Below are 56,490 nucleotides of genomic sequence, written 5' to 3'. Positions count from 1 at the left end.
CGCCAGGGCGAGCAGCGCATGTTCGACGAGCCCAAGGCGACGGACTCCGCGCCGTACACGGCACCGTGGATGGTCCCCCAGTGGCGCACGCAGGAGATCCTGTACGCACGCCTGACGGAGCTCGGCGGCACGGTCAGCTTCGGCGCGGAGGTGACGGGGCTCGACCAGGACGCGGACGGGGTCACGGTGAGCCTGGCGGACGGCACGGCCGTGCGGGCGGCGTACGCGGTCGCGGCCGACGGCGGGCGCTCCACGGTGCGCCGCGCGCTCGGGATCGGCATGACGGGCGAGGAGGTCGACCCGAAGCCCGTCCTGGTCGCCGACATCCGCGTCGCCGAGCCGGCCCTGGACCGCGTGAACTGGCACATGTTCCCGCCCGCGGACGGCGACGAGCGCACCGGCTTCGCCGCGATCTGCCCGCTGCCCGGCATCCCTGACTTCCAGTTCGTCGCCCAGTTCCCGGACGGCACCGCGCCCGACACGTCGCCCGACGGCGTCCGCAAGGCCGTCGCCGCCCACACCCACCTCGCCGCGGAGGACGTCACGGAGGTGCGCTGGGCCTCGGACTTCCGGCCGCGGGCTGCGCTCGCGGACCGCTTCCGCGCGGGTCGCGCCTTCCTCGCGGGCGACGCGGCGCACGTGCACTCGCCCGCGGGCGGCCAGGGCCTCAACACCAGCGTGCAGGACGCGTACAACCTGGGCTGGAAGCTCGGCGCGGTGCTGCGGCACGGCGCGTCCGACGCGCTGCTCGACACGTACGAGGAGGAGCGCCGCCCCGTCGCCGCCGAGATGCTGAACCTGTCGACCGGCATCCACCGGGGCACCGCCCGGCGCGGCGCCGCCACGCGCCAGCTCGGCCTGGGCTACCGCACGTCGTCCCTCTCGGCCGAGACCCGGCAGGGCCTGCCGGACGACGCCCTGCGGGCGGGCGACCGCGCCCCGGACGGCGCGCTCGGCACCGGCCGGGTCTTCGACGCGCTGCGGGGCCCGCACTTCACGCTGCTCGCGGTGGGCCAGGACACCGAACTCCCCCATTCGGGTGGTGAGTTGGTGCGCGCACGACGGGCGGAGAGCATCACCGCATACGGGACCGGGCTCTTCCTGATCCGCCCGGACGGGTATGTGGCGTGGGCGGGCCGGGACGGAACGGGGCTGATGGCATACGCGGAGAGTGTCATGGATCACTTGAAGGCGGCCGTTGACCTCAATCAAACTTGAGGTCCTACGTTCGTACCCATGACGAACACGAACGCCACCAAGGCCCCCTTCACCCCCTCCCACAGCGACGCCGACCTGGTCAACCAGCCCATCGGGTACTGGAGTTCCACGGCGGGGCAGTCCGTCGTGCAGCACATCCGCACGATGCTCGCCGAGTACGGGCTCACCCAGCCGCAGTGGTGGGTCCTCAACCAGGTCATCGGCCACGACGACGGCCGCGACCGCAAGGAGGTCATCGACGTCCTGAGCGGCTACCTGGAGTTCGGCGCGGGCGGCATCGAGCACAGCACCGACGCCCTGATCCGCCGCGAGCTCCTCACGCAGGACGCCGACGGCAAGCTGCACATCACCGCCGAGGGCGCGGAGCTCCAGCGGAAGGTCGCCGCGCGGCAGCAGGAGACCCGGCAGGAGATCCACGAGGGCATCGACGACGAGGAGTACGTACGGGCCCTGAAGGTGCTCCAGCGCATGATCCACAACGTCAACGGCTCGGCCTGGCACCACTGAGGCCCGGTTCCCAATCCACGCCCCAATGGGCAAGACTTCAGAGGGAGTTGTCCAGTGCAGTGACAGTGGCGTGACATGGGGGATGCGATGAACAGGGGTGCGATAGCCCGGGGGCGCGCGGCGGCGGGCGCCGTCGTCGCCCTGGCCCTGGCGTGCGGGTGCACGGCGCAGGCAGTCGACACGGCGGGGCGGGACGGCGGCGGCAGGAGTGACAGCAGGGACGGCGCCGGGTCCAGCGGCGACAAGGCGCCACCCGCCCGGTCCTCGCCGGACCAGCCGGAGCCCACGTACACGCGCTCCCCCACACCGAAGATCAAGTCCCCGGTGTCGCGGGCCGAGTTGCCCTCGACACCGACGCCGACGACACCGCCGACCCGGCCGAAGGCGACGCCGCCGCCTCCTCCCCCGCCGGGACCGGTCCTCCTCGCCCAGGGCAAGCAGGGCAAGCTGGTCCGCGAGCTCCAGGCGCGGCTGCGGCAGCTCAGCTGGTTCCTGCGGTCCCCGACGGGTACGTACGGTCCGGCGACGGCGGCCGCGGTCAAGGGCTTCCAGGGCAAGCGGGGGCTCAGGCCGACCGGCGAGACCGACACCCGCACCTGGGAGCGGCTCCTGCGGATGACGCACGAGCCGACGCGGTCCGAGCTCTACCCGGACGGCGGCATGCCGCCCGCGAAGCCCGACGAGCGGTGTCTGACCGGGCGCGTGCTGTGCATCAGCAAGAAGAGCCGCACGCTCACGTGGATGATCGACGGCAAGGCGCTCACGACGGTGGACGTGCGCTTCGGTTCGGAGTACACGCCGACGCGCGAGGGCGAGTTCCAGGTGTTCTGGAAGTCCCGGCACCATGTGTCGACGCTGTACGACACGCCGATGCCGTACGCCATGTTCTTCAGCGGCGGCCAGGCCGTGCACTACTCGTCCGACTTCGCGGCGCGCGGATACAACGGCGCGTCGCACGGGTGCGTGAACGTGCGGGACAAGAAGCGGATCGCGAGCCTGTTCAAGCAGGTGAAGAACGGGGACCGGGTGGTCATCTACCGGTGAGCTCCGCGGGTTGTTCCCGTCGGAAGTGGGTCGGTCCCGTCGGAATTAAGGGCGCGGGCGGAATCGGGGGAACGAATTCCGCCCGCGCCAATGGCACGGAGCCGTAGGTACGGGGGGAACCCCGGCTCGTGCGCGGGCCGATGACCAGTCGGCTCACTACTTACTGCGCCGCCGATTCAGAAAACGTCACACCTCGCGGGTGCGGTCTGCGTCACATACCCGGACAGGCCCTAAAAGACCGGGTCGGCCGAGTACGACGTCGACGGGCGCGGCTGGTGGGGCAGGGTGACCGGCGGCACGTGGCCGCCGCCGCTCCAGCCGCCGCCGGGCCGCCCGCCACCGGGCCCGTGGTGGCCGCCGCCGGAGTCGCCGCCCTCGTCGTCGTCCCCGTTGCCGCCGCCGTTGCCGTTTCCGCCGTTGCCGTTGCCGCCGCCGTTCCCCTTGCCGGGGTCGGCGTCGTGTTTGCCGCCACCGCCGAGGATCCGGTCGCAGAACGCCCTCAGGTGCTCGGTGCCGCGCGCGAGCTGCTCCAGGCTGCGGCGCCGACTGCTGTCGAGCTCGCCGTTGCGGTAGTCGCGGCAGTGGGCGACCGCGCGCTCGTACCACTTCTTGGCGTCGCCCTTCCGGTCGCCGCCGGCCTCGTCGCCCGGGTCGGACCGGTCCTTGGGGTCCCGGTCGCCGCCCTTGTCCTTGCGGTCGGGGCCGTCGCCGTCGTCCGGCGGCGTGCTCTCGTCCGGGGTGGGGGACGTGGCGTCGGGCGGCAGGGAGCTCTCGCCGTCCGGGGCGTCGTCCGGCGGCGCGGGGGCGTCGGTCGACGGCGAGCGGAGCGGCGTCTTCGGCGTCGGGGAGGGGGACGCGCTGGTCGCGGGCTTCCGCTCGTCCCGCTGGAACGGCGACGGGATCACTCCGGCACCGGCCGCCGCGACCCCGCCGACCATGCAGGCGGCCAACGCGGCAGCCGCCCCGAGCCGCACGGGTCGCCCCCACCGCACGGGCCGCGGACCCGCCGCGCCCGGCCCGATCCGTACGGGCTGATCCGGCTGATCGGGCTGACCGGGGTCACCGCCGGGGACGACGTGGAGACGTACGCCTGCGGGGGTGGGCGCCGCGCTGCCGGTGCCGGTGCCGGTGCCGGTGCCGGTGGCAGACTCGGCGTCGTCCGCGCCGCTCGCGGTACCGGTCACGTGGGCGGGGCCGTCCCCATGGGCGAGGTCAGCCGGACCGACCCCGTCGGTCACGCCGACAGCACCGGTCCCGTCAGCCGCGCCAGCCGCGCTCGCCACGTCAGCCGCACCGACCGGACGGGGCACACCAGTCGCGCCTGCCGGACGGGCCGCATCAGCCGCACCCGCCGGACGGGCCGCACCCGCCGAACGGGCCGCACCAGCCGCACCCGCGCTACCGGCCTCACCCGTCGCACCCGCACTACCGACCGCACCAGTCACACCGGTGCCACCAACCGCACCCGTCACACCCGTCGCACCCGCAGTACCGGCCGCACCCGTCACACCAGCCGCATCCGCAGTACCAGCCGCATCCGTAACCCCGGCCGCCCGAACCCCCGCATCCGTTTCGGCCCGCGGCGCCGACGCCCACGTCCGGCCCCCGCGCGCCGCGCGGAACGCCGCCAACGCGCCGTCCTCACCGGGGAGTTCACCGTCCGCGCCGGTCTTCGCGGGCTTCGCCGCGGACAGCGCGGCGAGCACCGCAGCGAGGCCGTCCGCCTGTTCGCGCTCGCGATGACCGATGCCGTCGAGCCGCTCGCCGCGCAGCAAACGCTCCGCCGCGTCACGGTCCAGCCACTTGTCCTGCTCGTCGGCCATCACATGTCCTTCTGCGTCCGCGTACGCGAATGCGTCACACACGGGGGCGACGGGGTCGCACGGTCGTGCGGGTCCGGCTGCGGGGGTACGGCGCCGAGGCCCCGCTCCCCGGCGGCGGCGTCGGTGGCCATCAGCTCGGCGAGCCGCTTGAGTCCGCGGTGCGCCGCGGTACGGACGGCTCCGGGGCGTTTGCCGAGGGTCTCGGCCGCGCTCTTCGCGTCGAGGCCGACGACGACGCGAAGGACCACGGCCTCCGCCTGGTCCTGCGGGAGCTGGGCTATCAGCGCGAGCGCCGCGTCCGTGGCGAGCGACTCCATGGCCTCGCCCGCGGTGTCCGCGTCGGCGGGCCTGCCGGTGAGCTCCGTCTCGTCGCCGCCGACGGCGGGGCGGCGGCCGCGCATGCGTATGTGGTCGAGGGCCCGGTTGCGGGCGATGCGCGCGGCCCAGCCGCGGAAGCGGTCCGCGTCGCCGCTGAACCGGTCGAGGTCGCGGGCTATCTGCAGCCACGCCTCGGACGCGACGTCCTCCGCGTCGAGGTCGCCGACGAGCGTACGTACGTAACCGAGCAGCCGCGGGTGCACGGAGCGGTACACAGTACGGAACGCGGTCTCGTCCCCGTCCTGCGCCGCGAGCACGGCGGCGGTCAGCTCAGCGTCGTCCTCCCCCAGCACTGCGTGCCCCTCTGCGCCTGGTCGGGCGCGGCTCTCACGGGTCCGTCCTTCTCGCGGTCTCGCGCCGGACCGCCGCTCGCGGTGGTTCCGCGGGGGCGGCTGCGGTGGTGGGTCGCAGCACGGCGCGAAACTGCACGCTACGGCGTGAAACCGGTGCACGTCCATGTTTGTACAACATGCAACTACCGGGTGACTCAGTGAGGTGTGACAGAAAACGCAGCCGGGACGCAGTAGGGAGTACGGACCGCCACGCGGTTCGTGCCGTGTGACGGCCGGGGCCTCTCCTGTGGGGGGTGGCGGCCCCGGCCGTTCCCACGTGGTCCACTACTCCGGTCTGCGGCGATGCCGACTGTCGGCCGCACCCATGACCAACGGCGTGACCAACGCGTCAGGCGCTTCATGCGATCCTCCCCAGGCCAATGCGCTGAGCAGTCCCGGAAGCGAGCTTGCGGGCCCCTTCGACTCGACGCTGACCGTAGTTGGCCATCGTGTACCCGGGCGAGTGATGCCTCACGTTCGCGGAGACCTCCACGGGGTTCTCCCCCTCGTCCAGATCGTTCGTGACCTTGCTGTGCCGCCAGTCGTGGATGCGGAACCGCTCGGGAAGCTCCAGCCGTGCCCTGGTGCTCCGCCACCGCGCACTGACCTGCCCGGCATCCTGCGGCCCTCCCGGCGTGATTCCCTGCCCTCGGAGCCGGTATCCATCACGGGCGAAGACAAGCCCTTGATCCACCCAACGTGACCCGAGCCTTTCCCTCCACATCTGCTGACGCTCCCACTGGACCTTGAGAACGCTCATCAGCGCCTGATCCACGTAGATGACGGCGTTGTCGTCGCCGTCCTTCGTGAGGCGTCGCAGAACGCTCTTGTTGCCCACCTCGACGACGACCCACTCCAACTCGATCGCGCACTCGTCCCAGTGGATGAGGTCCCACTTCATCCCCAGCGCCTCGCTCCGCCGCACACCGGTCGTGGTGTACGTCGTCCACAGCGGCGCATCACGTGTGCAGTGGTGCAGCGGCCCACACCCGCGCCTTCCACAAGGCGTCCAGATCCCTCCGAGGAAACGGGCCGTGGCGGCGTCGTCCAGCGTGCCGTACTTGGTCCGCTGCGCCTTGATCTGCCGGGTGGTCGGCGGCTTGGCAGTGGCAGCCGGATTGGTGGGGATCAGCTTCTTGGTCACCGCAGCCTCGAACACCCCGGACAGGATGTTGTGGACGTGGCGAACCGACTTGGCCCCGAGAGGCTTGCCCTTGTTCGTGAGGCACGGAGCCGTTTCCAGCATCCGGTACAGCGCATCCAGGTCGTCATCAGTGACGTCCTTGAGCTTCTTCGTTCCGATGTGCGGCTTGATGTGCAGCCTGATCTTCGGCTCGTAGCCTGCGCGGGTCGTCGCCTCGACCCGAAGGCCCTCGAACCACTTGTCTATCCAGTCCCCGAGCTTCATGTCCGATCGCGCAACAACCGCCCCGGCCTCGCGATCCGTCAGCCACTTGTTCAGGGCTCGACTGGCCTCTGTCTTCGTTGCGAAATCCCGCCCGATCCAGGGGCGTTCCTTCTTTCCTGTCGCCGGGTTGAGGTGAAGGGGCGCACGTACGCCCCAGGTGTTGGGTCTGCCCTTGCGCGGGACCTCCACCGGAGTCCCCCCGAATCCGTTTCCGCGCTTTGTCACTAGCTACTCCTCTTCTGTTGACGTCTCCTGTGCGACTTCTGCGGCTACGTCGACGATGGCCATCCGTTCGGCGACCGGAACGATGCCGAGCAGAATCGTGGTTGCCTTCAGAGTGAGCAGGCCGCCAGCACGTCCCGGCGCCCCAATGAGCAGCCCTCTCTTCCGCGCCTGCCAGAGGTGCCCCTTGACCGTGGACTCGCTCTTGCCGACGCGTTCGGCAAGGTGAGCCAGTGGGCCCTTCCCGCCGCTGCTCAGGTAGTTGACGTAAGCACTGGCCAGCATGGCCAGGTACTCATCCGTCACTCCCTGGGCCAGAGCCTTCCTGAGACGTTCAGTACGCCCCGCCTCGTACTCCTCGCGGACCTGGGTCCGCATCTCAGAAGTCGCCACCTTGGCGCGCAGCCTCTCGGCCGCTTCCTTGAAGTCGATCTCGCGCAGGACGGTGGAGCTGATGCCGCCCAGGGGCGGGCTCTCCCTGTCCCTGGGGCGCACCACCAGCACAGCGGGCCCACCTTGAGTCACCCCCTCCGGCCACTGCATCTCAACCACCCACGGACCGATCTCCTGCGCGACGACGGGGCCGCCTTGCTCTTGGTGCTGCTCACTCATGGAACGAAGTTAGCATGACCAACCTGTTCGGCAAACATGGTTGACGCAACTGGTTGATCGGCGTACTCCTGGAGATGCACCGGACGGAGCCGGGCGGAGAAGCCGCCCACCGGACGGGACGGGAGGGATGCGTGAGCGGCAGATTGATGACCGTGGACGAGGTGGCGGCCTACCTCCGGAAGCCCCGGTCTTGGGTGTACAGCAACTGGCAGCGGGAGGAGATCCCGTTCCGGAAGGTGGGCCAGGCACTGCGATGCCGCCCGGCCGATCTGGAGAAGTGGCTTGATCGCCAGAGTTAATTGATTTGTTCGATGCTTTCTCAGGGCCCCCGAGGTGAACGGGGGCTTTTTTGTTTACTGAGGAGGAATGGCTTGGCTGCTGTAGCGATGAAGGCTGTTGAACTGATCTGCGCATGGTGCAAGGAGGAGTGGACCTACCACCGCCCTCAGGGGAAGCCAGGGCGCAACCCTGCGACCAATCCCGAGCACCCTCAATGCGGCTTGAAGCGGCAGAACCAGAACCGCGCCATTCGCCGCCAGCGGGGCGTCTATGAGTCTTGGAACATCCCACCGGCCGACAAGGCCGAGAACCTGACGGTTGAGGAGGAGGCCGTTCGCCGAGATGCCATGGAACGCCCTTGGTGGCGTAGCCGCAGCACCGTAGATCTCGCGGCAGCCAGCGAGCGGTACCTCTGGGACGAGTGGCGCAGCGATGACCGAGCCCACATAGGCAGCACCGTCAAGTACTCAACCCCGGAAGACCGCAGGACCGTTGAACTCTGGTTCCAGGACAGCCGAGCCGCCAAGACCGGTGACTACTTGGGGCAGACAGCAAGTCCGGGACGGAAACTTCCCGTCATCGGCTCCGCCCTCCCCTGGCACGAAGCAGGGAGGCGTGAAGCCTCGTCCGATCTTTCATGGGGGTGAGGGAGCTTTCCCTTGGAGTCAAGGCTGCTGGGACGGCAGCCCTCTGACGCGGACGAAAGTCCGGGCCTGTACCAAGTCCCTGTAGCTCATTGCTACTGAATGGGTCTCTGCGGATACCTGCCTGTGAGACACAGCAGACACCACAGAGAGAAGGCCCTCTACCTCTAAGGGATTTGTTTGGGGGTAGGGGGCCTGTCTTCTCTTACGTTGTCCTGTTGTGAGATACCCGCCCCCCGGCGGGACGGCAAGCAAGTAGTTATCTACAGGAAATCAACATCTCCCCCTTAAGGGGAGTGATTAAGTTAGTTGATTGATTGTTTTGATCAAGATTGATCCTATTTTGATGAGTAGCTTAGGAGGTGTCGCTTTGAGCGACATGATAGATAGTTCTGCTCCCGCCGAGGCTGGTATGGGACCCTCGGCGGCGGCCCTGGGGAATGCTTCTTCGGCGGAGGATGCTGCGGCTGCCTCTCCGATGGAGCCAGAAATTCCGCTGACCTATGACGAACTGCTGGCCGACCGGGACAAGTGGCAGAGGGAGGCGGAACAGTTCCAGACCGCCAAGGAGACTACGGCCGAAGAAACTCTGAAGAATGCCCGAGCGGAGGTGAACCGCGAAGTGATTCACAGGATGGTCCGCGCGGAACTATGCGCTCACGCCCTCAACGAAGGCCTGAGTCTTTCGGATATACCGAAATCGAAGTACCTCAAGATGGATTCATTCCTGGGCGATGATGGTTATCCAAGTAGTGATCACATTAAGAGTTTCATTGATTCGCTATCGGGGCAGAAGCGGCCGAAGTTCCCTCAGCTCGGCAATGAAGTTGCCCCGTCTCCCGCACCGACGTCAGGCCTCAATGGATACCGTCGCCCCTACCCCGCAGGGATTTCCCTCGACACTCGTAGCCGCTGAACTGGAGCACGCCTATGACCTACGCCTATCAGAACTCCTTCACTGGAACATTCAACCCTGCGATATGGGACTCCAAGCTACTGGAACAGTTCGACCCTCTGCTTGTGTGGGCCTCTAGGTGGGTCTCCAACAACAAGTACGAGGGAACCGTCCGGAAGCAAGGGGATGTTGTTCACATCAACTCGCTGATGCGCCCCACGGTTGGGAACTACACGATCGCTGAGGGGATGACTTCTCAGCGGCCGGAGACCGTGGATCAGAAGCTTCCGATCACTGAAGCCAAGTACTTGCAGGTCTTGATCGAAGACGCCGAGAGAGCACAGCTCGCCGGTAGCCTTGACTCTCCGATCAATCGGCAGATGATCCGCGCCCTGGCCCGCGAAGCGGACACGTTCATGGCCAACGTCATCGCCAAGGGCGCAACGGCAATGCCGAACATCAAGGCAACGCCCGAGAGCGCGCCCAGGGCCCTCTTCAGCGCCATCCTGGACATGATGCTGGCCCTGGACGACAACGACATCCCAGCGGGCCGCTACGTCGTCGTCTCGCCCCGAGTGAAGAGGTATCTGGTTGAGTATCCGGCCGTGGCCAATGCGTCCGAGTACGGCGCGGGAGGTGTCACCATGAACGGCGCCTTCGCACAGCTCGCCGGGTTCACGGTCCTGTCCACCACGGCCATGCCGAAGGGCGTCGATATCGTGGCAGGGCACAACGAGTTCGCCACGTACGCGAGTCAGTTCACCGGCTTCCGTGAAGGACAGAGCGAGAAGTACCGGGCCGACTACATGGACAACCTCCACCTGTACGGCGGGAAGATCGTCAGGTATCCAGAGCTGGACACCAAGAAGGCGGACAATACCTTTGATGAGTCCAAGCCGACCAAGGGAATCCTCAAGGCTGCCGTGGAGTGGGCTGCCTGACGCCTTGTGAGACTTGCTCGGGGCCCTGTCTGATGGCGGGGCCCTGACTGCCCAGTGCTGCCAACGCGCCCGTCGAGCCATGAAACCCACCTCCAGGCCCCGACCATCGACCTGGAACAGCACTGCTGTGGATCTTGGTGGATAGCCCCTGGGCTGTGGACAACGGCGTCACCCTCCTGAGGGAGGAGCCGCCAGGCAGTTCCCTGCACTCATGCGATCAATCAGGACGCCTTGACCCGTCTGGCTCTCCGGTCGACGTGGCTTCGGCCATCGAGTACTTCCCATTCACGATCTTCACTGTCCCGCTCGACAGGAGTGCCGCTAGAGCGTCAACGTAGATCGCCTTATGGAGCCGGAACAGCATGCCATCTCCGTAGACCCTTTCTCGGATGGCGCTGCGCTCCAACGGTTGTGCACTTAAGTGTTCAGTGATGAGCACCTGAGCTCGCTGAAGCAGCCCCGCTCTAATGGTCTTGTATGCCCATGCGAAAGTGGCAGCAAGTATCGCAGTTACCGCGATCGCCCCTGCGGCCTGCGCGTTAGCGCGAAAGCCATAGATGATTAGCCAGACAATGTCTGCCAATAGCGCCAGACCGCTTATTAGTAAGGTGAGTCCCAGAACGGTCTCCCCGCCGCTACCCACAACTAGAACAAGGGCGCAAAAGGAGCAGAGAAGGAACAGAAACGGCAGCAAGAGCAGCAGCCAGAGCCACATCAGTGACATCGCATCCCCCTGATTGGTGCCCTGGGTTTGTATCCAAAGTCAGGCTGCGAGAAACATTCCTGACGAGAGGTGTTGCCGCCTCGGCAGTCTCTCAGAGCGCAGCAAGTCGCTTGCTTCACATGAGTCAGATGAGATCCACTCAACCAACATCCCCCACCTTCAGGGGTGGGGTCGGATCAGAACTGCTGTCCCCACCCTGCGGGCGGGGTTGATTCGATGTCGTCGGCCGGGGGATATAACCCCGGCCGCCATCAATAATGTACGTGTCCTATCACTGAAACCGGGACAGTGTGTGACGCGGTGCACATCAATGATGATTCATCACTATGCCCGAGCCGGCTCACAGGTCGAATCTGAGGCCGCAGGCCTGCATCAAAGGCCCTGAGGGCCCTTCTGAGGCTCCATGGCGAGCCTTCTCGACCCTTTCCAGGCTCGATCCGCGGTAGTGGCTCAGCGAGGCGTACAGGGCTTCGGAAATAATGAAACCCGTACACGGTCGAAGGACAGCGCCCCTGCGGTCCTTATCGCTCATCAACCCAAGCATTACCCCCGAATGCATGACGAGATAGATTAACTATTCCGAGACCGCGCATTAATCATTTCGTTATCACCTGATGCTGGGATGAGTGGAGTTTCGAAATCCCGCTCACGGAAGCGGGAGCAGCAGCCGTCGAGAGCACATCTCCGGCCGTCAGTGACTCGCTACGCCTCATCAGCCCTGGGGGGACTGTGCGCACGACAGTTCAGGTCATCAGCTACGTGGAAAAGGTCGTCTGCGACGGATGTCTGTCGAAGGACGGAACACAGACAGAGGCGACCGAAGCCCTGAATCTGGGTGACCGCTCATGGGACCTGTGCCTTGAGCACTCCGTGCGCTTCTCCCGGTACCTGGTCGACGCGCTGGGCACCGGACTGCCGGACGACGAGACAGGGCCTGAGACGGAAGCTCAGGACATGGATGCGTCCACGGCTGCTGAACCCGAGGAGCCGACTCCTGATATGGATCTGGCCGACTACGTCTCACGGATCACCGACAGCCGTAAGGCCTTCAAGGGCAAGCCGCTGAAGCCTGGCACTCAGGCCGCACGGGCTCAGTGGTCCGGGCACCGTGAGCGACTGGCAGCGCTGCCGGACAAGGAGCGGGCCGACTACGAGAAGTGGTGTGCCGCAGAGGGCAAGGACGCCCGGCTGACGGCCTCGCACGTGGAGTTCCGGGGCTTCATGTGGGCCAACTTCCCGCACATGGCCAGAGCCTACGCAGACGCCATGCGCGGCAGACCGCAGCCTCATCAAATCAACTCCCCCGAAGGGCAGGCAGCATGAGCACCCCTGACTTCTCCGCCGTGGCCACAGGTCGCATGCGGGCCGTCGTGTCCTCTCTGGCTTCGCACGTCGAGTGGTCACCCGTCGGGCTGCTGGGAGGGCTGCTGTGCGCCTTCTCCGCCATGCTCCCCGACACTCGTGTCCAGCGCGGGTCCGGCTCCATGCCGCTGATGCTGCACGTGCTGCTGTGCGGCGGCACGGGTGAGGGCAAGGGCCAGTCCTGGGGCATCGCTGAGGCCATCGCCCGGGACGCGAACCGCACCTTCATGTCCGGCAACGTCATCCACGGGGTGGTGGGCGGAGCAGGCGTCATCCAGGCCGTGGCCGACTGCGGCGAACATGCCTTGATCGTCGATACTGAGTACGCCCGCGTCCTGCGGGCCGGACGGCGACAGGCCAACCTCTCCCAGGTACTCCGGGATCTCTGGGACGGCGCCCCCGTCGCCACGTCCAGAGCCAAAGATCCCATCCAGGTGGACCGTCCACGCGTGGCGATCATGGGGCACATCACGCCCGAGGAGTTCCGGGCCAACCTCACCGGCACCGACCGGGACGGCGGCTCGTACAACCGACTGCTGACCCTGCCCGTCTCCCAGGTCCGCTGGCTCAGCGAGCGGGAGCGCATGCCCGCCCACCTGATCCCGGAAGCCGGTGAGCACTTCGCCAGGGCCCTGCGCTACGGGCAGCGCGTCGGCACGGTCACGCTCGCTGCGGACGCCTACGACGTGGCCGACACCATCCGCCACGACCTGTTAGGCAAAGCCCGTGAATCGGAAGACCTGCGGCCGTTCGCGGCCCGCTGCAACGAACAGGTACGCCGCATCGCCGCCCTCTTCGCGCTCTTCGACTTGCGTAGCGAGATCACCCCGGACGATCTGCACGCGGCGGCCTGCCTGGTCACCCATGCCATGAGCACCGTGGAAGCCATCGCCACAGACAGCGGCAGCAAAACCGGCAAGCGTCAGCCGCTCAGCCTCGCGGAGAAGGTACGCGCCCGCCTCGAACTGTTCGGAGGCTCCGCCCGCTCCTCACAACTCCTGCCCTACGTCGGAGCAACCGCCGCTGAGGTCAAAGCGCTGCCCGGCATCGTCGTCACACAGGAGCGGAACGGTGTCGGGCGACCAGCCGTCGTCTTCTCGCTCGCCGACAACTGCTCAGATCAGGACCGGCCCGTCACAGAGTCCAGGACCGCTGTTCGAGAAGAGATGGGCCATACCGAGATCGTCTCGATAGACGTCATCCCCCCTACCCCGGCACGGACCCCTAAGCCGCAGCCTGTACGGGCGCCGGAACAACGCCGCACCACTAACCCGTTCCTGGCACTGCTCTGAAAAGTCGAATCAAACAAACGAACGCCCCTGCCTTCTTCGGCGGGGCGTTCGTTCGCTGGTCAGCGGCGCAGATGCCGGGACTCATTCAGCATCCGCAGTGCGGAGTTGAGCCGTGGCCGGAAGCCCGGACAGGGAGGCTCAGCGGGCAGTGCCCACACGTCCCAGCACGACATGCAGCGCGCCACCCCGGAGTGCTCCGGGTCTCTCTCCACGCTGCCACCGCACTGGGGGCACTGCTGCATGACGACTCCCTACGCGGCCACGTCGAACTCGCCCAGCTTGGCACCGCTCAGGAAGTCGGTCCACTCGACCACCGTGAACTCGACCGTCCGGCCGGTTGTGGTGCTGCGGACAGCTACTTTGCCGGGGACGTTGGTCGCGACCTCGACGCAGCGCGGGTTGTCGTTGTCGTACTTGCACGCACTGGACGTGCGGAACTCGAACTCCAGGACCTCGGTCACGGTGCCATCCTTTCGACGTGCTGAACGGGGAATCGGTCCCCGCGCCGTCGAGCACTTGCTGACCCGCTCCCCAATGGAGGGAGCCTTTCCTGCCCAGCGGGGAGCGGGCGTCTACGAGGGCTGCATTCCGCCGCAGTACGGACAGCCGTGGAAACCACACCATCCGCACTTCGGGTCGCCCGCCGCTGTCTTCTCCTCCTCGTCTTGAGACGTCATCGTGCGTCTGCTCCTGTCTGCGTTGATCCCTCAGACCCCTGAGGCGGGCAGCTTGCCCGTGACTGCGAGGAGGACCAGGGACATGGCGGTGCCCCAGGTGACGAGCAGAAGAATGCCGCCCCAGAAGGCCCCGTCCTGGCTGACCCTGCGCCGCCGTAACCGGCTCATCTCCCACCCCTGATGGCCGTGAGCCCCTGCACGCTGCGGTTGTGCTTCACCAGGGCGGCGAGTTGGATCTTCTCCCTGTCGTTGGCAGGGCGGACCGCTACGACTCGGGTGTGCCAACGCAGCCCGGATGGTCGTTTCAAGGTCAGCCTGGTGCCGCGCTGCTCATGGACGACGCCGACCATCTGACTGCCCTTGTCGAACACCGCCGTACCCGGTTGCCAGGCCGTCTCCGTGGCCGTCCCCGGTTCACCTGCGTTCTTCATGCTCAGTGCCTCCGGACCGCTCGTGATCTGGTGAATACCGTGCAACCAGACACGAACTCAGCCCAGGGACAGGGCGTGCGAGCACTCAACCCAGGTAGGACGCTGTGTCCTAGTCAGGTATCGATCTCCAAGCGGACGGCCAACTCAGCGATGGGGGAACTGCGCCGCCGCTCTCGTTCCCTCAGCTCCGCCACCAGGTGTCGAGAGGTGGAGTGGTACCGCATCCACTCAGGGGCCGTGCGCTCAGCCGCGAGCAGCGTCCTCGTCGCTTCGAAGTCACGGTTCATCTCCGCGTAGGCCAGGGCGACGTCCAGGCGGTGCCGAGCGAGCCAAGTCGGGGGCAGGCTGCTCACGTTGGTGATCCGCTTGGCGTGGCTGAGAGCCTTGTCCGGCTTCCCCATGTCCACGTACGCGTTCACCACCGCCACCCCCGCATTCGTGGGGCCGAAAGGCGTCGCGTAGTCGAGCCGATCCACCCCGACGCGCGCTGCCGCCGCTGTGGCCAGCGAAAGCAGATCCTCCGCTGTGTCGGACCGTTCGGCCCTGACTGCGGCACTCGCGCCGCGAAGCAAAAGAATCCCCCACAACGACAGGTCGATCGGGGCCGAACGGAAACCGGGCTCGATGCGCTCCGCCATGCGAACCGCGACGCCTTCGGCGTCTGCCACGCGCCCCTGCTTGGAGAAGATCCACGAGAGGGTGGAGACTCCGATGACCTCCAAGCGCGGATCGTCGGACTGCTTGGCCGCAGCCATCGAACGTTCCAAGGCTGTGTAAGCAGCGTCCTCCTTGCCGAACGCGGTAAGGGTCGTGGCAGCCACCTGGTACGCCTCAGCGAGCACCGCATAAGCCGCTGCCCGGTCTTCTCCGGTGTACTCACGGACGGCAGCACGAGCATCGGCTAACAGCGTCGGCAGGATCGCGGTGATCTTCCTCAGTTCGCCTTGGCGGCGGATGCGTTCAGTGCTCCGGATACTGTCGCGTAGCTGGGCGATCGTGGGGACTGGCACGTCCTCGGAGTCGCCGACTCCAGGAAAGTCCGAGAGCGGCGTCACGGCCTGCCGCAGGGCGAGCAGGCTCGGCGGCTCCACCCCGTTGCTCGGCTCCAGCACCCTTGGGGCTCCCAGGAGAACGGACGTCTCCACGTCCAGGGCCCAGGCCAACTTGTTGAGCGTGCTCATGCGGGCCGTCATCCGCTGGTTCTGCTCCAGCTTCCGGACTGTGTCCACGCTGAGATCCGCCGTCTCAGCAAGCTGTTCCTGCGTCAGGCTGCGGCGCAGTCGCAGCTCAACCAGCCGGTCTCCAAGTGTCGTCGCCATGGCCCTGCCTGTCGGGAGAGTGAAGCGCCTGACCCAACGGTACGCCCACACCGGTCCGACTGGGCTGCCTTCCAGGCCCGTTGGCAACGTGACCAACGCATGACCAACAGCGGCCAGGAACAGGCAGAAACCCCAGGACAGCGGCCACACCGGAACCAAGCGGCAAGCCCCCGACCAGGCAGCGAAACACCTGGTCAGGGGCTCTACTTGGTACTAGTCCCGCCAGGGGTGGCGGCCCCGGCCGTTCCCACGTTGCCCACCCCCGTCCGGCGATCTGGCGTGGTTCCGCAATGGCGTGTTCCGGCACGCCGGATCCGTTGTGGCAGGCGGGACGCGCTTGCTTGACTTCCAGCCACGGACTGACGGGGCAGTCAACGGGGGAGTCACATGTCGGACACGATCATGTCAGCATGCCGCTGCGCCGGACCGGACGCGGCCGTGTGCCCGGCCTGCCACCAGGCGTCGCTGGAACGCAGCCTGCGCCTGCTGCCGCGGGTCTACCAGGAGCTGGAGGAGGCCCTCGCGCCGCAGACCGCCGCCGTGACGCGGACCTCGGGCGGCGGGCCCCGCCTGGGCATCCCGCTCAACGGACGGGCCGTGGACGCCCGCCGGGCGATCCTCGGCACGCTGGCCACGTGGGCGGAGGTGGTCGTGGAGGGCAGGCGGCTCGCCAGGCCCCGGCGCACCGTGCCGGCGCTTGCCGCGTTCCTGGACTGCCACGCGCGCTGGCTCGCGGCGCACCCCGCCGCCCAGGACGCCGCCACCGAACTGGACTCGTTACTGAAGGCGGCCCGGCGTGCGGCGCCGTCGTCCGCGGCACGGCGCATCTCCGTCGGCCCCTGCGTGGTGGACGGCTGCGGCGGCGGCCTGACCGCCGTCCTGGGCCACCGGCAGACGGCGGCGGCCGCCTCCGTGGACTGCGACCGCGACGGCACCCACTCGTGGCCGCCGCAGCGCTGGCTCGAGCTGTGCGGCGAGGGCGGCGAGGAGCGCGGCACGGCCGGGCAGAAGGCGGGCACGGCCACGCCGCCCTCCCCCGGCCTGACCACCGCGCAGATAGCGCGTACGTGGCGCATTTCGACGGGGACGGTCTACTGGCTGGCCAGCACGCACGGATGGAAGCGCAGCCGCCACGGCCGGGAGGTCCGTTACGCGCACCAGGACGTGCTGCGGAGCCTGGGCAACCGGTGACGGCAGCGGCGGCCCGAGCGCGGCTGCGCGCCGCCCTACAGCAGGCCCTGTGACTGGGCAAGCACCCCGGCCTGAAAGCGGCTCTCCGCGCCGAGGCGCTGCATGATCTCGGAGACCAGCCGGCTCACCGTGCGCACGGACACGCCGAGCGTCCGGGCTATCCGCTCGTCCGTCAGGCCGTTGCCGAGCAGCCTCAGCGTGGAACTGAGCTGCTCGTTGAGCTCGGCCCCGTCCCCGCCGCTGTCGTCGGCGGGCCGGTGCGGCACCGAGCGCACCCAGTAGTCGGTGTGCAGGGCGTCGAACGTACGCACCAGCGTGCCGCCCCGGATGACGACGAGCGGACCGGACGGGGCGCAGTGGGCGGGCGGCAGCAGAGCGGTGTCCTGGTCCCCGAGGATCAGGCTGAACGGAACCTGCGGCACGAGCCGCACCTCCACCCCCATCCGGCGCAGCTCGGTGAGGTGGCGGCGCTGTCTGCGCCCGGAGTCGAAGCACTGGGGGTACACGCAGGCCACCGTGACCTGGCGGCTCAGCATGCGGCTGATGTGCCCCACCATCGCGTCCAGGCTCTGCTGCGATCCGGACCCGACCGGTCCGTAGTACAGCATCCGGCATGTGCTGAGCGGCAGTTCGTAGAAGTCGCGCAGCGTCTTGTCGCAGCGTGCGGGCGAGGTGATGACCTCGACCTCCAGGCGGCCGCTGCCCAGCGCGGCGGCCGGCCGGTAGCGCTCCACCAGCACCCGCGTGGCGCCGGCCAGGTCGGCCAACTCCTCGGCCTGCGCGTACAGGATCCCCTGCTGCCGTCGGACCAGGTCGAGCAGGGCGATGTCCGGGTCGACCTGCTCGACCACCCCCGGGGCGGGCCCGGGGCGCACCAGGTGCAGCGCGCGCAGTTCGGCCCAGGCCGCGGCCGCCTGCACGCCGTCGAGGCCGAGGTCGCCCGTGGCCGCGTCGGGCCTGCTCGGGCCGTTGTCTCTCAGCCACTGGTAGAGCTCGAAGCCCGTGGCCGAGCTTCTGTGTGATCCCCCCGTTGTTGCCACGTGCTCACTCCTGATCCGTCGGACCGCACCCCGGTCATGGAGGTGCGGTCGTCCACGGCTCAGGCGACTTCGGCCCGGGCCGCGGGTCTCTGAAACGAAGTCCGGAAAGAAGGCGGGTAGGTCATAGGGTCGGGCCGGCCGCGCGTACGGACGCGAACGCCGGTCCTGTCAGCTGGAGTTCGTCGAGGAGTTCCTTGGCGTCGGAGTCCCGGTCCTCGCTCGGCAGCAGCTGCCCGGACGCGTCGAGCTGCGATCCGATGTGCTGGATGATGACCGACGAGGTCAGCGGCATCATGCTGAGCGTGGTCACCACCTGCTTGATCATCTGCACGGCCCGGATGCCCCCGGAGGTGTTGCCGTAGCTGACGAAGCCGACCGGCTTGTAGGCCCACTCGTGGTACAGGAAGTCGATGGCGTTCTTCAGCGGGGCGCTGAAGCTGTAGTTGTACTCGGGCATCACGAACACGAACGCGTCCGCCGCCGCCACCCGCGCGCTCCACGCCTTGCTGTGGTCGTGCACGTAGCGCCCCGTCATGGGGTGCTCCGGCTCGTCGTGGAAGGGCAGGCCCAGATCCGCGAGGTCCACCGGATCCACCTCGAACCCCCCGTGTTCGCGGGCCCGCTCGGTGAACCACTCGGCGACCGCCGGGCCGACCCGGCCGGGCCGGATGCTGGCGGTGAGGACGATCAGACGCATCATGAAGAACCGTGTTCCTCTCGAAGCGGACGGATGAGGGCGGACGGATGAGAGCGGACGGATGAGAGCGGGCAGTTGGGCCGGTCGGTCGAGGCGGACAGCCGGTCCGGTCCGTTGAGGCGGCGAGTCAGCCGTCGGACGGGGCCGGGTCCCAGCCGTACCACCCGTACGTGCGCTTGACCGGGATGCGGATGACCAGGCGGCCCTCGGCGACCATGGCCGCGCGGAACTCGTCCCAGTCCGGGTGCTCCCCGGCGATCGCCCGGTACACGTCGACGAGTTCGTCGGCGGTGGCGTCGTCCGGGGCCTCGGTCACCGGCGTCAGCTCGGCGTCGCCCTCGGCGACCACGTAGGCACCCAGGTCCGAGGTGGTCACGTGGAAGACCGCCCGGGGATCCCTGCGCAGATTGCGGGTCTTGGCGCGATCGCCGGTGACCGAGATCCGCAGGAGGCGCGCCTGTGGGTCGTACGTGTAACTGACGTTGGACAGCTGTGGCCGGCCGTCGCGCTTGAGCGTGGCCAGGACCCCGCGGCGTCCCTTGATGAGCAGCGATTCGAGGGTGCGCTCGCTAGCGTCCGACATGCGGTTCCTCCCCCAGGGCCGCGCTTCGCCGCGCAGTTTCTGGGATTCTAGTTCGCGCCCGGCCGTCTCACCCCTTGGTCATACTGGCTATTTCACGCCATCCTCGGCCCTGCGCGGGGCGCAGTTCCAGGAGCTGGAACTCGACGGTGAGGGGCAGTTGGGCGACCTCGCTGCGCAGCAGCTCTATCTCCAGGCCCCGGTCCTCCGCGAGCTTGCGCAGGTGCGGCCAGTTGCCCAGGCTGCTGAAGCCGAGCAGCAGCCGGCCGTCCGGGGTCAGGTGCGAGGGCGCCTGCTCCAAAAAGCGCCGGTGCGCCGTGTACGCGGGGTCGAAGTAGGCGTGGTGCAGTTCGGTGTCGTTGCCGACGTGCTCGGGGGTCTCCACGAAGTTCGAGTTCCAGAACACGGTGTCGAACGCCTTGCCCGGCGCCAGGACGGTGAACAGGTCGCTGCGCAGGGCGTTCAGGCGGTCCGTCACGCCGTGCAGGGCCGCGTTGGCGCGGGTGTTGGCCACGGACGCCCGGCTGATGTCCAGGGCCAGCACCTCGCGGCAGCCCCGCAGCGCGGCCCAGACCGCGGTGACTCCGGCGCCCGACCCCATCTCCAGGAACGATCCGCCCCGCGGGTAGGGGATCCAGGAGGTGAACAGCTCGGTCACCGGGGTCCAGTCGGGCGAGAACACGTCGGGGTGCAGCTCCCACTCCCGGTCGAGGAGCGTGAACGAGCGGACCTCCCGCGTCTCCTGGTGCCTGCGCAGCAGCTCTCCGGCCCGGGCCAGCGCGCTCTCGTCGCTCATCACCGCTCCTGCCCCGCGCCGGGCCCGCCGTCGGCGCCCCGGTCCACCGCCTGTGGGTCGCGTTCGACCAGGGCGAGGACGCGCGCCGGGCTGCCGGACCCGCGGACGATGGGCAGCGGCCCGGCGATGAGCACCGCGCCCCGCGGGGGCAGCCGGTGCAGGTTGCGCAGCTGGGTCAGGCCGTACTTGCCCGCGCCCTGGAAGTACCAGTGGCACGGGAAGGGCTGCTCGAACTCGGCGGCCTGCCCGGCGTCGGTGCCCACCGTCTCCACGCCGACGCCCAGCAGGGAGGTCTCCTTGGCGAGCCAGCGGGCGCAGTCGACGGCGATGCCCGGGGTGTGGCCGCCGTTGAGGAACCGCTCGCGGTCACCGCCGCGCGCGTCCCAGCCGGTGCGAAGGAGCATCCAGCCGTGGTCGGGCAGCGGCCCGTGCCGCGCCTCCCACGCCTCCACGTCGGCGCGGGTGAGCAGGAAGTCCGGGTCGGCGGCGGCCTGTTCGGAGACGTCGAGGACCGCCGCGGGACCCACGAGGCGGCCCGGCGGCACCGCGGCCACGTCGTCCAGGTCACGGCCGGGCAGCCAGTGCACGGGGGCGTCGAAGTGGGTGCCGGTGTGCTCGGAGAGACGGATGTTGCTCCAGTACACCTCCGGCCCCGCCTGGTCGTAGTGGCTGATGGTCTCCCGCCGGAACGGCCAGGGCTGGCCGAGATCCGCGGGCAGTTGGATGACCGGGGTCTCCTCGGAGAGCGGCGCGGTGAGGTCCACGACCTCCACGGAGCCCTCGCTCAGGGCGGCGGTCAGATGCTGGAGAACGGACACGCGTTGCACCTCTCTCGTCACAGCGGGGTGGACCACTGACCCGCCAGGGCCTGGTCGAAGCTCTTCTGCAGGGACCGGGTGAGCGGTCCGGGCGTGCCGTCGCCGACGGGGACCCGGTCCAGGGAGGTGATCGGCATGATCTCGGACATCGTCCCGCACAGGAACGCCTCGTCCGCGGCGTAGATCTCGGTGCGGTCGATCTCCCGTTTCTCGACGGGCAGCCCCAGTTCGTCGCGGGCGAGCGTGAGCACGCTGTCCAGCGTGATGCCTTCGAGGACACCGGCCGTGCCGGGCGGCGTGACGAGCCTGCCGTCCCGGATCATCACGACGCAGGCGCCGGGCGCCTCAGCGACGGTGCCCCGCTGGTTGAGCAGCAGGGCGTTGTCGTAGCCGTTGCGCACCGCCTCGTGCATGGCGAGGCGGCTGTTGCCGTAGTTGGCCCCGGTCTTGATCCGCGGCGGCATGGTGTCGTCGCCGAGCCGCCGCCAGCTCGACACGCCCACGGCGGCGCCGCGGGTCCACTGCTCGGGGCGGGGCACGGGCACGGCGGTGATGTGCATGCCGGTGGCATCGGTGTGGTACATCGGGTCGAAGCCCGGGCTCAGGTCGAAGTAGGCGACGACGCACACGTGCAGGTGCTCCGTGAAGCCGCCCGCGCGGACCAGTTCCGAGCAGGCGTCGGCCAGTTCCTGCGGGGTCCGGGTGACCGGCATGTGCAGGGCCTTCATGGACCTGACGAGGCGGTCGAGGTGGTCGGCCAGGCGGAAGGCGTACAGCCTGCGCTCGTCGGGGCGCCAGTAGGCCCGTATGCCCTCGAAGACGTTGGCGCCCCAGATCGCGCCCTGGGAGCGGGCGTGCACGACGCAGTCCTCCCAGGGCACGACGGCACCGTTGAGCCAGGCGGCCGGTGATGACGCCACAGTGGTTCTCCTCCTGTTGTGGGGCGGTGGATCGGCGGGGCGGTGGATCGGCGGGCGGTCAGGCCACGGGGCGCGCCGTGGCCGACGCGGTGGCCAGGGCGGCGGCGAGCCGGCCCGCGGCGCCGACGGGGTCGTCGGCGGGACCGGTCGCGGCGATGTGGCCGTCGGGGCGGATGAGGAACCAGCACGGCCCGGTGGCGCCGTACGCCGCGTGCACCGCGCCGTCGTGGTCGACGACGACGCCCCGCCCGGCGCCCTCGGTCTCCACCGGCAGGACCGACCGCACCCGGACCGGCAGATGACCGGCGGCCTTGGCGAACAGCTCGGGGTCCTGCCCCACGGAGAAGTGGAGTGCCACGAACTCGTCCCCGAGCAGGCGGCGCAGCCTGCAGCGCCCCTCGGCCTCCCGCACCCGTCCCGGCGGCCCGCTGCCCGGTGGGCACAGCACATACCCGTCAGGGGCGAACGCGCCGGTCAGCGGATGGGCCCCGGCGTCGGTGACCAGCGAGGACTCCCGGTAGACATAAGGCTCCGCCATGCGCCCGCTGTTGACCTTCCCCCGCACGGACCGCACCCGCGGAGCCAGCGCGAGCAGCACCCGGCGGGCCCAGTGGCGCCACCGGCTCGGCGGGACCATGAAGCGGATGGTGGCCTCCGTCACCCGCAGGTTCTCCAGGGCCGCCGCGTACCGCTCGTCGTGGTAGGTGTCGAGGAGGCCCTCGTCGCTGCCCCCGTCCAGGACGGCGGCGAGTTTCCAGGCGAGGTTGTCGGCGTCCTGGATGCCGCTGTTCATGCCGCGCGAGCCGTACGGCGGCAGGGCGTGCGCCGCGTCCCCGGCGAAGAAGACCCGGCCCACGCGGAACCGGTCGACCACCCGCTGGTGGAACCGGTACGTGCTCCACCAGTCGATCGCGTACGGGATGTCGCCGATGACGTCGCGGATGCGACGGTCGAGCCGGCCGTCGCGCTCCTCGGCCGTGATGTCGGCGTCGGGCGGCAGCTGCCAGTCGATGCGCCACACGTTGTCCGGCTGCGGGTGCATCACCAGCTGCCGTCCCGGGTTGAACGGCGGGTCGTAGTGGAAGTGCCGTTCCCGGGCCAGCGGGAGCTCGGCGCGGATGTCGGTGATCAGGAAGCGGTCCTTGTGGGTGTACCCGGTCCACTCCACCCCGGCCAGGGCACGCAGCGGGCTGCGCACTCCGTCGCACGCGGCGAGGTACCGGAACGACATCCGGGTCTCCCCGGCAGCGGTGCGGACGCGTACGGAGACCCCCGCATCCCCGTCCTGCTCCACGCCCTCGACGGCATGGCCCCGGCGCAACGACACCAGGGGGTGGTCCTCGGCCTGTTCGGACAGCAACTGCTCGATGCGGTACTGGGAGATGTTCACGAACGGGCCGTAGCCGATCGGCCGCTCGTACACCTGGGTGCGGATGACCTGGCCGCGTACGTAGGTGCGGCCCACCGTCCAGGTGACCCCCTCGTCGGCGACGGGGTCGGCGCAGCCGAACTTGTCGAGCACCTCAAGGACGTCGCCCTGGATCAGACACGCCTTGGACCCCTGCTTGCGCAGCTGGGGATCCTGTTCGAGGACCACGCTCTCCACCCCGAGGGAGGCGAGGCGCAGGGCCAGGGCGAGCCCGACCGGGCCCGCTCCGACGATGCCCACGGGGGCGTCGTGTGCTGTCATGAACGGACCTCGCTCTCACCGTCGGAGGGCCCCGGCGCCGCGGCCGGGCCGTCGTCCGCCGCGACCTGGAAGACCGGGATGTCGCGCACCGCGCGCAGATAGGGCGTGCCTTCGGTGTACCCCGTGCCGGTCTGGCCTTCGCCGAGCATGCGCACCGCCATCCGGTAGTGGGTCTGCCGCCACTGAAGGAGCGAGCCCGCGAACGCCTCGAACGCCTCGTCGAGCCGCGCCCGGTCCGCCCCGCTCACCAGGCCGGCGGCCGCGACCGACCGCAGGGCCCCGGACAGGGTCGCCTGCCCGGACAGGACCTGCTCGCGCACCTCGGGCACCGACAGATAGGCGGCCGCGTCGAGCCGGTCCCCGTCCGGGACCCGGCATAACGACTCCACGATCTTGTAATTGCGGGACTGGATGGCGCTGGCTCCCTCGGTGTACATCCGGAAGGTGCGGAACGAGCCGACCTGCATGGTCGCGAGCAGCGGGAAGAGCGACGCCGCCTCGCGCAGGGCGTCGTCGGCGCTGCCGACCAGCTCCGCGCACCGCGCCGCGTCCGCCCTCAGGAGCTCCGCCACGGCCTGGCGGAGCAGGACGGAGAGATGGGCGAAGGACGCCTCGAAGGACTGCAGGATGCGCAGGAACATGTACTCGTCGTGCGAGATGTAGACCGGAAGGATGCTCAGGCGCACCACCCGCAGCTCCTCCGGCAGCGCGTCCGCGGCGACCTCCCGCCACAGCTGCCGCGCCGCCTTCTCCGTCCCGTCGTCGGGGTCGGGGACGGAGAGGCCCAGGCGTCGCACCACGGGGGTGACGGCCCGTACTCCCAGGCGCAGCCGTTTGGAGGCGAGGACCGCGGGCGGCCGCATCTCGGGCCAGAGGTCACTCTCGCCGTCGGCGGCGGCCAGTTGCTGGCGCAGCGCGTCGGCGACCAGTTGGACCACCAGGCGGTCGCGCCGGTGCCCGGCCGCCCGGACGGCGGCGGGGCCGCCGTCACCGGTGCTCGCGCCGGAGGAGGCCGTCTCCTGCCCGCCGGGCAGCGGCAGGACGCCGAGGGACAGATACGTGCAGTAGTCGTAGCGGCCGTCCCACTTGTCGAGCGCCGTGTCGAGGAAGGCCGCGAGGACGGGGTCCGCGCCCCGGTCCCCGGTGCCGTCCTGCAGCGCCGAGCGGGCCGCCGCGAGATCGGCGAGCAGCTCCTTGGCGACGAAGTGCTTGCCCACCCGGTGGAACTCGGCGATCACCGCGTCGTAGGGAAAACGTTCCGGTCCGGGGTCTCTGAGCCAGTCGTCGAGCTCGTGCATCGCGTTCACCTCCCGTTGTCGGTCAGCGTGCGGTCGAGCGGCGGTACCTCTCGATCTCCGCACACGCCGTGTCGACGTCATCGGTGTCGGAGTAGTAGTGGAGGGACAGGCGCACCACGTCGCCGCGCGGCGCGACGGCGATGTCCCGCCGCGCCAGGTGGGCCGCGAGCGCCGCCGGATCGGCGTCGTGCAGCGCGACGTGGGCACCGCGCGAGAGCGGGTCGGACGGCGAGAGCAGCCGTTCGCCGGCCCGGGTCAGCAGCCCGGTGGCGCGGTCCCCGAGGGCGGTGACGTGGTCCCGCACAGCGTGCGCGCCGACGGACGCGATCAGTTCAAGGCCCGCGGTGGCCGCGTAGAGCGCGGGCACGGGCGGGGTGCCCGTCTCCAGGCGCCGGGCGCTGTCGGCCCAGTCGAGCCGCCTGGGGTCGAACGCGAACGGCTCGCGCCGCCCGAACCAGCCGGTCAGCGTGGGCGGTTGCGCGACGGCGCCGGGGTCACGGACGTAGAGGAAGGCGATCCCGGGGAGGCCGAGCAGGTACTTCGAGGTTCCGGCCACCAGGAAGTCGCAGCCGAGCTCGTCCACGTCGACCGGCTCGACGCCCACCGCCTGGTAGGCGTCCACGAGGACCCGGGCGCCCACCTGCCGGGCGGCGCGGGCGATGCGCGCCACGGGCAGTCGCTCGCAGGTGCGGTACGTGACCAGCGGCACCGACACCAGAGCGGTGCGCCCGTCGACGGCCGCGGTCAACGCCCGTGCGGTGCGGCCCTCGTGGGCCATGGCGTCCCCGGGTCCGGCCTCGTCGCCGTCCCCCGCGGCGGTGTCCTCGGCGAAGACGACCTCGGCGCCGCTCGGGCGCCGCGCGAGCCACACGTGTGCGAGCGAGGGGAACTCGGCGGTCGTGGTGACGATGCGCGGCCTGCGGCGCAGGTCGAGGCCGGACACGGCCTGGTGGGCGCCCACCGACGCGTTGGGCACCAGCGCGATCTGCTCGGGCCTGGCGCCCACCAGTGCGGCGAAGAGGTGCCGGGACCGCTCTCCCTCCTCCTCGAACAGGTGCCAGGCCTCGGCGGGCCGCCGCATCGCGTCCAGCATCCGGGCGAGCGCGGCGTCCAGGGCGTCCGAGCGGGGCGGAACGCTGCACCCGGCGAGGTGGACGGTGTCCTTCAGGGCGGGGAAGTTGGCCCGGAACCGCGCCGGATCCGTCACACCGGGCACAGCAGTCGCGGCACTCGCGGCGGTCACATCGGGCACAACGCGCCGTCCGCCCGCCCGTCGAGCTCCCCGTCGGCCTGGCTGCCCAGCTCGCCGTCCCCCTGCTCGTCCAGCTCCCCGTCCGCCTCCAGGGTCAGCCCCGTGCGCACCGCCCACAGCGCGGGGAAGAACTTGTGCGCGATCAGCCGGCTCAGCACGTCCACCGGGGTGCCCTTGGTGCCGATGACGCCATGGCCGATGATCCGGGTGGCGATCTTGTAGTGGCGTACGCGCCACAGCGCGACCCGCTCGTCCCACTCGACCAGCGCCTCGGTGAGCCGGTGCACCGGCTCGTCGGGGTCGCCCCGGTAGAGCTCGTGCAGGTCCAACTCCCGTTCGGCGACCAGCTTGTCGAAGGCCGTCGAGAGGTCGCTGCCGCAGTTCCGTATCCCCTGCCAGCCGGGCGACTCGAAGCCCGACCCGTTGCCGAGGGCGCCGCGGAACGCGTTGAAGTCGCGCGGCGCGAGATGGTGCATCATCTCCAGCTGCTCGGTGACCAGGTGGATGCCCAGGGCGGCGCGGGCGAGCAGCCGCACCGCGGCCGCGGGCCTGTCGTCGCGTATCAGGTCGGCGGCGTCGGACGATTCGTAACAGGCGTGCTTGAGCCACAGCTCGGTGGACTGGTGCACCGTCTGGAAGAGCAGTTCGTCCCGGTGGACCATTTCCTCGCGGGTGCGCTGCAAGGAGAGCAGCGCGTCGGTGCGCATGTAACGCGTGTAGTCGGAGTCGCCCTCGCCGGGCAGGATCGGCTGGTAGTCCTTCGCCATGTACGCGGTCCCTTCTTCAGCTGATGGTGAGTCCGTAGGCGCGCAGCCAGGCGTCGACCTCGAGGAACGGCAGCACCAGGTGGGCGCGGCCGGCGTGGGTCATCGTGTGCGCCGCCCCCTCGCCGTCGAGCAGGGCGCGCACCCGGGCCGGGGCGAGCACGCCGTGCAGCGGCGAAGTGGTGTCGTCCAGGAGCGCGCGGACCGCCCCGCACACGGCCTGTTCGTGGGCCGTGTCGTGCAGGGCCGGGTAGCCGCTCTTGCGGCGGAGGAGGATCTCGTCCGGCAGCAGCCCGGCGGCGGCCGCGCGCAGCAGCGACTTCTCCCGGCCGTCCGCCGACTTCATCGCCCAGGGGACGTTCCAGACGTACTCAAGGAGCCGGTGGTCGCAGAACGGCACGCGCACTTCGAGGCCGACGGCCATGCTCATCCGGTCGGCGCAGTCGAGCAGGTAGGCCAGCGGCCCCTGGAGGCTGAGGTACAGCACCTCGCGCATGCGTGCCTGCAGTCCGCTCTCCCCGGGCAGCCGGGGCACCCGGGCCAGCAGGGTGGCGTACCGGTCCCGCTCGTTGTCGGCCGGGCGCAGCCGTGCTCGTACGTCGGGGGCGAGGCAGTCGGTCAGGCGGGGCGCGTCGCCCAGCCAGGGGAAGGTGTCCCGGCCGACGGTGGCCGCGTCGTGGAACCACGGGTAGCCGCCGAAGACCTCGTCGGCCCCTTCCCCGGACAGCGCCACCGTGCACCGCTCCCGCACCGTCTGGAACAGCAGCAGGGTGGAGGCGTCGAACTGGCCGAGCGTGGGCAGGTCCCTGGCGCGCAGCGGCCGGTCCCCGGTCGCGGCCACCTCCGCCGGGTCGAGGAGCACCTCGATGTGGTCGGTGCCCAGGTGCTTGGCGGCCAGGACCGCGTACGGCGTGTCGCGCTCGGCCCGCATCACCGTGGGCCGGAAGTCGCGGTCGTCGCCGTGGAATCCGACGCAGTAGGTGGTCAGCGGCCCGTCCGGGGCGTCCTGTGTGCCCCGGGCGGCGAGCGCGGCCAGGACGCTGGAGTCGAGGCCGCCGGAGAGCAGCGCGGCCACGGGGACGTCCGCGACGAGTTGCCTGCTCACCACGTCGGAGAGCAGGTCCCGGACGGTGTCCACGGTCTCGGCGGGGCCGTCGGTGTGCTCGTGGCTGACCAGGCGCCAGTAGGGGACCTCGTGGCAGCCGGAACGGCCGACCCGGACGACATGGCCCGGCGGCACCTCGCGCAGCCCGTGCAGCGGGGTCTCGCCGGGCAGCGCGAGGCGGGCGTTGAACAGGACCGGCAGCGCTTCCTCCCGCACCGACGGGGTGTACCTGGGGTCGGCGAGGACGCCCTTGGGCTCGGAGGCGAAGACCGTTCCGGTGGGCAGCGGCGCGTAGTACAGGGGCTTGATGCCGAGCCGGTCGCGGGCGAGCAGGAGTTCCTCCCGCGCGGCGTCCCAGACGGCGAAGGCGAACATGCCGTCCAGGCGCTCCACGCAGCCGGCGCCCCACTCCTGGTAGGCCCGCAGCACCACCTCCGTGTCGCAGCGGGTGGTGAAGCGGTGCCCGCGGGCGGCGAGTTCGGCGCGCAGCTCCCGGAAGTTGTAGATCTCGCCGCTGTGCACGAGGACCACGGGCAGCCGGTGCGGACCGGACTCGGCGGTCATCGGCTGGCTGCCGCCGTCGATGTCGATGACGGCGAGGCGCCGCTGGCCGAGGGCGACGTCCGGCCCGGTCCAGACGCCGCCGGAGTCGGGGCCCCGGTTGCGCATGGCCGCGGTCATGGCCTCGATGACGTCCCGCTCGGCGGCCACGTCCCGGGCGAAGTCGAGCCGCCCGACAATGCCACACATCACTGGCTCCTCTCGGTCATGTGGCCCACGGCCCGTTCGAATGCCGCGGGGTCGCCGGCGAACACCCCGTCCCGGCGGGGCAGGGCGATCACCGCGTCGGTGACGCCGAGTTCGGCGCACCGGCCGAGCAGGTCCTCAAGGCGCCCCGGGGACGCGTACGGGTCCGGGACGAACCGACTGAGTACGACGAGCCCGCGCAGCGTCGCCGGATCGCGGCCCTCGGCGGCGCAGGCCGCGTCGAGCCGTCCTCGCTGGGCGCGCAGCGCGGCGAACGCCCCGCGCTCGTCCTGCTCCTCAAGGGCCCGGGCGTCGCCGACGGTCACCCACGTGTCGGCGTGCCGCGCGGCGAGCCGCATGCCGCGCGGCCCGGTGGCGGCGATGGCGAACAGCAGCCTGGGCCGCCGCACGCAGCCGGGCACCGTGCGCGCGTCCACCGCCTCGTACCAGCGGCCTCGGAAGGTGACCTTTCGCTCCCGGAGCAGGAGGTCGCTCAGGTGCGTGAACTCCTCGAAGCGGTCGGCGCGTTCTGTCGCGGAGAGCTCCCTGCCGCCGAGTACGTGGGCGTCGGCGCCCGGCGCTCCCGCTCCGAGGCCGAGCACGAACCGGCCGCCGCTGAGGTGGTCGACGGTCATGGCCTGTTTGGCGCACACGACGGGGTGCCGGAAGTTCGGTGAGGTCACCAGGGTGCCCAGGCCGATGCGGGTCGTGGTGGCGGCGGCCGCGGCCAGGGTGGTCATCGCCTCGAACCAGGGCTGGTCGCGCAGGGTGCGCCAGGACACGTGGTCGTAGGTCCAGGCGTGCGCGAGGCCGAGGTCCTCGGCGTAACTCCACACCCGCGGCCCGTCCGGTCCGCGGTGCTGGGGCAGGATCAGGCCGCCGAGGCGCACCGGGCTCACGCGGCGCCGAGCAGCACGCCGAGGCGGGCCTTGGACAGGGCGCTGATCACGCCGGGGCGGTCGGCCTCGACGAAGCGGGCCATGCACCCGGCGCCCACGCCACCGACACAGAACGGGCTGATCACCGTGTCGGCGGTGTACCGGACGACCTCGCCGCTCTCCTCCATCACGTCGACCGGGCAGGTCTGGGCGGGCACCACCTCCTGGGCGACGAAGTACCCGGTGCTCACCGCTCGTTCCACCAGCTCCGCCCAGGCGCCGGCCCCGGTGCGGGCGCCGAAGAACACCTCGTGGCCCGACCAGCCGGTGGCGCCCTTGAGCACGAACCGCTCGGGATGCCGGACGAGCAGCTCCGGCAGCTGGTGGCTCCGGCCCCGCCAGCGCACGTCCCGGTCGCCGACGACCCGGCTCCAGGGCAGGTAGCGGGCGGCAAGGGCCCTGTCCCGCTCGCTCATCCACGGCTGGCCCTCCGAGGCGAGCGCGAGCACCTTCTTGGAGTGCAGCAGCCAGTGGGTCTGGGACGGGACGAGGGTGAGCCCGGCCTCCTGGGCGGCGCGGGCGGGGGCCGTGCTCACCCCCAGCTCGCGGGCGTCCTGCTCGTTGTACTGGGCGATGCCGAGCCGGTGGCGGGGCGCGCCGGGCAGTCCGAGCCCTTCGGCGAGGCCGTCCAGGGGGACGAACTCGGCGTGCACGCCGTGGCCGCGCAGCAGGTCGGCCTGGAGGTCGAACAGGCGGGGCGCGGTCTCGGCGTAGCCGTCGCCGAGCAGGTCGATCAGGGCCACCGACGGCAGCACGCCGCGTTCGCCGCAGAGGCGTGCCACCAGGGCGGCGAACGGGGCGTAGGGGTCCACGCCGATCGGCGACGGCATCCCGGACAGGGCGGCGACGCGCCGCCAGGCCCGGTGGTGCGTCTCGAAGTGGACCATTCCGCCGAAGGCCGCGCTGACGTTGAACTCGATGAACTTCGGCCCGTCCGGGCCGATGATCACGTCCGCGCGGGCCAGGTCGGCGCAGTGCCGCAGTTCGAACGCCTCGTCCCCGGTGAACCGGGGACAGTCCGCGGGGTCGATGCCGAGCGCGGCCATCCGCCCCTGCCGGTCGTCGGCCAGGCCGACGACGGTGCGGCGCAGCAGGTCGAGCACGTCCGTCGCCGCGGTCAGCAGTTCGCGGTAGCGGGCGAAGGGGACGAGGAAGGGCTGGAGGGCCACGGAGCCGTCGACGACGGGCAGTCCGTCCTGGGCTTCGCGCAGGATCTCGGCGGTCCGCTCGGGGCTGGTTCCGGTTTCGGGTGTGCGGTCACCGAACCACGGTCGGGCCGCCTGCGTGACGGACATCGGCCGGTTCTCCCTTCACGAGGCGGGCACTGGGGCGGGCGAGGTACGCGTCGAGGTGCACGGTGCGGGCCTCGGTGACGTTGGCGCAGCGGTGCGAGAGGTCGTGGCGGGCCGGCCGGCGGTCGTCCTCGAAGTAGACGGCGCGCAGCCGCCCGTCGGGGAGCCGCTCCAACGCCGGGTTGGCGACGAGGAAGTCGCGCACCGCGGGGGTGTCGTTGCGGGCGTGCCACCACACGGCGAGGTTGGCGAGGTGGTTGGGCGGTGCGGCGGCACGGGCACCGAACTTCCGCTTCCATCGGAAGGTGCCCTGGCTCAGCCACGCCTCGGTGCCGCCGAAGTCGACGTGGCCGATGCCGCGCCGGTCGGCCCAGTCGAGCAGCAGGTGGTCGGCCATGCGCAGCGCGCCCTGGTCGTAGAGGCCCTCGTCCCCTTCGAGCACGCCGACCAGGCGGATGGTCAGGACGGACGCGGCCCGGTCCCACACGCACAGCGAGCCGGAGACCCGGGCGCCGTCCAGGGTGACGAAGGCCAGCATGCCCTGGCGGTACAGGCACTCCCGGGCGCGGGTGCGGTTCTCGCTGCGGGTCCGCGCGCCGTGGCGCTCGCGCATGGTGGGCAGGTGCATGCGGTCGAAGAACCAGTGGAACGAGGCCTCGTCGGTGACGATCTCAAGTCCCCAGTCGCGGTCGCGGAGTTGAGCCGTGCCCCACTGCCGCTCGCGCCGGGACAGATTGCGCCGCCACGCGCCGGGTTCGGCGGGCAGGTCGACCGTCATGTGCAGCCGGTACGGCAGGACGAGCGCGGCCCGCCGGGGCAGTCGCGCCGCCTGACCGGCCGTGCAGCCGACGGCGACCAGGTCGCCGGGGGGCAGCCGCCCGGTGAGCACCGCGTCACGGCCGGGAGTTCCGCGCAGGGGCGGCGGGGCGGGGCGGCCGTGGTCACGCTGGCGCTCCAGTAACTGATGGATCTTGACGACGCCGTGCGGGACGCCCGCGTAGCCGATGGCGGGTGCCGGGGTGCCGGGGGCGGAGGTCACGGCAGTGAACGGAAGAAGACGCGTCTCCAGGGCGGTACGCAGGGAGGTCAGCAGCGGGTCCGGACTGTGGTCCCAGGCGAAGCCCGCCCGCAGCAGCCGGCGGGTGACCTGGGTACGCAAGGGGTCGGTGAGGCGGTTCACGAGGTGCGCTTCTCCTTCTGATCCTTCTGATCCGGAGCCGGGCCGCCGGTCGACGCGGGGTCGGGGCGGTTGCGCTGCGCCCAGCGGCTGACCCGTACGGTGGGCAGCCCGCCGAGCAGGAAGAGGCCCGCGAGGACGAACCAGCCGGCCACGCCCACGTCGACGACCAGCAGGCTCATCAGGGCGGGCGCGAACATCAGGGCGGCCGCGGGACCGGTGCCGAACGCGCCCTGGTACTCGCCGTGCGCGTCGTCCGGAGCGAGGCCGACGGACAGGCCCCAGGCGCTGGCCACGTACAGCAGTTCACCGACCACGTGGGCGGCGGCGCCCGCGAGCAGCAGCACGATCACCCAGGGGCCGCTGCCGTGGAAGGTCGCGGCGAACAGCAGGCAGGACAGGACCAGGGCGGCGGCGCACCACACGCCGAGCCTGGCCGCTCCCGGCACGGTCGTGGCGCCCCGGCTCGCCCGGTTCTGGAACACGACGATGGCCACGGCGTTGACGGTGGTGAGCACGCCCATGGTCCAGGCGGGCGCGCTGGTGTGCTCGGTGATCCACAGCGGCACCCCGCTGCCCATCATTCCCCAGTTCAGGGCGAGGACGGCGCTGAGCGCGGTGATGACGAGGAACGGCCGGTCCCGCAGCACGAGGACCGGCCGGGTGACCTCCTTCTCGCTGAGCGTCTCCACGTGCGGCACGGCCCGCACGATCAGCGCGAAGGCGAGGAACGAGACGCTGGAGAGCAGGATCAGCGCCACGTACGCGGCCCGGTTGTCCGCCCAGAGCACCAGCGCGCCGAGGGCGGCTCCGACGGCGGCGCCGATGTGCGCGACGACGACGGTGGTGGAGATGGCGCTCAGCCGCTCCTTGTCCTCCGTCAGGCCGGAGATGAGCGCGATCCGGATGCCCGGCGCGGCCCGCTCCCCCGCAACCGCGAAGCAGGTGACGAGCACGAACGGCCAGAAGCCCCTGGTCAGCAGGTAGCCGAGCGCGGCGGCGGCCTGCGCGAGGGAGATGCCGATCAGCATCTCCCGCGCGCCGGTGCGGTCCGCCAGGTAGCCGAGCGGGCTGCCCGCCAGGAGTCCCGCGACGCCCGCGGCGGTGACGCCGACGCCGAACTGCGTCGGCGAGACCCCCACGGAGTGGACGGCGAAGATGGCCAGGCAGGTGTACCAGGCGCCGCTGCCGATGTTGGCCACGAGCGTGGCCAGGTACACGGGCCGGACCGGGCTGGGGCTCAGCCCCGGGATCCGTCCGGCCCAGGCGGGTGTCACAGGTCCTTTCCCTCCGCGGCCGCGATCGCGATCTCGGCGAGCTCCTCCACGTCGGCGACGGGGGTCAGCCGGTCCGGGGCCAGCGGGACGAAGTCGCCCTGGTGGTAGCTCCCCGAGCCGTGGACGAGGATGTCGTCCTCGGCCACCAGGCCCCGGTCGATCGCGTTGAAGAGGCCGGTCATCGCCATCACCAGGGACCACTCGCGCAGTTCGCGCGGGTCGGCGGGCAGCACGATCCCGGCGGGCGCGAGGGCGGCGCGCAGCCGGGGGTAGCGCTCCAGGCACTCGGGCAGCGAGACGACGATGCCGCCGCCACCGCGCGCGTGGATGAGGGGGTTGATCTCCTGGGAGGTCGGCGGCGTCCGCGTGTAGAAGGTCGGGTCCAGGTTCTCGCCGGGGTCGAACGCGGTGGCCGGGAAGCGCGGGTCGCTGTCCTGGTGGTGCAGGCCCGTCCGCTCGTCGTAGCGGTAGGCGGGCAGGTTCGTCCGGGAGTGCGAGCCGAAGTGCAGGCTGAGCACCATGTCGGGGGTGTCCAGGTGCTGCACCAGGAAGTAGTGCGCGCTGGGTTCGCCGCGCCCCTCCGCGGCGAGGCGCCGGGCGCCGAGGTCGTGGCCGAGCAGCCCGTAGGCGCTGGAGACCGCGTGCACGTGCAGGCGCCCTGCGGCGGGAGGCAGGACGTCCCGCTCCGCGTAGGCGCGCACGATGTCGGCGGCCTTGTAGTTGTTGATGTCGAGCGTGTACCAGAGGTTCACCCCGCACCGCTCGCGCAGCGTCCCCGCGTACCCGTCGATCAGCGCCCGCGCCAGCGGCTTGACGTCGGCCCGGTCCGCCCCGTCGTGCACCGCGACGGGGTTGCGCGAGTGCAGCAACTCGTCGTCGGACAGCGGCGACGACCACAGCTTGTCCCGGGAGGCGCCGGGCACCACGACGAGGATGGACAGCTGTTCGGGCGTGGCCAGGTCGCTCTCGTGGGCCCGCAGCACCGCGTCGCGCAGCGCGGTGGCCTTGTTGCCGGAGGACGGCGAGAGCAGCATGACCCGCTCGCCGGTGCGCCGGATGTGCTCCACCGCCCGCGCCACGATCGGCAGCGACGCGAAGGTCTTGGTGGTACGGGTGCGCGGGTTGCGCATCAGGTCCAGGAGCCGGATCCGTTTGCCCTCGTAGGTGCCGAGGTCGGCGAAGGCGAGGGTGGCGGCCGAGAAGTACCGGCTCAGCTCCTGCGAGTCGGGGGGCAGGTCGTTGCCGGGACCGAACTCTCCCGCGGGCGGCGACGGGAGTTCGCTCAGGGCGCTGCGGATGTGTGTGCCGTACCGGGTCAGGACGTTGTCGATGACGACAGGAGCATCGGTGCTGTGCGGCATGACCGGACCTTTCGGCTGCGGAGGCCTTGCGGCTGCGGAGGAGGAGGTGGCGCGAAGGGGTGTGCGGTGCCGGGGGGGGCGGGTCGTCAGAGACGGTGGTCCAGGTCGCCCCGCAGGGTGCCGTCCAGGGCGAGGGCCTCGGCGGGGTCGGCGCCCTGGCGGATGATCCGGTTGCGCTCGTCCACGAACACGACGCGCGGGTCGAGGGTCCTGGCCTCGGCGTCGGGCACGGTGGCGTAGCTGATGATGATGACGAGGTCGCCCGGGCTGATCAGGCGTGCCGCGGCCCCGTTGATCCCGATGGTCCCGGAGCCCGCGGGGCCGGGGATGGTGTACGTGGTCAGCCGTGCGCCGTTGTTGATGTCGACCACGTCCACCTGCTCGCCGGGCAGCAGGTCCGCGGCTTCGAGCAGGTCGGCGCTGATGGTGAGGGAGCCGACGTAGTGGAGGTCGGCCTGGGTGACCGTGGCACGGTGGATCTTCGACTTCAGCATCGTGCGGAACACGTGATGACCCTTCCGGGGTGGCGGCAGCGCGGCTGCCGGGCAAGGAAAACGCCGGTCCCCTCAGTGGGAACCGGCGGTGACCGGGAGGAGCGTGGCTCTACTCCGTGCTCTACTCCGTGCGTGGGAAAGGCGAGCGGACCCGTGGGACGGGTCCCTCAAGCGTGGTGCGCCCCGCAGCAACCTGCTGCGGGGCGCAGTGCACCACAATGAAGTACATCGTCTTGGCCGCAGGTCCGCGCGTCAATGCCCAGGACAAGCCGAATCCGTCGAAGCGCCGTCGGACGGGCCGGACCTCAGACCTCGAAGAGGTCGGCCCCCGCGGGCCCCCGTACGTCGTCGGCGTCGACGACCATGGACGCGGGCGGCGCCTCGACCTCGACCGGCTTGCCGTAGTCCGACATCTTCATGACCATCCGGGAGCCGTTCTCCTCCATCTCGAAGGCCGTGACGTAGGGCTTGCCCTCGGCGGCCACGTACATGGAGGCGTCCGCCTCGCCCGTCGGGTCGACGAGCGGGATGACGTGCTTGCCGTAGCGGTACGTCGGCGACTTGGCCTGGATCTTGTCGTCGGACCCGTCCGCCCCGGGCGCCTCGAGCTCCGCGAACGCCTTGTCCAGGTCGCACTGGTCGGTGGGGGCCGACATGCGCCCCGCGGCGCCGCCGGTGCGCTTGGGCACCTTCAGGTACTTGCCCCGCACGAGCGCGACCCGCTCCCGCGCCGTCGCCGCGACCTGAGGGCCCTTCGACTCGGCCATCCGCAGAATCATGTCGAGGGACTCGTCCGTGAACCGGACGTACGACGCGCGGCCCTTGACCACGATCAGCTCGCCGCTCTGCCCCGTGCCCATGTCGAACGTCCCGGTGCAATTGCTCTGCCGGTCGATGTGCAGCGAGATCTCCTGGCGCCGGGCCGTGCCCGCCGTCGTGGAGCCCGCCGTCATCGACACCTCCATCCGCAGCGACGGCGTGGACTTCAGCAGCTCCATCCCGTCGGTCGCGAGCTTCAGGCCGCGCGCCTCCTCCGGCGGCAGCTCCTTGGTGAACGTCCCGCCGCTCAGCCGCACCGGCTTGTCCTCGCTGCCGCAGGACGTCACCGCGGTCGCGAGCGCGCCGACCGCGAGCGCGACGGCCGTGGCCCGCGCCCACCGGCGGTGCCCGCCGACCCGAGTCCCGCACGTGGCCCTACGCCCCACAGTCCCCACCGTCTCCGCCGACCCTTCCGGTTACGTCGTTGCGTCCCGCCCCGACCACACGCTCTTTCTCATGCGCTTCTCATGAACCCTGCGCACGCGGGCGCTCCGTTGTCACATCCGGGCACTGCGGGAAACATCACGTCATCTTTCGCTCGCCCCCGTACAACCCTTCCGCTTTTCCGGAAGTCTTACGAACTCGTTGATTCACCAGTGCCTTGGTTCAACACGTTGGATCAACAGAGTCACCAGGAGTTCACAGAGGGGTGGGGCACATTGAGCCCGCGGAAGCATGCCTACCGGCCGCTGAGCCTCAAGCGCAGGGCGTGGCTGACCATCGGAGCCGTCGTCGTCGGCGGCGCCGGGGCGGTGACGTACGCGGTCGCGGGGCCCGGCGACGGCACGGACCCGGCGGCCGACCCGCGCGCCCAGCGCCCGGTGAGCGTGCGCGACATCCCGCTGCGGGGTGACGCCGCCGACCGCCGCGCGCTGCCGCGCACGTCCACCGACCAGTTCTCGCTGCTCGGCGTCTCCTGGAAGCAGGAACCGAAGAGCGGACCGAAGAGCGGACCGAAGAGCGGACCGAAGAGCGAGCCGAAGAACGGGCCGAAGAACGGATCGGGGAGCGGATCCGAGCGCGCGCTCGACGGCACCGCCGAGGTCCGCACCCGCGCGCTCGGCTCGGGCCGCTGGACCGGCTGGCGGCCGCTCGGCCTCGCCGGGGCCGCGCCGGGGTCCACGCGGGGCTCCGAGCCGCTGTGGGTCGGCCCGTCCGACGGCGTGGAGGTCCGGGTGACCGGGCGGTCCGCGCTGCCCGACGGCCTCCAGGTCAGCCTCGTCGACCCGGGCGTGACGGCACGGGAGTCCCGCAACCCGTCCCTGGACGGCGCCCCCTCGCGGATGTCCCCGGCGGCGTACGCGGCGAAGCCCGCAGGGAAGCCCGCCGAACGGCCCGTCCCGCCGCCCGCCACCGTCAAACAGCCCCCGGTCCTCTCCCGCGCCGCCTGGGGCGCCGACGAGACCCTGGTCACGAAGGACCCGGAGTACACGGCGAAGGTCAAGGCCGTCTTCGTGCACCACACCGCGGGCACGAACGACTACCGCTGCTCGGACTCGCCGTCCCTGATACGCGGCGTCATGGCGTACGACGTCGAGGCCCGGGGCCTGAGCGACCTCGGCCCCAACTTCCTCGTCGACAAGTGCGGCCGGATCTTCGAGGGCCGCGGCGGCGGCGTCGACCTGCCGGTGATCGGCGGGCACACCGAAGGCTTCGACGGCGAGTCCACGGGCATCGCGGTGCTCGGCGACTTCGAGGGCGGCCAGGGGCAGGCGGCCGCGAAGCCCTCGCGCGCGGCTCTTGAGTCGGTGGCCCGGATCGCGGCGTACAAACTCAGCCAGTACGGCGGCGATCCGCTCGGCAGGGCCACGCTGACGGCGACGGCCGACACGGGCGTGTGGAAGAAGGGCGAGAAGGCCCAGCTGAACACGGTCTCCGGCGGCCGGGACGGCGCGTCGACGGCGTCGCCCGGCAAGAACCTGTACGCCGGGCTCGGCGAGATCCGCAGGTACGCCGCCTCGCCCGGCCGCAACGCGGCGATCCCCACGGCCGACTTCAACCGCGACGGCATCGCCGACCTCGTCGCGGCCACGCCCCGGGCGAGCAGGTCGAAGGGCTCCCTGACTGTCGTGCCGGGCGGCGTCGGCGGCCCGGTCGCCGCCGCGAAGAAGACGCTCACGCAGTCGAGCCCCGGCGTCCCCGGCATGAACGAGGCCGGCGACCAGTGGGCCGCGGCCACCGCGTGGGGCGACATCAACGGCGACGGGTACGCGGACCTCGCGATCGGCGCGCCCGGCGAGGACGACACCGACGGCCACAAGGACCGCGGCGCGGTCACGATGCTGTACGGCCCGGACTTCACCTCCGGCACCGACATGCAGCTCTCCGAGGACTTCGCGTACACCGGGGCGCGGTTCGGCTCGGCGGTGGCCGTCGGCGACTTCAACGCCGACGGCAAGGCGGACGTGTTCGCCGCGGCCACCGGCACCGGCGGCAGCTGGTCGGCGCGGTTCTCGGCGGACCACGCGGCCGGCGGCACGTTCACGCCCGACGAGCGGACGATCTCCTACCCGGACGCGGCGTCCGGCGACTTCAACCGCGACGGGTACGCCGACGTCGCCCTCAGCTACCGCGACGGCGCGGGCAAGGGCAAGGTCGTCTGGTTCAAGGGCACCCGCTCGGGGCTCAGCCGCGTCGGCCACCTGTCGGTCAAGGGCGGCCGCTCGGTCGCCGCGGCCGACGTGAACGGCAACGGCTACGACGACCTCGTCATCGGCCAGCCCTACACCTCCGAGTCGGGCGCGCACGCGGGCGGCCAGGTCACCGTGGTCCCGGGCACCGCGTCCGGGTTCACCACCACCGGCATGAAGACCGTCCACCAGGGCACCGCCGGCGTCGTGGGCGCGGCCGAGGCGGGCGACGCGCTCGGCTGGTCGGTGTCGGCGGGCGACGTCGACGGCGACGGGTACGCGGACGTGTACGCCGGGGCGCCCGGCGAGGACATCACGCGTGCGGGCAAGGCGCGTACGGACGCGGGCACCTCGCTCCTCTTCAAGGGCACCCGGTCCGGCCTGACCGGCACGGGGGCGACTGCCGTCAGCCAGGACGAGAAGGACATCCCCGGCTCCACGGAGACCGGTGACCGGCTGGGCTCGGCGGTGGTCCTTGCGGACTTCGACGGGGACGGGCGTGCCGACCTCGCCGTCGGCGCGGAGGGCGAGGATCAGAACGCCGGTACCGTTCTCCAACTCGACACCGACTCCGCGGGGGTTGTCGTTCCGACGAGTGGGGTTTATTACGGTCGGCCTCAGCTTGGGACGCCCGAGGGGGCGTATTTGGGGCAGGCCCTGACGCCCTAACGCCTATGAGGGTGTTCTTCGGGTGCGGGTTTGTTGTGGCTGGTCGCGCCCACGCGGCGGAGCCGCAAATGTCTCAGCCCCGCGCCCCTTCGGGGGCGCTCAGCCCCCCGTCCGTCGGGGCGCTCAGCTCGCAGACGTACGGACCCGCTTCGAACGCGACACCACCGCCTGGAGGACTCGGCGGCCCTCCGTCGACACCGCGAGGGCCTGCCTGAGGCCGCCGCCCGCGCCGAGGAGTTCGAGTACCCGTACCTGGCGGCGCAGTTCGGCGGAGACCAAGGGGGACACGCCCTCCTCGGTGCCGTCGAGGAGGCGGTGGATCTGGAGGGCGGCGGCCGAGCAGCCGTCGGCCCAGGGGCGCAGGGACGCGGCGGACCGCTGGGCGGGGACCGCGTCGAGCATGCGCAGGGCGAGCGCGGCGGCGTCCCCTCCGGCGCCACCGGAGGCACCGGAGGCACCGGAGGCAAGGGCCTCCCGCACGTCCGCGAGGGCCCCGTCCCACGGCGCGCCGTCCGCGAGGCTCACCCACAGGGGCCGAAGGACCTGGTCGTCGCCGCCGAGCAGCGGCACGCACCGGTCGAGGCAGGCGAGCCCGCTCGCGGCGAGGCCCGTCTCGTCGGCCTGGGCGATCAGCTCCACCAAGCTCGCGCATGACTCATCTGGCTTCACATGCCCTTACAGCGTCCAGCGGCCCGTTTCCGTCACTGCGGCCGAAAACCACTGAGGGGCGGGCGCTACTGCGGCAGCACGCCGAGCCGGTCGAGGAAGCGGAAGAACAGCTCCTCGGCCGACGGGTCGGGGTCGGCGGTCAGGACGTCGAGGAGCGCCGCCGACCGCGCCGATCTGCCGGACTCGGCGGCCCAGGCGACCGCGCGCTCGGCGGCGTCGCGCGGTTCGAGGAAGTAGTCCTCGACGGTCAGCTCGTCGCCGTCACCGTTGCCGTCACCCAGGTATCCGGCCATCGCGGTCCGGGCCAGGCAGGTCGTCCACGCGCCGCTCTCCGGCGCCGCGGCCTCGACGACCACGCAGTCGCTGTCGAGGACGAAGCCGAAGAGCGCGGGCGCGCCGGTCTCCTCGGCGAGCGCGTTCATGTTGCCGACGTCCTTGGTGCCGTCGCTCGGGCACTCCCACACCTGCCAGCCGTCCGGCCGCCGTTCCAGGAGCGTCAGGTCGCCGCGTACGCCGGCCACGGCCTCGCACTCCCCGAGCGGCCGCTCGCTCCGGCCCACGACGTAGTAGCCCCAGTAGCCCATCTCCGTGCCCCCGTAGTGCGCTTTTCTGGCGTGGGCGCCCTCAGTGGGCTCCCGTCTGGGGGCTGCGCCCCCTCTCCTCCGCCATTTTGGCCCTCCGGGCCTCGTCCTCAAACGCCGGACGGGCTTTGACTGCGCCTCGTCCTCAACGCCGGACGGGCTCTCTCCTGCATCGTGGTGATGCGGTGCACCACCACGATGGCGAGCACGGCGGCCACGATGTCGAGTGCGTCCACGATCATCATCGGGCCGAGCGCGGACTTGATCTCCTGGGCGGTCTCCGCGTTCCCGTAGCGCTTCGTCGCGTACCGGCCGACGAGGAAACCGACGACCCACACCGTCCACCAGACGTTGACGAGCGGGTGCGCGGGGCGCGCCTCCCACTTCTCCCAGCCGGACGGCAGCTCACGCGCGCCGGCCTCGGCCCGGGGAGCGCTCGCGTCCCAGATGTCGGCGGTGACGCGGCGCGGGACCCAGAGGTTGACGACGGGCACGAACCACCCGCCGAGCGCCCAGCCCCGCGACTTGCTGTGCGCGTCCGGCGCGAGGATCTCGGCGTTGGCCCGCACCCGCTGGAACCACCACAGGAAGAAGACCGCGGTCACGGCCAGGGCCGCGATCTGGAAGCCGCCGGACGAGGCGTACCGGGAGTCGGCGTGCTCGGCGTCCAGCTGCAGCGCCTCGCCGACCTCCCCGTCGAGGATCCGGTCCACGACGCGCCGCTGCCCGAGCCCCGCCCACAGCGCCCACAGGTCGGTGGCGACGACGACGCCGAGCAGCGCCATCGCGGCCCGCGCCAGCGCGACCGGCGACCGCAACAGGTCCCCGGGCCGGGGACCGGGCCCAGGCCCAGGCCCAGGCCGGGCCGCGGTCCGCGCTGCGGCGTCCGCCGCCACCGTCACGCACACGCCGCACAGCCCCTCGGCAGTCGTCGCGTCTCTTTCCCCGCACTCCGCGCACGGCACGGCCACGGTCCCCCCAACAGGTCGATGGAAACAGGCCGGTCCCCCGGACCGGCCCGACAGAACATCCGCCCGCTCGCGCCTCTCCCCAGGCGCCACGGACGGTCACCGAATGTTACGTGCACACCTCACGGACCGGACGGGCCCCGCCCGTCGACGCGGTCCGCGAGGGCCGTGAAGTCGGGCCAGGGCCGTGTCGGCTCCCGTTCGTCCCAGAGCTTCTGGGCCGTCGCGCGCAGGGGCATCCGGATGCCGCGGGCCACCTGCTCCTGGGTCTGGGAGCCGGGCAGGTCGCACCACACGGCGAAGCTCGCGCCGAGAATCCGGTCGTCGTAGGCGGCGGGGACGGGGGTGGTGCCGCGCACGACGCGCGGCGTCCACCGCTCGTAGATCCGCTGTCCGGTCGGATAGGCGAAGTCGTTGGGCTCGCCGAGCACGTAGTAGAGGAACTCGTCGTTGTAGTTCACGAGCGCGCGCCCGTCCTTCAGATACTCCACCGGGTCGCGCGCGCCGATCTCCTTGCCCGTCCAGTACGCGACCTCGATGGTGTCGTCGGCATCGACGACCCCGCCGCGGAAGAAGCCGTCGTTCCAGGCGCGGACGTCCCGGCCGCCGCCGACGGCCCGCGCGCGGTCGTTGAGCCACGCCGTCGCCAGGTCCTGCACGCGGGCCCCGGGGCCGAGCCGGTCGCGCGCGGCGGCGGCGAGCCGCGGATAGCGGGTCTCCGGCGACGCGGACATCAGCGCGCGGTACTCGTCCGCGCCGATGTGCCACCGCGACCCCGGGAACAGCTCCGCGTACTCCCTCAACAGCTCGTCGACGAGCCGCGCCGCCCCCGGCTTCGCGATGTCCACGGCACCGCTCACGGCCACGCCGCGCGCGTCGCGCAGCTCCAGGTCCGGGTGCGCGTCGAGGACCGCGCCCAGGTGTCCCGGCGAGTCGATCTCCGGTACGACGGTGATGTGGCGGCTCGCCGCCAGGTCCACGATGCGGCGCACCTGCGCCTTGGTGAGGTGGTCGGCCGAGACGACCTCCGGGTGCGACTCGGAGGCGATGCGGAAGGCCTGGTCGTCGGAGAAGTGCAGGCCGAGCTCGTTGTACTTGAGGTCGCCGAGCTCCTTGATCCGGTCCTCGATCCACTCCGCGTCGAAGTGCTTGCGGGCGATGTCGACCATGAATCCGCGGCGCGGCTTCGCGGGCGCGTCCCTGACGGTGCCCTCCGGGGCCGTCCGGTCGCCGCTGACCTCCTGCTTCAGGGTCCGGGTGCCGTAGAAGACCCCGGCCTCGGCGGGCGCGGTGACGCGCACCGCGCGGTTCTTGACGGTGAGGGTGTACGACTCGGGGTCGCCCTTGCCCGCGAGGTCGAGGCGGACGTCGCCGGGGCGGGGGCGGGTCTCGCCGCCGTACCGCAGGCGCAGCTCTCCGGCGAGCAGCCGGGCCTCGTCGGCGAGGCGCTCGTCGCCCACGACGACGCGCTTGCCCTTCTCGGGGCGCCAGCCCGGTCCCCGGGCGGGGTCGTGCTCCCGCACGGCGGGGATCGTGGCGGGGGCCTTCGACACCGCGTACGACTGCGTCGGCCTGGGCGGGGGTGGCTTCCCGTCGGCCTGCCCGCCTCCGTTGTCCTCCGGCCACAGGACGGCGGCCAGGACCACCGCCCCCACGACCCCGGCTCCGCCGACGGCGACTCGCCCACGCATCCCGACCACCTGCCCGTCCACCCCCGCCTCCGCCCCGCCGCTACCGCGGCGGCATCCTCCCGCCCACCCACCCCATACGCCACCGCCCCGCCGCTTCGCGGCGGGAATTCTCCCCACCCACCCGCCCATACGCCGCCGACGGCGGCCAGCCCCCACCAGGAGCGCTCACCCGCCGTCCGACCGCAAACGGGCGGGCGGGTGGGAAACAACCGCCGCGCGCAGCGCGGCGGCACCACCCACCGGGCCGCAGCCGGGCCCCGATGCGCCTCCGGCCCGCCGCTTCGCGGCGGATCTACCCCGCCCGCCCACCCCATTCGCCACCGACGAGCCCCTCCTTCCACGCTAAGCCCCACCCACCCCCCTCCGCGCGTCCACCTCACACCCCCAAACTCTCCTATTCGGATGAATTCCCGGCATCGATTCCAAGAAGCCGTCGGACACCTCACCCACCACCCGGATAGCGTGACGGCACATCCCCACCCGCTGCCCTCCGCCGAGGAGCCCCGCCGAGGAGCCCCCCTGCCGTCGCACCGCGCCCGCGCCCGCGCCATACCGGAACCCCTCAACGCCGCCCCGGCCAAAGAGGCCACCCGCACGCTGCTGACCTGCTGCGGAAGCCGCCACTGGGCGCACCGCGTCACCGCACACCGGCCCTACCCGGACCTGGACGCCCTGCTCGCCGCCGCCGACGAGGCGGCGTACGACCTGGCGCCCGCCGATCTCACCGAGGCCCTGGCCGCCGAGCCCCTGGAGCCGGCGCTGCCCCCGGGCAGCGCGTACTCCGCCGCGGCCACCGCCCTGCGCGCCGCCCACGCCGCGTACGAGAGCCGCTTCGGCCACGCCTTCGTGATCTGTCTCGACGACACCGCCCCGAGCGAGGCCCTCGACCACCTGCTCGCCTCCATCCGCGACCGGCTCGGCAACGACCCGGAGGAGGAGCGCGCCGTGGCGGCGGAGGAGCTGCGGCGCGTCGCCCGGGGCCGCCTGACCCGGCTCGTGCAGGCCTGGGCGCGGGCCGACGGATCACGCAGCGATAGCCCGTACGTACCAGTTTGATTGCCTGTTTGATCACACCCGAGGCCCCCGGGCGAGGGAGCCGACAACTCGTCGATACGATGACGAGCGGCCGGTGGACCGTACCCGGCCGGGCTCGTCCGACACCGAAGCCGGCCGACCCCCAATCCCCGCTCCCGGAGGGTTCTTCCGTGCCGGCTGGAACGCTGTACCGCGGCCGGGAAGGCATGTGGTCATGGGTGGCTCACCGAGTCACCGGTGTCCTCATCTTCTTCTTCCTGTTCGTACATGTCCTCGACACCGCTCTCGTCCGCGTCTCCCCGGAGGCGTACGACGATGTCGTGGCCACCTACAAGACGCCGATCGTCGCGCTCCTTGAGTACGGCCTCGTCGCCGCCATCCTCTTCCACGCGCTCAACGGCCTGCGCGTCATCGCCGTCGACTTCTGGTCGAAGGGCCCGCGCTACCAGAAGCAGATGCTCTGGACCGTCGTGGGCATCTGGGTCGTCCTGATGGTCGGCGCGCTGTACCCGGTCCTCGGCCACGCCGTCCGTGAACTCTTCGGGAGCTGAGGCCAGACATGTCCGACACCACGCTTGAGAAGTCCGGAGTGGGCCCCGTCGAGGGCGCGTCCCTCTACGACGTCGACCACCCGGCCCCCGTGATCGAGGCTCCGCGCAAGCGCACCTCGAAGACGCCGCGCTCCACGCGCGGCAACTTCGAGATGGCCGCGTGGCTGTTCATGCGCCTGTCCGGCGTCGTCCTCGTCGTCCTGGTCATCACGCACCTGCTGATCCAGCTCGTCCTGGACGGCGGTGTCTCGAAGATCGGCTTCGCCTTCGTGGCGGGCCGCTGGGCGTCCCCGTTCTGGCAGGTCTGGGACCTGCTGATGCTGTGGCTCGCGATGCTCCACGGCGCCAACGGCCTGCGTACCGTCATCAACGACTACGCCGAGCGCCCGAACACGCGCCTGTGGCTCAAGGGCCTGCTGTACACCGCCACGGTGTTCACCATCCTCCTGGGCACGCTGGTGATCTTCACCTTCGACCCGAACATCCGCTAAAGCCGAGGCGACCCCCGTGAAGATTCACAAGTACGACACCGTCATCGTCGGCGCGGGCGGCGCCGGCATGCGCGCCGCCATCGAGGCGACGAAGCGCAGCCGCACCGCCGTGCTGACCAAGCTGTACCCGACCCGCTCCCACACGGGCGCCGCGCAGGGCGGCATGGCCGCCGCGCTCGCCAACGTGGAGGAGGACAACTGGGAGTGGCACACCTTCGACACGATCAAGGGCGGCGACTACCTGGTCGACCAGGACGCCGCCGAGATCCTGGCGAAGGAGGCCATCGACGCGGTCCTCGACCTGGAGAAGATGGGCCTGCCGTTCGGCCGCACGCCCGAGGGCCAGATCGACCAGCGCCGGTTCGGCGGCCACTCCCGCAACCACGGCGAGGCCCCGGTCCGCCGGTCCTGCTACTCGGGCGACCGCACCGGCCACATGATCCTCCAGACCCTCTACCAGAACTGCATCAAGGAGGGTGTGGAGTTCTTCAACGAGTTCTACGTCCTCGATCAGCTCATCGTGGAGGAGGACGGCGTCAGGAAGTCGGCGGGCGTCGTCGCGTACGAGCTGGCCACCGGCGAGATCCACGTCTTCCAGGCGAAGGCGGTCATCTACGCCTCGGGCGGCACCGGCAAGTTCTTCAAGGTGACCTCCAACGCGCACACGCTCACCGGTGACGGCCAGGCGGCCTGCTACCGGCGCGGGCTGCCGCTCGAGGACATGGAGTTCTTCCAGTTCCACCCGACCGGCATCTGGCGCATGGGCATCCTCCTCACCGAGGGTGCGCGCGGCGAGGGCGGCATCCTTCGCAACAAGGACGGCGAGCGCTTCATGGAGAAGTACGCGCCCGTCATGAAGGACCTCGCCTCGCGTGACGTCGTCTCGCGCTCCATCTACACGGAGATCCGCGAGGGCCGCGGCTGCGGTCCCGAGGGCGACCACGTCTACCTGGACCTGACGCACCTCCCGCCGGAGCAGCTGGACGCCAAGCTCCCGGACATCACGGAGTTCGCGCGGACGTACCTGGGCATCGAGCCGTACACGGACCCGATCCCGATCCAGCCGACCGCGCACTACGCCATGGGCGGCATCCCGACGAACGTCGAGGGCGAGGTCCTGGCCGACAACACGACGGTCGTGCCCGGCCTGTACGCCGCCGGCGAGGTCGCCTGCGTGTCCGTCCACGGCGCCAACCGCCTGGGCACCAACTCGCTCCTGGACATCAACGTCTTCGGCCGCCGCGCGGGCATCGCCGCCGCGGAGTACTCGGCGAAGGCCGACTTCGTGGAGCTGCCGGAGAACCCGGCGGAGCTGGTGGTCGACCTGGTCGAGCGCCTGCGCGAGTCCACGGGCACGGAGCGCGTCGCGGAGATCCGCAAGGAGCTCCAGGAGACGATGGACGCGAACGTCATGGTGTTCCGCACGGAGCAGACCATCAAGACGGCCGTCGAGAAGATCGCCGAGCTGCGCGAGCGCTACAAGAACGTCTCGGTCCAGGACAAGGGCAAGCGCTTCAACACCGACCTCCTCGAGGCCGTCGAGCTGGGCAACCTGCTCGACCTCGCCGAGGTCATGGCGGTCTCGGCCCTCGCCCGCAAGGAGTCCCGCGGCGGCCACTACCGCGAGGACTACCCCAACCGCGACGACGTCAACTTCATGCGCCACACCATGGCGTACCGCGAGGTCGCCGACGACGGCAAGGACTCGATCCGCCTCGACTACAAGCCGGTCGTGCAGACCCGCTACCAGCCGATGGAGCGTAAGTACTGATGGCAACTCCGACGATGGACAAGGTCGAGGCGGAAGCCGCGGCCTCGGACCACCTCATCACCGTCACCTTCCGGATCCGCCGGTTCAACCCGGAGGTCTCGGCGGACGCGGTCTGGGAAGACTTCCAGCTGGAGATCGACCCCAAGGAGCGCGTCCTCGACGGCCTCCACAAGATCAAGTGGGACCTGGACGGCACCCTGACGTTCCGCCGCTCCTGCGCGCACGGCATCTGCGGCTCCGACGCCATGCGCATCAACGGCAAGAACCGCCTGGCCTGCAAGACCCTGATCAAGGACATCAACCCGGCCAAGCCGATCACGGTCGAGCCCATCAAGGGCCTGACGGTCCTCAAGGACCTCGTCGTGGACATGGAGCCGTTCTTCCAGGCCTACCGCGACGTGATGCCCTTCCTGGTCACCACGGGCAACGAGCCGACGCGCGAGCGCCTCCAGTCCCCCGAGGACCGCGAGCGCTTCGACGACACCACGAAGTGCATCCTGTGCGCCGCGTGCACCTCCTCGTGCCCGGTCTTCTGGAACGACGGCCAGTACTTCGGCCCGGCCGCGATCGTCAACGCGCACCGCTTCATCTTCGACAGCCGTGACGAGGCGGGCGAGCAGCGCCTGGAGATCCTGAACGACAAGGACGGCGTGTGGCGCTGCCGCACCACGTTCAACTGCACGGACGCCTGCCCGCGTGGCATCGAGGTCACGAAGGCGATCCAGGAGGTCAAGCGCGCCCTGATCACGCGCCGCTTCTGAGCCTCCGGCCCGGCTCGCAGTGAGGGCCCCGCCCCCGGTTCCGCACCGGGGACGGGGCCCTCACTCGTTCTGGTGAACGATTCGGCTCCGGACGCCCGAGCCTGGTTCGTCCTACGATGATGCTCTCGACACCAGCCCATGGGAGGCACGCGATGTCCGCAGCATCCGTCGAGCAGCCGCACGACGACCGACCGCTGATCGCAGAGGCCAACCGCATCAGGGAGAGCCTGCCGGGCCGCCGCGTCGAGATCATCGGAGGCCAGATCCTCGTGAGTCCGTCCGCAGATGGCCCCCACGGCGACGTCCTGACAGAGCTCATGCTGCCGTTTCTCTCGGCGGGCCTGCAAGGCACAGACACTCGAGTCATCCAGGCGTTCGGCCTCTGGTTGCCCACCGGTGCCGAGGACCACGCGATTCCCGACCTAGCCGTCGTGGACGCCGACTACCGGGACCACTACATCGAGAACGGGTGCTACGACCCCGCGGTCTTCCGCCTGGTCCTAGAGGTCACCTCCAGCAACTACCAGACGGACCTGCGCACCAAGGTTTCCGCGTACGCCGAGGCCAAGATCCCCGTCTACGTCATCGTCGACCGCAAGCACCAGCGGCTCCACGTCCTCACCGACCCGGCAGCTGACGGCTACGCCAACCACCAGGTCCACGCCCCCGGCCAGACGGTCGCCCTTCCCGACTCGATCGGCGCCAAGGTGTCCCTGGACGTGACGGCCCTCCTGGAAGCCGGGAAGCACTAGCCCCCCTACGAATCCACCCGCTCCCACCCCCGCCGTTCCGTCCGCTCCCCCCGGCTCCGGTACACCACATACGGCCGGAACAGATACTGCACGGGCGCGCTGAACATATGGACGAGCCGGGTGAAGGGGACCAGGGCGATCAGGGTCAGGCCGATGACCGCGTGGATCTGGAAGGTCAGGGGGACGCCCACCATCGCGTCGACGTCCGGTTGGAGCGTGAAGATGCTGCGGGCCCACGGGGCGATCGTCCCGCGGTAGTCGTAGCCCCCGCTGATCGTCGAGTTGGTGAGCTTGGCCCACATGCCCATGATGATCGCGGCGAGCAGGACCGCGTACATGAGCTTGTCGTTGCGGGTGGTGGCGCGGAAGACGGGGGTGTTGGTGCGGCGGCGGTAGAGGAGGGCCGCGATGCCCGCGACCGCGAGGAGTCCGGCCGCCGTGCCGCCGAAGAGGGACAGCAGGTGGTACGCGTGCTCCTTCAGGCCCACCGCGTTCGTCCAGGACTCGGGGATGAAGAGCCCCATCACGTGGCCGGCCAGGACGAAGAGGATGCCGTAGTGGAAGGCGGGGGACGCGATGTTGAGGAGCCTGGACTCGTAGATCTGGGACGAGCGGGTCGTCCAGCCGAACTTGTCGTAGCGGTAGCGCCAGACGGTGCCCGCGATCAGCAGGGCCAGGGCCACGTACGGCAGGACTCCCCAGAGGAACGTGTGCATCAGTCGGCTCCTGCCGTCGCGCAGACCGTGGTGAGGACGCGGGCGTACGGCGTGCCGTGCGCGGTCAGCGCCTGCCGCAGGCGGTCCAGGGCCTCGCGGTGGGTGCGCAGGAGGCGCAGGTCGCCGGTGCGGGCCGTGAACTCCAGGACCACGGGGAGGAAGTCCGGGAGTTCCTCGCCGGTGAGCTCAAGGCCGTGGGCCCGGTAGGTCTGTTTGAAGGCGACGAGGGACGCGCCGCGGCGCCGCGTGTCGCCGTCGAGCCACCAGCTCAGGTACAGGTTGTGGCGGTTCTTGAAGTCGAAGACCCGGACGTAGTGCGCGGCCGCCTCCGTCGGGGTCCACCGCTCCACCTCGTCCAGGAAGTCGTGGAGTTGCGGTGCTGACGCGCGGATCAGGGGCAGGTGGGCGCGGAACTCCTCGTCCGGGTACGTGAGGCAGTGCGCCGCCGCCTGGTACAGGAGCGCCTGGCCGGTCACGGGGTGTCCTCCTCGTCCGCCGTCTGGCGGTGCCGCAACGCGTGGAAGTTCTCCAGGGTGACCAGGGGCAGGCCCTGGTGCGTGCCCGAGTCGTCACCGAAAGGGCCGGGCATCATGCCGGGCCCGCCGTCCCCGTCCAGGCCGCAGCCCGCGGGGAGCGCCGACTCCTCCAGACGGCGCGCGTCCCCGACGGCCGCCGTCGGGATCACGTACCGCTCGTCGTACTTGGCGATGGCGAGGAGCCGGTACATGTCCTCGATGTCGCGCCCCGTCATCCCCACGCGCTCGGCTGCCGAAAGGGGCGCGTCCTCGCCCAGGTTCACCGCCCGCATGTACGACCGCATGGCGGCGAGGCGTTCCAGGGCCGCACGGACCGGGGCGACGTCCCCGGCGGTGAAGAGCTCCGCCAGGTACTCCAGGGGGATGCGCAGGGTGTCGATCGCGCCGAAGAGGTTGTCCGTGTCCTCGCCGTCGAAGCCGGTGTCGGTCAGGGCCTCCACGACCGGGGACAGGGGCGGGACGTACCAGACCATGGGGAGGGTGCGGTACTCCGGGTGCAGGGGGAGCGCGACCCGGTACGTGCTGATCAGCGCGCGCACGGGTGAGCGGCGGGCCGCCTCGATCCAGTCGTGCGGGACGCCGTCGCGCTCGGCGGCGCGCCGCACCTCGGGATCCTCCGGGTCGAGGAAGACGCCCAACTGGGCCTCGTACAGGTCCTTCTCGTCCGCCACCGACGCCGCCGCCGTCACCTTGTCGGCGTCGTACAGCAGCACGCCCAGATACCGCAGGCGGCCCACGCACGTCTCGGAGCAGACCGTCGGCAGGCCGACCTCGACGCGCGGGTAGCAGAGCGTGCACTTCTCGGCCTTGCCGGTGCGGTGGTTGAAGTACACCTTCTTGTACGGGCAGCCGGTCACGCACATGCGCCAGCCCCGGCAGCGGTCCTGGTCGACGAGGACGATGCCGTCCTCGGTGCGCTTGTACATCGCGCCGGACGGGCAGGACGCCACGCACGCCGGGTTGAGGCAGTGCTCGCAGATCCGCGGAAGGTAGAACATGAAGGCTTCCTCGAAGGCGAACTTCACCTTCTCGGCGGCCTGTTCGCGGACCTTCGCCACCATCGGGTCGGCGTCGCCGTGCTCGGGGGCGCCGCCGAGGTTGTCGTCCCAGTTCGAGCTCCACTCGATCTTCATGGGCTTGCCGGTGAGCAGGGAGCGGGGCTCGGCCACCGGATAGTCGTCGCCGAGCGGGGCGTTGGTGAGGTTGCGGTAGTCGTACGTCCAGGGCTCGTAGTAGTCCTTGATCTGGGGCAGGACCGGGTTGGAGAAGATCGTCGCGAGCTTCTTGAAGCGGCCGCCCGCCTTCAGCTTCAGCCGGCCGCGCCGGTTGAGCTCCCAGCCGCCGCGCCACTTCTCCTGGTCCTCGTAGCGCCGCGGATAGCCCTGGCCTGGCCGCGTCTCGACGTTGTTGAACCAGACGTACTCCATGCCGGAGCGGTTGGTCCACGTCTGTTTGCAGGTCACTGAGCAGGTGTGGCAGCCGATGCACTTGTCGAGGTTCATGACCATCGCGATCTGTGCCAGGACCCTCATCGGTACGTCACCTCCTGGTCCTTGCGCCGTCTGATCACCGTGACCTCGTCGCGCTGGTTGCCCGTCGGTCCCAGGTAGTTGAAGGCCCAGGAGAGCTGGGCGTAGCCGCCGATGAGGTGGCTGGGCTTGAGGAGGAGGCGGGTGAGGGAGTTGTGGATGCCGCCGCGCCGCCCGGTGGTCTCCGCCAGCGGGACGTTCACCGTGCGCTCCTGGGCGTGGTGCATGTAGACCGTCCCGGCCGGCATGCGGTGGGAGACGATCGCGCGGGCCGCCACGACGCCGTTGCGGTTGACGGCCTCGATCCAGTCGTTGTCGCGGACGCCGATGGCCGCCGCGTCCTGCGGGGACATCCAGACCGCCTGGCCGCCGCGCGACAGGGACAGCATGAAGAGGTTGTCCTGGTACTCGGAGTGGATGGACCACTTGTTGTGCGGGGTGAGGTAGCGGACCGTCACCTCCCGTTCCCCGTCCGGGCCGAGCGCGGGTTCGCCGAAGAGGCGGCGCATGTCGAGGGGCGGCCGGTACACGGGCAGGGCCTCGCCGAGTTCGTGCATCCAGTCGTGGTCGAGGAAGAAGTGCTGGCGCCCGGTGAGGGTGTGCCAGGGCTTGAGGTGCTCGGTGTTGAGGGTGAACGCCGTGTAGCGCCGCCCTCCGGACTCGCTGCCCGACCACTCGGGGGACGTGATCACGGGGACGGGCGCGGCCTGCGTGTCGGCGTAGGAGATCCGCTTGCCCTCGTGCTCGGCGGCCAGGTGCGCCATCTCCTGGCCGGTGCGCTCCTGGAGGGTGCGGAAGCCCTGCGTGGCGAGGCGGCCGTTCGTCGTGCCGGACAGGGCGAGGATCGTGTTGGCGGCCTTCACCGCGGTGTCCAGGCGGGGACGGCCCGCGGCGGGTCCTTCCCGTACGACGCCGTTGAGCGCCCGCAGCGCCTCGATCTCCTCGTCCGGGCGCAGCGCGATGCCCTTGGCGGGCAGGCCGAGCCGCTCGGCGAGCGGGCCGAGGGCCGCGAACTTGGCGCCGATCGCGGTGTAGTCGCGCTCGACGACGGTCAGCGCGGGCATGGTCCTCCCCGGGACGGCCTCGCACTCGCCGCGCCGCCAGTCGAGGGCCACGCCGCCGGGCTGCGCGATCTCGCCGGGGGTGTCGTGCTGGAGGGCCGTGGCGACCAGGTCGCGGCGCGTGCCGAGGTGGTCGGCGGCGAGCTCGCTGAAGCGGTCGGCGATCGCGTGGAAGGTGTCGAAGTCGGTGCGGGCCTGCCAGGGCGGGTCCACGGCCGGGGTGAAGGCGTGCACGAAGGGGTGCATGTCCGTCGTCGACAGGTCGTGCTTCTCGTACCAGGTGGCGGCCGGGAGCGTGATGTCGGACAGGAGCGTCGACGACGTCATCCGGAAGTCGAGGGAGAGGAGCAGGTCGAGCTTGCCTTCGGGGGCCTGCTCGCGCCAGGTCAGGTCGCGCGGGCGGGCGCCGGGCGGCGCCTCGTCGGCGCTCAGGGACGCGTGGGTGCCGAGGAGGTGCTTGGTGAAGTACTCGGCGCCCTTGGCGGACGAGCCGAGGAGGTTGGCGCGCCACAGGGTCAGGACGCGCGGCCAGTTCTCGGGTGCGTCGGGGTCCTCGCAGGCGAACTTCAGCTCTCCGGACGTGAGTTGCGATACGACGGAGGCCACCGCGTCGTCGGCGTCGCCGAGGTCGAGGGGGTTGCGGTCGAAGGTCGGGTACGACGGCATCCAGCCGGAGCGCGCCGACTGGGCGAGGCAGTCCGCGGCCGTCATCCCCGCGAACCGCCCCTCGCCCAGCGGCGAGGCGAGCACGTCGGCGCCGAAGCCGTCGTAGCGCCACTGGTCGGTGTTCAGGAACCAGTACGCCGTGCCGATCATCTGCCGCGGCGGCCGGGACCAGTCACCCGCGCCCGCGAGCGTCGCCCAGCCGGTCGCGGGACGGCACTTCTCCTGGCCGACGTAGTGCGCCCAGCCGCCGCCGTTGCGGCCCTGGCAGCCGGTGAGCTTCAGCAGCGCGAGGAACGCCCGGTAGATCGTCTCGGAGTGGAACCAGTGGTTGGTGCCCGCGCCCATGAGGATCATGCAGCGGCCCCGCGACTTCTCGGCCGTGCGCGCGAACTCCCGGGCGATCCGGGCGCACTTGGCGGCCGGTACGGAGGTGTGGACCTCCTGCCAGGCGGGCGTGCCGGGCGCGTCGGCGTCGTCGTACGAGGACGGCCAGTCCCCCACGAGGCCCTCGCGCCCGACGCCGTACTGGGCGAGCAGCAGGTCGAAGACCGTCGTCACCAGCGGACTTTCGGGACCGGCGAGCCGGATCGCGGGCACCCCGCGCCGCACCACGCCCCCGCTCCCCTGCCCGTGCGCGCCGCCGTCGGTGTCGAAGCGGGGAAGCAGCACCTCGACGCCGCGCGCGTCGTCCTCGTACAGCGAGAGCCGCGGCCGGATGTCACCGAGGTCCAGATTCCACTTGCCCTTGCCGGACTCGGTCCACCGGAACCCCAACGACCCGCCGGGCACGACGGGTCGACCGCTCCCCTCGTCGAGAACAACGGTCTTCCACTCACTCCCCTCACCCGTGTCGCCGATGTCGGAGGCGCGCAGGAACTTGCCGGGCACGTGCGCGCCGTCGCGCTCGGTCAGGGTCACCAGGAAGGGCAGGTCGGTGAAGCGGCGTACGTAGTCGGCGAAGAAGTCCACCGTCCGCTCGACGAAGAACTCGCGCAGGATGACGTGCCCCATCGCGAGGGCGAGCGCCCCGTCGGTGCCGGGGTGCGGATGCAGCCACTCGTCGGCGAACTTGGCGTTGTCGGCGTAGTCGGGCGCGATCACCACGACCTTCTGGCCGCGGTAGCGGGCCTCGGCCATCCAGTGCGCGTCGGGCGTCCGCGTGACGGGGACGTTCGAGCCCCACATCAGCAGATACGCGGCGTCCCACCAGTCCCCCGACTCCGGCACGTCCGTCTGGTCGCCGAAGACCTGCGGGGAGGCGACCGGCAGGTCCGCGTACCAGTCGTAGAAGGACAGCATGGGCGCGCCGATGAGCGACATGAAGCGGGCGCCCCCGGCGTGCGACACCATCGACATGGCGGGGATGGGAGAGAAGCCCGCGACGCGGTCGGGCCCGTGCGTCTTGATGGTGTGGACGTGCGCGGCCGCGACGATCTCGACGGCCTCGTCCCAGCTCGCCCGCACCAACCCGCCCTTGCCGCGGGCCTGTTGATAGGCACGCCGCCGCGCGGGATCACCCTGAATGTCGGCCCAGGCGAGGACGGGATCCTTCAGCCGCTGCTTGGCCTCCCGGTAGAGGTCGAGGAGCACGCCCCGGACGTACGGGTAGCGGACCCGGGTCGGCGAGTACGTGTACCAGGAGAAGGCGGCGCCGCGGGGGCAGCCGCGCGGCTCGTACTCGGGGCGGTCGGGGCCCGCCGACGGGTAGTCGGTGGCCTGCGTCTCCCAGGTGATGATGCCGTCCTTGACGTACACCTTCCAGCGGCAGGAGCCGGTGCAGTTCACGCCGTGCGTCGAGTGCACGACCTTGTCGTGGCTCCAGCGGTCCCGGTAGAACGCGTCGGCTTCGCGGCCACCGTCGATCGTGACGCTGTGCAGGTCGGGGGCGGCCTCGCCGCGGCGCAGGAAGCGGCCGGTCCTCAGGAGCAGGGCGGCGGGCTCGGTGGCGTTCACACCGCCCATCCCATGCGGGGGCGGGCCGGTCCGCAGCCTGGCCTAGGCCGAGTGGTGGCTGCGGGGCGCGCGGGGTCTCATGGCCCTCGTGAGACGGATGCGGCGGAGCGCGCGTGCGATCCGGGCCTGGCGGGACGAGGTGACTCCGGCGGCCGGTGCCTGTGTGATGGCCACCGGCATCATCTCCGTGGGCCTGCACCTGACCGGGCACGACGTCCTGTCGGAGATCTTCCTCGCCGTGGCGTGCGTGCTGTGGCTGGTCCTCGCGGCCGACTTCGTCGACCTGCTCGCCCGCGACCGCTCCCGCTGGACCGCGGCGGCCGTCACCCCGCCCGCGCTCACGGCGGTCGCGGCGACGACGGTCGTCGGCACCCGCTTCAGCCTGCTCGGCCGGCCGGAGCTCGCCATCGCGCTGCTCGTCGTCGCCGCGGCCGTCTGGCCGGGCCTGCTGATCGCGGTCGTACGGCACTGGCGGCGGCGCGGCATGCCGGGCGGCGCGTTCCTGGTGTGCGTGGCGACGCAGGGGCTCGCGGTGCTCGCGGCCACGCTGTCCCTCGCGGGCGAGGGCGACTGGCTCGGCGACGCCGCGCTCGCCTGCTTCGGCCTCGGCCTGCTCCTGTACGGGGACGCGCTGACGCGGTTCGATCTCCGGCAGGTCTGGACGGGGGCCGGTGACCAGTGGGTGGCCGGGGGCGCCCTCGCCATCTCGGCGCTCGCGGGGTCCAAGCTGATGGCGTCCCCGCGGTGGACCGGTGACGGGCACGAGGTGCTCCGCACGGTCACCTACGTCCTGCTCGGGCTCGCCCTCGCGTGGTACGCGGTGCTGCTCGTGGCGGAGGTGGCGCGGCCTCGCCCGCGCTATGACGTGCGGCGGTGGGCGACGGTGTTTCCGCTCGGGATGACCGCGGTGGCTTCGCTGTCGACGGGGGTGGTGGGGGGTGTGGACGGGCTGCGGGCGCTGGGGCGGGTGCTGTTGTGGGTGGCGGTGGGGGTTTGGGGGGTGGTGTGGGTGGGGTTTGCGTGGGAGCGGGTGGGTGGGGCCTCGCGGGGGCGCCCCAGTCCCACCCCTTCCCGAAACTAGGGGCTCCGCCCCTAG

Annotated in this window: 53 protein-coding genes (1 of these 53 only partly in view); 18 read left to right on the top strand and 35 right to left on the bottom strand. The window is 70.9% G+C overall.

Annotation, left to right across the window (positions count from 1 at the left end; genetic code table 11):
• From ACFWZ5_RS11155 to ACFWZ5_RS11145, 3 genes are all read left to right on the top strand, one after another.
• Positions 1–1,218: the 3' portion of an FAD-dependent monooxygenase gene (locus tag ACFWZ5_RS11155; RefSeq protein ID WP_384890647.1), read on the top strand. 273 nt of this gene lie to the left of the window's left edge; only the last 1,218 of its 1,491 coding nucleotides appear in the window; the start codon falls outside the window, past its left edge; its stop codon occupies positions 1,216–1,218.
• Positions 1,219–1,236: 18 nt separating this feature from the next.
• On the top strand, positions 1,237–1,725 hold the full coding sequence (locus tag ACFWZ5_RS11150; protein WP_384794221.1) for a MarR family winged helix-turn-helix transcriptional regulator: 489 nt from the start codon (positions 1,237–1,239) through the stop codon (positions 1,723–1,725).
• 87 nt (positions 1,726–1,812) lie between these two features.
• Positions 1,813–2,769, top strand: coding sequence for a peptidoglycan-binding protein (locus ACFWZ5_RS11145; RefSeq protein ID WP_384794224.1), 957 nt, complete (start codon positions 1,813–1,815; stop codon positions 2,767–2,769).
• Positions 2,770–2,999: 230 nt separating this feature from the next.
• On the opposite strand, the gene ACFWZ5_RS11140 is transcribed toward ACFWZ5_RS11145, so the two are convergent.
• From ACFWZ5_RS11140 to ACFWZ5_RS11125, 4 genes are all read right to left on the bottom strand, one after another.
• Complete coding sequence (locus ACFWZ5_RS11140; RefSeq protein WP_384890644.1) at positions 3,000–4,007, bottom strand: hypothetical protein; 1,008 nt, start codon at positions 4,005–4,007, stop codon at positions 3,000–3,002.
• Positions 4,008–4,591: 584 nt separating this feature from the next.
• Positions 4,592–5,263 carry an RNA polymerase sigma factor gene (locus ACFWZ5_RS11135; protein ID WP_384794230.1) on the bottom strand — a complete coding sequence of 224 codons (672 nt, stop codon included), beginning with the start codon at positions 5,261–5,263 and terminating at the stop codon, positions 4,592–4,594.
• A gap of 397 nt (positions 5,264–5,660) precedes the next feature.
• Positions 5,661–6,935: a tyrosine-type recombinase/integrase gene (locus tag ACFWZ5_RS11130; protein WP_384794233.1), complete on the bottom strand. Its 1,275-nt coding sequence runs from the start codon at positions 6,933–6,935 to the stop codon at positions 5,661–5,663.
• 3 nt (positions 6,936–6,938) lie between these two features.
• Entirely contained in the window at positions 6,939–7,544 is a 606-nt protein-coding gene (locus tag ACFWZ5_RS11125) for a hypothetical protein (protein WP_384794236.1), read from the bottom strand.
• 74 nt (positions 7,545–7,618) lie between these two features.
• Between ACFWZ5_RS11125 and ACFWZ5_RS11120 the strand changes: the two genes are divergently transcribed.
• The 4 genes from ACFWZ5_RS11120 (at position 7,619) to ACFWZ5_RS11105 (ending at position 10,303) form a co-directional block, all read left to right on the top strand.
• A complete protein-coding gene (locus ACFWZ5_RS11120) occupies positions 7,619–7,843 on the top strand; it encodes a helix-turn-helix domain-containing protein (RefSeq protein ID WP_384890650.1) in 225 nt (74 codons plus the stop codon).
• Between the two features lie 72 nt (positions 7,844–7,915).
• On the top strand, positions 7,916–8,470 hold the full coding sequence (locus ACFWZ5_RS11115; protein ID WP_384794239.1) for a hypothetical protein: 555 nt from the start codon (positions 7,916–7,918) through the stop codon (positions 8,468–8,470).
• A 310-nt stretch (positions 8,471–8,780) separates the two neighbouring features.
• On the top strand, positions 8,781–9,383 hold the full coding sequence (locus ACFWZ5_RS11110; RefSeq protein WP_384794241.1) for a hypothetical protein: 603 nt from the start codon (positions 8,781–8,783) through the stop codon (positions 9,381–9,383).
• 14 nt (positions 9,384–9,397) lie between these two features.
• Positions 9,398–10,303 carry a hypothetical protein gene (locus ACFWZ5_RS11105; RefSeq protein WP_384794244.1) on the top strand — a complete coding sequence of 302 codons (906 nt, stop codon included), beginning with the start codon at positions 9,398–9,400 and terminating at the stop codon, positions 10,301–10,303.
• A 217-nt stretch (positions 10,304–10,520) separates the two neighbouring features.
• Here ACFWZ5_RS11105 and ACFWZ5_RS11100 read toward each other — a convergent pair whose 3' ends face one another.
• Positions 10,521–11,018, bottom strand: a complete 498-nt coding sequence (locus ACFWZ5_RS11100; RefSeq protein WP_384794247.1) for a hypothetical protein — start codon at positions 11,016–11,018, stop codon at positions 10,521–10,523.
• Between the two features lie 738 nt (positions 11,019–11,756).
• Here ACFWZ5_RS11100 and ACFWZ5_RS11095 point away from each other — a divergent pair.
• Both ACFWZ5_RS11095 and ACFWZ5_RS11090 read left to right on the top strand, forming a co-directional pair.
• Entirely contained in the window at positions 11,757–12,350 is a 594-nt protein-coding gene (locus tag ACFWZ5_RS11095; protein WP_384794250.1) for a hypothetical protein, read from the top strand.
• 161 nt (positions 12,351–12,511) lie between these two features.
• Positions 12,512–13,681, top strand: coding sequence for a DUF3987 domain-containing protein (locus ACFWZ5_RS11090; protein ID WP_384890641.1), 1,170 nt, complete (start codon positions 12,512–12,514; stop codon positions 13,679–13,681).
• 251 nt (positions 13,682–13,932) lie between these two features.
• Here ACFWZ5_RS11090 and ACFWZ5_RS11085 read toward each other — a convergent pair whose 3' ends face one another.
• The 4 genes from ACFWZ5_RS11085 to ACFWZ5_RS11070 form a co-directional block, all read right to left on the bottom strand.
• Positions 13,933–14,142 (bottom strand): DUF397 domain-containing protein, encoded by a 210-nt coding sequence (locus ACFWZ5_RS11085; protein ID WP_172385176.1) that lies wholly within the window; start codon positions 14,140–14,142, stop codon positions 13,933–13,935.
• Positions 14,143–14,388: 246 nt separating this feature from the next.
• Positions 14,389–14,526 (bottom strand): hypothetical protein, encoded by a 138-nt coding sequence (locus ACFWZ5_RS11080; protein WP_384794256.1) that lies wholly within the window; start codon positions 14,524–14,526, stop codon positions 14,389–14,391.
• Complete coding sequence (locus ACFWZ5_RS11075; protein ID WP_384794259.1) at positions 14,523–14,789, bottom strand: hypothetical protein; 267 nt, start codon at positions 14,787–14,789, stop codon at positions 14,523–14,525. The genes ACFWZ5_RS11080 and ACFWZ5_RS11075 overlap by 4 nt, the downstream gene beginning before the upstream one ends.
• Positions 14,790–14,902: 113 nt before the next feature.
• Entirely contained in the window at positions 14,903–16,108 is a 1,206-nt protein-coding gene (locus ACFWZ5_RS11070) for a helix-turn-helix domain-containing protein (protein WP_384794262.1), read from the bottom strand.
• 387 nt (positions 16,109–16,495) lie between these two features.
• Between ACFWZ5_RS11070 and ACFWZ5_RS11065 the strand changes: the two genes are divergently transcribed.
• On the top strand, positions 16,496–17,299 hold the full coding sequence (locus ACFWZ5_RS11065; protein WP_384794265.1) for a helix-turn-helix domain-containing protein: 804 nt from the start codon (positions 16,496–16,498) through the stop codon (positions 17,297–17,299).
• Positions 17,300–17,334: 35 nt separating this feature from the next.
• Here ACFWZ5_RS11065 and ACFWZ5_RS11060 read toward each other — a convergent pair whose 3' ends face one another.
• The 18 genes from ACFWZ5_RS11060 to ACFWZ5_RS10975 all read right to left on the bottom strand — a co-directional run bounded on the left by ACFWZ5_RS11060 (position 17,335) and on the right by ACFWZ5_RS10975 (position 36,750).
• Positions 17,335–18,339, bottom strand: a complete 1,005-nt coding sequence (locus ACFWZ5_RS11060; RefSeq protein ID WP_384794268.1) for a response regulator transcription factor — start codon at positions 18,337–18,339, stop codon at positions 17,335–17,337.
• A gap of 121 nt (positions 18,340–18,460) precedes the next feature.
• Positions 18,461–19,039 carry an NADPH-dependent FMN reductase gene (locus ACFWZ5_RS11055; protein ID WP_384794271.1) on the bottom strand — a complete coding sequence of 193 codons (579 nt, stop codon included), beginning with the start codon at positions 19,037–19,039 and terminating at the stop codon, positions 18,461–18,463.
• Between the two features lie 124 nt (positions 19,040–19,163).
• Positions 19,164–19,619, bottom strand: a complete 456-nt coding sequence (locus ACFWZ5_RS11050; protein WP_384794274.1) for a PPOX class F420-dependent oxidoreductase — start codon at positions 19,617–19,619, stop codon at positions 19,164–19,166.
• A 67-nt stretch (positions 19,620–19,686) separates the two neighbouring features.
• On the bottom strand, positions 19,687–20,412 hold the full coding sequence (locus ACFWZ5_RS11045) for a methyltransferase (protein ID WP_384794277.1): 726 nt from the start codon (positions 20,410–20,412) through the stop codon (positions 19,687–19,689).
• Complete coding sequence (locus ACFWZ5_RS11040; RefSeq protein WP_384794280.1) at positions 20,412–21,239, bottom strand: cyclase family protein; 828 nt, start codon at positions 21,237–21,239, stop codon at positions 20,412–20,414. Before ACFWZ5_RS11040 ends, ACFWZ5_RS11045 begins: the two co-directional genes overlap by 1 nt.
• An 8-nt stretch (positions 21,240–21,247) precedes the next feature.
• A complete protein-coding gene (locus tag ACFWZ5_RS11035; protein ID WP_384794283.1) occupies positions 21,248–22,150 on the bottom strand; it encodes an aminotransferase class IV in 903 nt (300 codons plus the stop codon).
• A gap of 58 nt (positions 22,151–22,208) precedes the next feature.
• Entirely contained in the window at positions 22,209–23,840 is a 1,632-nt protein-coding gene (locus ACFWZ5_RS11030) for an FAD-dependent monooxygenase (RefSeq protein ID WP_384794286.1), read from the bottom strand.
• Entirely contained in the window at positions 23,837–25,138 is a 1,302-nt protein-coding gene (locus ACFWZ5_RS11025) for a tryptophan 2,3-dioxygenase (RefSeq protein ID WP_384794289.1), read from the bottom strand. The genes ACFWZ5_RS11030 and ACFWZ5_RS11025 overlap by 4 nt, the downstream gene beginning before the upstream one ends.
• Before the next feature lie 22 nt (positions 25,139–25,160).
• Positions 25,161–26,345 carry an aminotransferase class V-fold PLP-dependent enzyme gene (locus tag ACFWZ5_RS11020; protein WP_384794292.1) on the bottom strand — a complete coding sequence of 395 codons (1,185 nt, stop codon included), beginning with the start codon at positions 26,343–26,345 and terminating at the stop codon, positions 25,161–25,163.
• A 32-nt stretch (positions 26,346–26,377) separates the two neighbouring features.
• Positions 26,378–27,157, bottom strand: coding sequence for a tryptophan 2,3-dioxygenase family protein (locus ACFWZ5_RS11015; protein ID WP_384794295.1), 780 nt, complete (start codon positions 27,155–27,157; stop codon positions 26,378–26,380).
• Between the two features lie 16 nt (positions 27,158–27,173).
• On the bottom strand, positions 27,174–29,009 hold the full coding sequence (asnB, locus tag ACFWZ5_RS11010) for an asparagine synthase (glutamine-hydrolyzing) (RefSeq protein WP_384794298.1): 1,836 nt from the start codon (positions 29,007–29,009) through the stop codon (positions 27,174–27,176).
• Positions 29,009–29,905, bottom strand: coding sequence for an LLM class flavin-dependent oxidoreductase (locus tag ACFWZ5_RS11005; protein ID WP_384794301.1), 897 nt, complete (start codon positions 29,903–29,905; stop codon positions 29,009–29,011). The genes asnB and ACFWZ5_RS11005 overlap by 1 nt, the downstream gene beginning before the upstream one ends.
• Entirely contained in the window at positions 29,902–31,239 is a 1,338-nt protein-coding gene (locus tag ACFWZ5_RS11000) for a hypothetical protein (RefSeq protein WP_384794304.1), read from the bottom strand. Before ACFWZ5_RS11000 ends, ACFWZ5_RS11005 begins: the two co-directional genes overlap by 4 nt.
• The gene (locus ACFWZ5_RS10995; RefSeq protein WP_384794307.1) at positions 31,202–32,416 is read right to left on the bottom strand and encodes a hypothetical protein; all 1,215 of its coding nucleotides are present in this window, start codon (positions 32,414–32,416) and stop codon (positions 31,202–31,204) included. Before ACFWZ5_RS10995 ends, ACFWZ5_RS11000 begins: the two co-directional genes overlap by 38 nt.
• A complete protein-coding gene (locus tag ACFWZ5_RS10990; RefSeq protein ID WP_384794310.1) occupies positions 32,413–33,690 on the bottom strand; it encodes an MFS transporter in 1,278 nt (425 codons plus the stop codon). The genes ACFWZ5_RS10995 and ACFWZ5_RS10990 overlap by 4 nt, the downstream gene beginning before the upstream one ends.
• Positions 33,687–35,051: a DUF6002 family protein gene (locus ACFWZ5_RS10985; protein WP_384794313.1), complete on the bottom strand. Its 1,365-nt coding sequence runs from the start codon at positions 35,049–35,051 to the stop codon at positions 33,687–33,689. The genes ACFWZ5_RS10990 and ACFWZ5_RS10985 overlap by 4 nt, the downstream gene beginning before the upstream one ends.
• An 86-nt stretch (positions 35,052–35,137) precedes the next feature.
• A complete protein-coding gene (gene panD, locus ACFWZ5_RS10980; protein ID WP_384794316.1) occupies positions 35,138–35,557 on the bottom strand; it encodes an aspartate 1-decarboxylase in 420 nt (139 codons plus the stop codon).
• A 293-nt stretch (positions 35,558–35,850) separates the two neighbouring features.
• Complete coding sequence (locus ACFWZ5_RS10975) at positions 35,851–36,750, bottom strand: hypothetical protein (protein ID WP_384794320.1); 900 nt, start codon at positions 36,748–36,750, stop codon at positions 35,851–35,853.
• A 273-nt stretch (positions 36,751–37,023) separates the two neighbouring features.
• Between ACFWZ5_RS10975 and ACFWZ5_RS10970 the strand changes: the two genes are divergently transcribed.
• Entirely contained in the window at positions 37,024–39,663 is a 2,640-nt protein-coding gene (locus tag ACFWZ5_RS10970; protein WP_384794323.1) for an FG-GAP-like repeat-containing protein, read from the top strand.
• Between the two features lie 123 nt (positions 39,664–39,786).
• Here the strand turns inward: ACFWZ5_RS10970 and ACFWZ5_RS10965 are convergent, their stop codons facing one another.
• The 4 genes from ACFWZ5_RS10965 to ACFWZ5_RS10950 form a co-directional block, all read right to left on the bottom strand.
• The gene (locus ACFWZ5_RS10965; protein WP_384794326.1) at positions 39,787–40,305 is read right to left on the bottom strand and encodes a hypothetical protein; all 519 of its coding nucleotides are present in this window, start codon (positions 40,303–40,305) and stop codon (positions 39,787–39,789) included.
• Between the two features lie 92 nt (positions 40,306–40,397).
• On the bottom strand, positions 40,398–40,916 hold the full coding sequence (locus tag ACFWZ5_RS10960; RefSeq protein ID WP_384794329.1) for a hypothetical protein: 519 nt from the start codon (positions 40,914–40,916) through the stop codon (positions 40,398–40,400).
• 107 nt (positions 40,917–41,023) lie between these two features.
• Entirely contained in the window at positions 41,024–41,731 is a 708-nt protein-coding gene (locus tag ACFWZ5_RS10955) for a DUF4328 domain-containing protein (RefSeq protein ID WP_384794332.1), read from the bottom strand.
• A 272-nt stretch (positions 41,732–42,003) separates the two neighbouring features.
• Positions 42,004–43,572 (bottom strand): glycoside hydrolase family 20 protein, encoded by a 1,569-nt coding sequence (locus ACFWZ5_RS10950; RefSeq protein WP_384794335.1) that lies wholly within the window; start codon positions 43,570–43,572, stop codon positions 42,004–42,006.
• 462 nt (positions 43,573–44,034) lie between these two features.
• Between ACFWZ5_RS10950 and ACFWZ5_RS10945 the strand changes: the two genes are divergently transcribed.
• The 6 genes from ACFWZ5_RS10945 to ACFWZ5_RS10920 all read left to right on the top strand — a co-directional run bounded on the left by ACFWZ5_RS10945 (position 44,035) and on the right by ACFWZ5_RS10920 (position 48,933).
• The gene (locus ACFWZ5_RS10945) at positions 44,035–44,628 is read left to right on the top strand and encodes a 2-oxo-4-hydroxy-4-carboxy-5-ureidoimidazoline decarboxylase (RefSeq protein ID WP_384802673.1); all 594 of its coding nucleotides are present in this window, start codon (positions 44,035–44,037) and stop codon (positions 44,626–44,628) included.
• A gap of 149 nt (positions 44,629–44,777) precedes the next feature.
• The gene (sdhC, locus tag ACFWZ5_RS10940; protein ID WP_079036679.1) at positions 44,778–45,158 is read left to right on the top strand and encodes a succinate dehydrogenase, cytochrome b556 subunit; all 381 of its coding nucleotides are present in this window, start codon (positions 44,778–44,780) and stop codon (positions 45,156–45,158) included.
• Between the two features lie 8 nt (positions 45,159–45,166).
• Positions 45,167–45,649 (top strand): succinate dehydrogenase hydrophobic membrane anchor subunit, encoded by a 483-nt coding sequence (locus ACFWZ5_RS10935; protein WP_384802677.1) that lies wholly within the window; start codon positions 45,167–45,169, stop codon positions 45,647–45,649.
• A 16-nt stretch (positions 45,650–45,665) separates the two neighbouring features.
• Entirely contained in the window at positions 45,666–47,420 is a 1,755-nt protein-coding gene (gene sdhA, locus ACFWZ5_RS10930; protein WP_384802680.1) for a succinate dehydrogenase flavoprotein subunit, read from the top strand.
• Positions 47,420–48,181 (top strand): succinate dehydrogenase iron-sulfur subunit, encoded by a 762-nt coding sequence (locus ACFWZ5_RS10925; protein WP_030668726.1) that lies wholly within the window; start codon positions 47,420–47,422, stop codon positions 48,179–48,181. The genes sdhA and ACFWZ5_RS10925 overlap by 1 nt, the downstream gene beginning before the upstream one ends.
• Positions 48,182–48,333: 152 nt before the next feature.
• On the top strand, positions 48,334–48,933 hold the full coding sequence (locus ACFWZ5_RS10920; RefSeq protein ID WP_384802684.1) for a Uma2 family endonuclease: 600 nt from the start codon (positions 48,334–48,336) through the stop codon (positions 48,931–48,933).
• A gap of 5 nt (positions 48,934–48,938) precedes the next feature.
• Here ACFWZ5_RS10920 and narI read toward each other — a convergent pair whose 3' ends face one another.
• The 4 genes from narI to ACFWZ5_RS10900 are packed head-to-tail and all read right to left on the bottom strand — an operon-like array spanning position 48,939 to position 55,403.
• Positions 48,939–49,649 carry a respiratory nitrate reductase subunit gamma gene (gene narI / locus ACFWZ5_RS10915; protein WP_384802687.1) on the bottom strand — a complete coding sequence of 237 codons (711 nt, stop codon included), beginning with the start codon at positions 49,647–49,649 and terminating at the stop codon, positions 48,939–48,941.
• Positions 49,649–50,125, bottom strand: a complete 477-nt coding sequence (narJ, locus tag ACFWZ5_RS10910) for a nitrate reductase molybdenum cofactor assembly chaperone (protein WP_384802690.1) — start codon at positions 50,123–50,125, stop codon at positions 49,649–49,651. Before narJ ends, narI begins: the two co-directional genes overlap by 1 nt.
• The gene (gene narH / locus ACFWZ5_RS10905) at positions 50,122–51,717 is read right to left on the bottom strand and encodes a nitrate reductase subunit beta (protein WP_384802693.1); all 1,596 of its coding nucleotides are present in this window, start codon (positions 51,715–51,717) and stop codon (positions 50,122–50,124) included. Before narH ends, narJ begins: the two co-directional genes overlap by 4 nt.
• Positions 51,714–55,403: a nitrate reductase subunit alpha gene (locus ACFWZ5_RS10900; protein ID WP_384802696.1), complete on the bottom strand. Its 3,690-nt coding sequence runs from the start codon at positions 55,401–55,403 to the stop codon at positions 51,714–51,716. Before ACFWZ5_RS10900 ends, narH begins: the two co-directional genes overlap by 4 nt.
• Before the next feature lie 88 nt (positions 55,404–55,491).
• Here ACFWZ5_RS10900 and ACFWZ5_RS10895 point away from each other — a divergent pair, with 88 nt between their 5' ends.
• Positions 55,492–56,475, top strand: a complete 984-nt coding sequence (locus ACFWZ5_RS10895; protein ID WP_384802699.1) for a tellurite resistance/C4-dicarboxylate transporter family protein — start codon at positions 55,492–55,494, stop codon at positions 56,473–56,475.
• Positions 56,476–56,490: the final 15 nt, after the last annotated feature.

The sequence above is a fragment of the Streptomyces sp. NPDC059003 genome, assembly GCF_042740445.1.
Classification (GTDB): domain Bacteria; phylum Actinomycetota; class Actinomycetes; order Streptomycetales; family Streptomycetaceae; genus Streptomyces.
The sequence above is the reverse complement of the archived record's forward strand: the minus strand, read 5'-3'. Positions and strand labels throughout refer to the sequence as shown.

Coding starts and splice junctions, on each gene's coding strand:
- ACFWZ5_RS11080 (WP_384794256.1), bottom strand. CDS start 14,526: ATGAGCCGGTTACGGCGGCGCAGGGTCAGCCAGGACGGGGCCTTCTGG.
- narI (WP_384802687.1), bottom strand. CDS start 49,649: ATGCACACGTTCCTCTGGGGAGTCCTGCCGTACGTGGCCCTGGCCCTG.
- ACFWZ5_RS11125 (WP_384794236.1), bottom strand. CDS start 7,544: ATGAGTGAGCAGCACCAAGAGCAAGGCGGCCCCGTCGTCGCGCAGGAG.
- ACFWZ5_RS11100 (WP_384794247.1), bottom strand. CDS start 11,018: ATGTGGCTCTGGCTGCTGCTCTTGCTGCCGTTTCTGTTCCTTCTCTGC.
- ACFWZ5_RS10900 (WP_384802696.1), bottom strand. CDS start 55,403: ATGGGCGGTGTGAACGCCACCGAGCCCGCCGCCCTGCTCCTGAGGACC.
- ACFWZ5_RS10920 (WP_384802684.1), top strand. CDS start 48,334: ATGTCCGCAGCATCCGTCGAGCAGCCGCACGACGACCGACCGCTGATC.
- ACFWZ5_RS11070 (WP_384794262.1), bottom strand. CDS start 16,108: ATGGCGACGACACTTGGAGACCGGCTGGTTGAGCTGCGACTGCGCCGC.
- ACFWZ5_RS10960 (WP_384794329.1), bottom strand. CDS start 40,916: ATGGGCTACTGGGGCTACTACGTCGTGGGCCGGAGCGAGCGGCCGCTC.
- ACFWZ5_RS11105 (WP_384794244.1), top strand. CDS start 9,398: ATGACCTACGCCTATCAGAACTCCTTCACTGGAACATTCAACCCTGCG.
- ACFWZ5_RS10950 (WP_384794335.1), bottom strand. CDS start 43,572: ATGCGTGGGCGAGTCGCCGTCGGCGGAGCCGGGGTCGTGGGGGCGGTG.
- ACFWZ5_RS11090 (WP_384890641.1), top strand. CDS start 12,512: ATGCCGCTGATGCTGCACGTGCTGCTGTGCGGCGGCACGGGTGAGGGC.
- narH (WP_384802693.1), bottom strand. CDS start 51,717: ATGAGGGTCCTGGCACAGATCGCGATGGTCATGAACCTCGACAAGTGC.
- ACFWZ5_RS10935 (WP_384802677.1), top strand. CDS start 45,167: ATGTCCGACACCACGCTTGAGAAGTCCGGAGTGGGCCCCGTCGAGGGC.
- ACFWZ5_RS11000 (WP_384794304.1), bottom strand. CDS start 31,239: ATGTCCGTCACGCAGGCGGCCCGACCGTGGTTCGGTGACCGCACACCC.
- ACFWZ5_RS10985 (WP_384794313.1), bottom strand. CDS start 35,051: ATGCCGCACAGCACCGATGCTCCTGTCGTCATCGACAACGTCCTGACC.
- ACFWZ5_RS11015 (WP_384794295.1), bottom strand. CDS start 27,157: ATGGCGAAGGACTACCAGCCGATCCTGCCCGGCGAGGGCGACTCCGAC.
- ACFWZ5_RS11055 (WP_384794271.1), bottom strand. CDS start 19,039: ATGATGCGTCTGATCGTCCTCACCGCCAGCATCCGGCCCGGCCGGGTC.
- ACFWZ5_RS11050 (WP_384794274.1), bottom strand. CDS start 19,619: ATGTCGGACGCTAGCGAGCGCACCCTCGAATCGCTGCTCATCAAGGGA.
- ACFWZ5_RS11145 (WP_384794224.1), top strand. CDS start 1,813: ATGAACAGGGGTGCGATAGCCCGGGGGCGCGCGGCGGCGGGCGCCGTC.
- ACFWZ5_RS11065 (WP_384794265.1), top strand. CDS start 16,496: ATGTCGGACACGATCATGTCAGCATGCCGCTGCGCCGGACCGGACGCG.
- ACFWZ5_RS11045 (WP_384794277.1), bottom strand. CDS start 20,412: ATGAGCGACGAGAGCGCGCTGGCCCGGGCCGGAGAGCTGCTGCGCAGG.
- ACFWZ5_RS11025 (WP_384794289.1), bottom strand. CDS start 25,138: ATGCACGAGCTCGACGACTGGCTCAGAGACCCCGGACCGGAACGTTTT.
- ACFWZ5_RS11030 (WP_384794286.1), bottom strand. CDS start 23,840: ATGACAGCACACGACGCCCCCGTGGGCATCGTCGGAGCGGGCCCGGTC.
- ACFWZ5_RS10895 (WP_384802699.1), top strand. CDS start 55,492: ATGCGGCGGAGCGCGCGTGCGATCCGGGCCTGGCGGGACGAGGTGACT.
- ACFWZ5_RS11075 (WP_384794259.1), bottom strand. CDS start 14,789: ATGAAGAACGCAGGTGAACCGGGGACGGCCACGGAGACGGCCTGGCAA.
- asnB (WP_384794298.1), bottom strand. CDS start 29,009: ATGTGTGGCATTGTCGGGCGGCTCGACTTCGCCCGGGACGTGGCCGCC.
- ACFWZ5_RS11120 (WP_384890650.1), top strand. CDS start 7,619: ATGCACCGGACGGAGCCGGGCGGAGAAGCCGCCCACCGGACGGGACGG.
- ACFWZ5_RS11150 (WP_384794221.1), top strand. CDS start 1,237: ATGACGAACACGAACGCCACCAAGGCCCCCTTCACCCCCTCCCACAGC.
- ACFWZ5_RS10925 (WP_030668726.1), top strand. CDS start 47,420: ATGGCAACTCCGACGATGGACAAGGTCGAGGCGGAAGCCGCGGCCTCG.